At 62.9% G+C, this 55,442-nt stretch carries 56 protein-coding genes and 1 tRNA gene (1 of these 57 running past the window's edge); 14 read left to right on the top strand and 43 right to left on the bottom strand.

The window, feature by feature from the left end; translation table 11 throughout:
* The 13 genes from trbG to N1058_RS19410 form a co-directional block, all read right to left on the bottom strand.
* Positions 1-353, bottom strand: partial view of a P-type conjugative transfer protein TrbG gene (gene trbG, locus N1058_RS19470; RefSeq protein WP_265519265.1) — the 5' end (the start) only. The gene continues 673 nt to the left of window position 1, outside the view; only the first 353 of its 1,026 coding nucleotides appear in the window; its start codon is at positions 351-353; the stop codon falls past the left edge of the window.
* Complete coding sequence (trbF, locus tag N1058_RS19465) at positions 350-1,039, bottom strand: conjugal transfer protein TrbF (RefSeq protein ID WP_265519264.1); 690 nt, start codon at positions 1,037-1,039, stop codon at positions 350-352. The genes trbG and trbF overlap by 4 nt, the downstream gene beginning before the upstream one ends.
* A complete protein-coding gene (gene trbL / locus N1058_RS19460) occupies positions 1,036-2,388 on the bottom strand; it encodes a P-type conjugative transfer protein TrbL (RefSeq protein WP_265519263.1) in 1,353 nt (450 codons plus the stop codon). The genes trbF and trbL overlap by 4 nt, the downstream gene beginning before the upstream one ends.
* Positions 2,389-2,392: 4 nt before the next feature.
* A complete protein-coding gene (trbK-alt, locus tag N1058_RS19455; RefSeq protein ID WP_265519262.1) occupies positions 2,393-2,680 on the bottom strand; it encodes a putative entry exclusion protein TrbK-alt in 288 nt (95 codons plus the stop codon).
* A gap of 18 nt (positions 2,681-2,698) precedes the next feature.
* Positions 2,699-3,478, bottom strand: coding sequence for a P-type conjugative transfer protein TrbJ (trbJ, locus tag N1058_RS19450; protein WP_265519261.1), 780 nt, complete (start codon positions 3,476-3,478; stop codon positions 2,699-2,701).
* Entirely contained in the window at positions 3,475-6,009 is a 2,535-nt protein-coding gene (gene trbE, locus N1058_RS19445) for a conjugal transfer protein TrbE (RefSeq protein ID WP_265519260.1), read from the bottom strand. The genes trbJ and trbE overlap by 4 nt, the downstream gene beginning before the upstream one ends.
* 10 nt (positions 6,010-6,019) lie before the next feature.
* Positions 6,020-6,301 carry a VirB3 family type IV secretion system protein gene (locus N1058_RS19440; protein ID WP_265519259.1) on the bottom strand — a complete coding sequence of 94 codons (282 nt, stop codon included), beginning with the start codon at positions 6,299-6,301 and terminating at the stop codon, positions 6,020-6,022.
* The gene (locus N1058_RS19435; RefSeq protein WP_265519258.1) at positions 6,301-6,633 is read right to left on the bottom strand and encodes a TrbC/VirB2 family type IV secretion system protein; all 333 of its coding nucleotides are present in this window, start codon (positions 6,631-6,633) and stop codon (positions 6,301-6,303) included. The genes N1058_RS19440 and N1058_RS19435 overlap by 1 nt, the downstream gene beginning before the upstream one ends.
* A complete protein-coding gene (gene trbB, locus N1058_RS19430; RefSeq protein WP_265519257.1) occupies positions 6,630-7,616 on the bottom strand; it encodes a P-type conjugative transfer ATPase TrbB in 987 nt (328 codons plus the stop codon). Before trbB ends, N1058_RS19435 begins: the two co-directional genes overlap by 4 nt.
* A gap of 388 nt (positions 7,617-8,004) precedes the next feature.
* Positions 8,005-9,126 carry a type I restriction enzyme HsdR N-terminal domain-containing protein gene (locus N1058_RS19425; RefSeq protein WP_265519256.1) on the bottom strand — a complete coding sequence of 374 codons (1,122 nt, stop codon included), beginning with the start codon at positions 9,124-9,126 and terminating at the stop codon, positions 8,005-8,007.
* Between the two features lie 332 nt (positions 9,127-9,458).
* Positions 9,459-9,896, bottom strand: coding sequence for a ribbon-helix-helix domain-containing protein (locus N1058_RS19420; protein ID WP_265519255.1), 438 nt, complete (start codon positions 9,894-9,896; stop codon positions 9,459-9,461).
* A 10-nt stretch (positions 9,897-9,906) separates the two neighbouring features.
* On the bottom strand, positions 9,907-11,895 hold the full coding sequence (locus tag N1058_RS19415) for a conjugal transfer protein TraG (protein WP_265519254.1): 1,989 nt from the start codon (positions 11,893-11,895) through the stop codon (positions 9,907-9,909).
* A 130-nt stretch (positions 11,896-12,025) separates the two neighbouring features.
* A complete protein-coding gene (locus N1058_RS19410) occupies positions 12,026-12,322 on the bottom strand; it encodes a DNA -binding domain-containing protein (RefSeq protein WP_265519253.1) in 297 nt (98 codons plus the stop codon).
* Positions 12,323-12,494: 172 nt separating this feature from the next.
* On the opposite strand from N1058_RS19410, the gene N1058_RS19405 reads away from it, so the two are divergent.
* A complete protein-coding gene (locus N1058_RS19405; RefSeq protein ID WP_420848020.1) occupies positions 12,495-12,650 on the top strand; it encodes a helix-turn-helix domain-containing protein in 156 nt (51 codons plus the stop codon).
* Positions 12,651-12,693: 43 nt separating this feature from the next.
* On the opposite strand, the gene N1058_RS19400 is transcribed toward N1058_RS19405, so the two are convergent.
* The 14 genes from N1058_RS19400 to N1058_RS19335 form a co-directional block, all read right to left on the bottom strand.
* Positions 12,694-13,926, bottom strand: coding sequence for a DUF3363 domain-containing protein (locus N1058_RS19400; RefSeq protein WP_265519336.1), 1,233 nt, complete (start codon positions 13,924-13,926; stop codon positions 12,694-12,696).
* 1,099 nt (positions 13,927-15,025) lie between these two features.
* Positions 15,026-15,952, bottom strand: coding sequence for a lytic transglycosylase domain-containing protein (locus tag N1058_RS19395; protein ID WP_265519251.1), 927 nt, complete (start codon positions 15,950-15,952; stop codon positions 15,026-15,028).
* 5 nt (positions 15,953-15,957) lie between these two features.
* On the bottom strand, positions 15,958-16,293 hold the full coding sequence (locus N1058_RS19390; protein ID WP_265519250.1) for a DUF736 domain-containing protein: 336 nt from the start codon (positions 16,291-16,293) through the stop codon (positions 15,958-15,960).
* 37 nt (positions 16,294-16,330) lie between these two features.
* Positions 16,331-16,876: a S26 family signal peptidase gene (locus N1058_RS19385; protein WP_265519249.1), complete on the bottom strand. Its 546-nt coding sequence runs from the start codon at positions 16,874-16,876 to the stop codon at positions 16,331-16,333.
* A complete protein-coding gene (locus tag N1058_RS19380) occupies positions 16,873-17,391 on the bottom strand; it encodes a DUF2840 domain-containing protein (RefSeq protein ID WP_265519248.1) in 519 nt (172 codons plus the stop codon). Before N1058_RS19380 ends, N1058_RS19385 begins: the two co-directional genes overlap by 4 nt.
* Entirely contained in the window at positions 17,388-17,642 is a 255-nt protein-coding gene (locus tag N1058_RS19375; RefSeq protein WP_265519247.1) for a hypothetical protein, read from the bottom strand. Before N1058_RS19375 ends, N1058_RS19380 begins: the two co-directional genes overlap by 4 nt.
* A complete protein-coding gene (gene parA / locus N1058_RS19370) occupies positions 17,639-18,292 on the bottom strand; it encodes a ParA family partition ATPase (protein WP_265519246.1) in 654 nt (217 codons plus the stop codon). The genes N1058_RS19375 and parA overlap by 4 nt, the downstream gene beginning before the upstream one ends.
* The gene (locus N1058_RS19365; protein WP_265519245.1) at positions 18,289-19,308 is read right to left on the bottom strand and encodes a replication initiator protein A; all 1,020 of its coding nucleotides are present in this window, start codon (positions 19,306-19,308) and stop codon (positions 18,289-18,291) included. The genes parA and N1058_RS19365 overlap by 4 nt, the downstream gene beginning before the upstream one ends.
* The gene (locus tag N1058_RS19360; RefSeq protein ID WP_265519244.1) at positions 19,309-19,578 is read right to left on the bottom strand and encodes a helix-turn-helix transcriptional regulator; all 270 of its coding nucleotides are present in this window, start codon (positions 19,576-19,578) and stop codon (positions 19,309-19,311) included.
* Between the two features lie 149 nt (positions 19,579-19,727).
* A complete protein-coding gene (locus tag N1058_RS19355) occupies positions 19,728-20,231 on the bottom strand; it encodes a DUF2285 domain-containing protein (protein ID WP_265519243.1) in 504 nt (167 codons plus the stop codon).
* Positions 20,232-20,298: 67 nt separating this feature from the next.
* Positions 20,299-20,514: a transcriptional regulator domain-containing protein gene (locus N1058_RS19350; RefSeq protein WP_265519242.1), complete on the bottom strand. Its 216-nt coding sequence runs from the start codon at positions 20,512-20,514 to the stop codon at positions 20,299-20,301.
* Between the two features lie 307 nt (positions 20,515-20,821).
* Positions 20,822-21,664 carry a DUF932 domain-containing protein gene (locus N1058_RS19345; RefSeq protein ID WP_265519241.1) on the bottom strand — a complete coding sequence of 281 codons (843 nt, stop codon included), beginning with the start codon at positions 21,662-21,664 and terminating at the stop codon, positions 20,822-20,824.
* Positions 21,665-22,073: 409 nt separating this feature from the next.
* On the bottom strand, positions 22,074-22,388 hold the full coding sequence (locus N1058_RS19340; RefSeq protein ID WP_265519335.1) for a DUF736 domain-containing protein: 315 nt from the start codon (positions 22,386-22,388) through the stop codon (positions 22,074-22,076).
* 844 nt (positions 22,389-23,232) lie between these two features.
* Positions 23,233-24,174 carry a hypothetical protein gene (locus N1058_RS19335; protein ID WP_265519240.1) on the bottom strand — a complete coding sequence of 314 codons (942 nt, stop codon included), beginning with the start codon at positions 24,172-24,174 and terminating at the stop codon, positions 23,233-23,235.
* A 161-nt stretch (positions 24,175-24,335) separates the two neighbouring features.
* On the opposite strand from N1058_RS19335, the gene N1058_RS19330 reads away from it, so the two are divergent.
* Both N1058_RS19330 and N1058_RS19325 read left to right on the top strand, forming a co-directional pair.
* Entirely contained in the window at positions 24,336-24,587 is a 252-nt protein-coding gene (locus N1058_RS19330) for a hypothetical protein (RefSeq protein ID WP_265519239.1), read from the top strand.
* An 11-nt stretch (positions 24,588-24,598) separates the two neighbouring features.
* Positions 24,599-25,492: a hypothetical protein gene (locus N1058_RS19325; protein WP_265519238.1), complete on the top strand. Its 894-nt coding sequence runs from the start codon at positions 24,599-24,601 to the stop codon at positions 25,490-25,492.
* A 91-nt stretch (positions 25,493-25,583) separates the two neighbouring features.
* Here N1058_RS19325 and N1058_RS19320 read toward each other — a convergent pair whose 3' ends face one another.
* Positions 25,584-26,006: a hypothetical protein gene (locus tag N1058_RS19320; RefSeq protein ID WP_265519237.1), complete on the bottom strand. Its 423-nt coding sequence runs from the start codon at positions 26,004-26,006 to the stop codon at positions 25,584-25,586.
* 202 nt (positions 26,007-26,208) lie between these two features.
* Entirely contained in the window at positions 26,209-28,272 is a 2,064-nt protein-coding gene (locus N1058_RS19315; RefSeq protein WP_265519236.1) for a ParB/RepB/Spo0J family partition protein, read from the bottom strand.
* A 250-nt stretch (positions 28,273-28,522) separates the two neighbouring features.
* Between N1058_RS19315 and N1058_RS19310 the strand changes: the two genes are divergently transcribed.
* Together N1058_RS19310 and N1058_RS19305 are read left to right on the top strand one after the other, a co-directional pair.
* Complete coding sequence (locus N1058_RS19310) at positions 28,523-28,666, top strand: hypothetical protein (RefSeq protein WP_265519235.1); 144 nt, start codon at positions 28,523-28,525, stop codon at positions 28,664-28,666.
* An 85-nt stretch (positions 28,667-28,751) separates the two neighbouring features.
* Positions 28,752-29,345 carry an SOS response-associated peptidase gene (locus N1058_RS19305; RefSeq protein ID WP_265519234.1) on the top strand — a complete coding sequence of 198 codons (594 nt, stop codon included), beginning with the start codon at positions 28,752-28,754 and terminating at the stop codon, positions 29,343-29,345.
* A gap of 314 nt (positions 29,346-29,659) precedes the next feature.
* Here N1058_RS19305 and N1058_RS19300 read toward each other — a convergent pair whose 3' ends face one another.
* Entirely contained in the window at positions 29,660-30,496 is an 837-nt protein-coding gene (locus N1058_RS19300; RefSeq protein ID WP_265519233.1) for an HAD family hydrolase, read from the bottom strand.
* 123 nt (positions 30,497-30,619) lie between these two features.
* Complete coding sequence (locus N1058_RS19295) at positions 30,620-30,781, bottom strand: DUF2188 domain-containing protein (RefSeq protein WP_265519232.1); 162 nt, start codon at positions 30,779-30,781, stop codon at positions 30,620-30,622.
* A 281-nt stretch (positions 30,782-31,062) separates the two neighbouring features.
* On the opposite strand from N1058_RS19295, the gene N1058_RS19290 reads away from it, so the two are divergent.
* From N1058_RS19290 to N1058_RS19275, 4 genes are all read left to right on the top strand, one after another.
* Entirely contained in the window at positions 31,063-31,971 is a 909-nt protein-coding gene (locus N1058_RS19290; protein ID WP_265519231.1) for a hypothetical protein, read from the top strand.
* A 157-nt stretch (positions 31,972-32,128) separates the two neighbouring features.
* The gene (locus N1058_RS19285; RefSeq protein WP_265519230.1) at positions 32,129-32,275 is read left to right on the top strand and encodes a hypothetical protein; all 147 of its coding nucleotides are present in this window, start codon (positions 32,129-32,131) and stop codon (positions 32,273-32,275) included.
* A 92-nt stretch (positions 32,276-32,367) separates the two neighbouring features.
* A complete protein-coding gene (locus N1058_RS19280; RefSeq protein ID WP_265519229.1) occupies positions 32,368-32,889 on the top strand; it encodes a hypothetical protein in 522 nt (173 codons plus the stop codon).
* Complete coding sequence (locus tag N1058_RS19275) at positions 32,889-33,416, top strand: hypothetical protein (protein ID WP_265519228.1); 528 nt, start codon at positions 32,889-32,891, stop codon at positions 33,414-33,416. Before N1058_RS19280 ends, N1058_RS19275 begins: the two co-directional genes overlap by 1 nt.
* 170 nt (positions 33,417-33,586) lie before the next feature.
* Here N1058_RS19275 and dinB read toward each other — a convergent pair whose 3' ends face one another.
* From dinB to N1058_RS19255, 4 genes are read right to left on the bottom strand one after another with little or no spacing between them, the layout of a single operon-like run.
* Entirely contained in the window at positions 33,587-34,834 is a 1,248-nt protein-coding gene (dinB, locus tag N1058_RS19270; protein ID WP_265519227.1) for a DNA polymerase IV, read from the bottom strand.
* A 5-nt stretch (positions 34,835-34,839) separates the two neighbouring features.
* A complete protein-coding gene (locus tag N1058_RS19265) occupies positions 34,840-38,100 on the bottom strand; it encodes an error-prone DNA polymerase (RefSeq protein WP_265519226.1) in 3,261 nt (1,086 codons plus the stop codon).
* Complete coding sequence (locus tag N1058_RS19260) at positions 38,097-39,620, bottom strand: Y-family DNA polymerase (RefSeq protein WP_265519225.1); 1,524 nt, start codon at positions 39,618-39,620, stop codon at positions 38,097-38,099. Before N1058_RS19260 ends, N1058_RS19265 begins: the two co-directional genes overlap by 4 nt.
* A complete protein-coding gene (locus tag N1058_RS19255; protein WP_265519224.1) occupies positions 39,535-40,293 on the bottom strand; it encodes an ImuA family protein in 759 nt (252 codons plus the stop codon). The genes N1058_RS19260 and N1058_RS19255 overlap by 86 nt, the downstream gene beginning before the upstream one ends.
* A 180-nt stretch (positions 40,294-40,473) precedes the next feature.
* Here N1058_RS19255 and N1058_RS19250 point away from each other — a divergent pair, with 180 nt between their 5' ends.
* Both N1058_RS19250 and N1058_RS19245 read left to right on the top strand, forming a co-directional pair.
* Entirely contained in the window at positions 40,474-41,043 is a 570-nt protein-coding gene (locus tag N1058_RS19250) for a hypothetical protein (protein ID WP_265519223.1), read from the top strand.
* A 95-nt stretch (positions 41,044-41,138) separates the two neighbouring features.
* Positions 41,139-42,488 carry a restriction endonuclease gene (locus N1058_RS19245; RefSeq protein WP_265519222.1) on the top strand — a complete coding sequence of 450 codons (1,350 nt, stop codon included), beginning with the start codon at positions 41,139-41,141 and terminating at the stop codon, positions 42,486-42,488.
* A 6-nt stretch (positions 42,489-42,494) separates the two neighbouring features.
* On the opposite strand, the gene N1058_RS19240 is transcribed toward N1058_RS19245, so the two are convergent.
* The 7 genes from N1058_RS19240 to N1058_RS19210 are packed head-to-tail and all read right to left on the bottom strand — an operon-like array spanning position 42,495 to position 52,228.
* Entirely contained in the window at positions 42,495-44,582 is a 2,088-nt protein-coding gene (locus N1058_RS19240; protein ID WP_265519221.1) for an AIPR family protein, read from the bottom strand.
* Entirely contained in the window at positions 44,575-45,582 is a 1,008-nt protein-coding gene (locus N1058_RS19235) for a PD-(D/E)XK motif protein (protein ID WP_265519220.1), read from the bottom strand. Before N1058_RS19235 ends, N1058_RS19240 begins: the two co-directional genes overlap by 8 nt.
* Positions 45,579-48,485 (bottom strand): Z1 domain-containing protein, encoded by a 2,907-nt coding sequence (locus tag N1058_RS19230; RefSeq protein WP_265519219.1) that lies wholly within the window; start codon positions 48,483-48,485, stop codon positions 45,579-45,581. The genes N1058_RS19235 and N1058_RS19230 overlap by 4 nt, the downstream gene beginning before the upstream one ends.
* On the bottom strand, positions 48,460-49,995 hold the full coding sequence (locus N1058_RS19225; protein ID WP_265519218.1) for an ATP-binding protein: 1,536 nt from the start codon (positions 49,993-49,995) through the stop codon (positions 48,460-48,462). The genes N1058_RS19230 and N1058_RS19225 overlap by 26 nt, the downstream gene beginning before the upstream one ends.
* Before the next feature lie 5 nt (positions 49,996-50,000).
* On the bottom strand, positions 50,001-51,488 hold the full coding sequence (locus tag N1058_RS19220; protein WP_265519217.1) for a DNA cytosine methyltransferase: 1,488 nt from the start codon (positions 51,486-51,488) through the stop codon (positions 50,001-50,003).
* A complete protein-coding gene (locus N1058_RS19215; protein WP_265519216.1) occupies positions 51,475-51,891 on the bottom strand; it encodes a very short patch repair endonuclease in 417 nt (138 codons plus the stop codon). The genes N1058_RS19220 and N1058_RS19215 overlap by 14 nt, the downstream gene beginning before the upstream one ends.
* 43 nt (positions 51,892-51,934) lie before the next feature.
* Positions 51,935-52,228, bottom strand: coding sequence for a helix-turn-helix domain-containing protein (locus tag N1058_RS19210; RefSeq protein ID WP_265519215.1), 294 nt, complete (start codon positions 52,226-52,228; stop codon positions 51,935-51,937).
* Positions 52,229-52,955: 727 nt separating this feature from the next.
* On the opposite strand from N1058_RS19210, the gene N1058_RS19205 reads away from it, so the two are divergent.
* The 3 genes from N1058_RS19205 to N1058_RS19195 are packed head-to-tail and all read left to right on the top strand — an operon-like array spanning position 52,956 to position 55,360.
* A complete protein-coding gene (locus N1058_RS19205; protein WP_265519214.1) occupies positions 52,956-53,279 on the top strand; it encodes a type II toxin-antitoxin system HigB family toxin in 324 nt (107 codons plus the stop codon).
* Positions 53,269-53,649 carry a helix-turn-helix domain-containing protein gene (locus N1058_RS19200; protein ID WP_265519213.1) on the top strand — a complete coding sequence of 127 codons (381 nt, stop codon included), beginning with the start codon at positions 53,269-53,271 and terminating at the stop codon, positions 53,647-53,649. The genes N1058_RS19205 and N1058_RS19200 overlap by 11 nt, the downstream gene beginning before the upstream one ends.
* 13 nt (positions 53,650-53,662) lie before the next feature.
* The gene (locus N1058_RS19195) at positions 53,663-55,360 is read left to right on the top strand and encodes a recombinase family protein (RefSeq protein WP_265519334.1); all 1,698 of its coding nucleotides are present in this window, start codon (positions 53,663-53,665) and stop codon (positions 55,358-55,360) included.
* Here N1058_RS19195 and N1058_RS19190 read toward each other — a convergent pair.
* A tRNA-Met gene (locus tag N1058_RS19190) sits at positions 55,317-55,393 on the bottom strand. The two genes, N1058_RS19195 and N1058_RS19190, sit on opposite strands and share 44 nt — an antisense overlap.
* Positions 55,394-55,442: the final 49 nt, after the last annotated feature.

Genomic DNA, 55,442 nt, shown 5'->3' with positions numbered 1-55,442 from the left:
TGGAAGAGTGCGCCTTCCGACCATGGATAGATCTGGATCGAATTGTAGTAGCCCTCACGCCGAGGCTCGACACGGGCGGCGGCATTGGCGTTTTGCACGCGGCCGGTCGGTGTGCCGGAGGCCTCGCCGCCGCGTGCCACTGTCCAGGCCGGCGGCGTGTGCAACGGCCGCGGGTGGTCATCTCCAGCGGATGCTTGCACAGCGGGCAGCGGCGGCACGGTCTCGTCATAGGAGAATTGCGGCGTCCGGTTGGTGGCGCAGCCCGCCAGCATGGTTGCGGAGAGCAGCAGAGCCGCGAAGGCGGGTTTGCGACAAACCGTAAACCCGGCCTTACGGTAAGTCGTGCGGGTCATTGGCTCATCTCCCGCGACCAGGAGATCGCATTGACATAGATGCCGAGCGGGTTGGCGCGTAGACGCTCCGCGCTACGTGGGATCTGGATCACGATGGTCAGGATGGCGGTCCATCGCTCGGTGGCGGAAAGCTGGCCGTTCTCGTAATGGCGCTCGGTCCAGGCAACCCGGAACGAGCCTGGCGAGGCTCGGATGACGCTCGATACCTCGACGGCGATCTGCTGGCGGCCGACCCTCGTGAACGGGTCGTGGGCACGGGCATAGTCGTTGAGTGCTGCCGCACCGCGATCCGTGGTGAACTCGTAGGCCCTGAGCCAGTTCTGGCGCACGATGATCGGATCGGCCGGGATCGCGCGGACCTGCTCGATGAAGCGGCCGAGATGGAAGGCGATCTGCGGATCGGTCGGCCGGTAATCGGCCGTCGCGGGGGCAACCGTCTGGGCCTCGCCGAGCGCATCGACCTGCACCACCCAGGGCACGACGGTTCCGCGCGCCGATTGCCAGACCAGCGCCGAAGCGAAGCCCGCCGACAGAATCAGGCAGCCGAAGGCCATATAGCGCCAGTTCTTCGCCTGCACACGGGCCGAGCCGATGCGCTCGTCCCAGGCTTGAGCGGCCTTTTGATAGGGTGTGACGGGTTCCGGCGACTTGCCGTAATGGGTCGATGGTCGTTTGAAGAGGTTCATGAGCGGTCGCCTTCGGAGAGATTGACGGAAGAACTGGAGCCGTGGCCGTCGCCGGAACGGACTGCATGGGCGGCCATGGTCGTGCCGTGGTTGAGCGCCTGCCGGCGCTGCATGCGCTGCGCCCATGCGGGCGGGCCGCCAGCCGGTACGGCGGGCGCTGCAGTGGGCGCTGCATCCGCACCGCCGACCGTGCCCATCGTGGAGGTGCCACCGGTCGCGCCGAATCCGGCCTTCGCGCCCTCGGAGAAGCTGGACTTGACGGATTGGGATGTGCGCGTGGCGGCCCGCTTGAGGGGCGAGACGGCAGCGGAACCCGCCGCCCGCGCGACGCCGCCAACGCCGGAGGCGACACCGGTCGCGCCGGTCTGACCGAACGAGCCGGTGCTGTAGGCCGTCGAGGTGGCTCCCACGGCCGCCGCCCCACCCGACAGTGCGGCAGCGCCACCTCTCGCGCCGAGCATGGCCGCGCCGGCTGCCGCTGCACCACCGGCAAGCACCATTCCGCCGGCGGCGACACCCGTGCCTACGGCCGAGCCTGCGCCGAGTTGGGGTCCGCCGCTGACGAGACCGGAGGCGATGCCGGGACCGAAGATGCCGAGACCGAGGAGCGACAGGGCAGCCAGAACGATCGCCATGGCGTCGTCGATGGTCGGAGTTGCGCCGCCGAAGCCGGCGGTGAACTGCGAGAACAAGGTGCTGCCGATGCCGATGATGACGGCGAGCACCAGCACCTTGATGCCAGACGAAACGACATTGCCAAGGACGCGCTCGGCCATGAAGGCGGTCTTGCCGAAGAGGCCGAAGGGGATCAGCACGAAGCCGGCGAGCGTGGTCAGCTTGAATTCGATCAGCGTGACGAAGAGCTGTACCGCCAGGATGAAGAAGGCGAGCAATACCAGTGCCCAGGCGAAGAGCAGGCAGGCGATCTGGATGAAGTTCTCGAAGAAGGACCAGTAGCCCATCAGGTCGGAGATGGATTCGAGCAGCGGCCGGCCGGCGTCCATGCCGGTCTGTGCGACGCGGCCGGGGCGCATCAGATCGGCGGCGGAAAAGCCCGTGCCGGACGCCATCAGGCCGAGCCCGGCAAAACTGTCGAAGACGATCTTCGCCAGATTGTTCCAGTTGCCGATGATATAGGCGAAGACGCCGACGAACAGCGTCTTCTTGACGAGACGCGCGATGATGTCGTCATCGGCGCCCCAGGCCCAGAAGAGCGCGGCGAGCGTCACGTCGATAACGATCAGGGTGGTGGCGATGAACGCCACCTCGCCGCCGAGCAGGCCGAACCCGCTGTCGATATAGCTGGTGAAGACCCCTAGAAACGAATCGATGACGCCGGTGCCGCCCATCGGATCATTGCCCTGCGTTGTCGTGAGGGACTACGGGCGCGGGTGTGCGACCGAGGAAACGGTCACGGGACTCGGCCCAGGTCGCAAGGCAGCCGGGATCGCTGACCGCCGCCTCGCCGAGCTGCTGACACCGGCGCAGGCTCGGTCGCAGCGGATCGGCCGAAGGCTGAAGCGCCGGCACGGTCCCGACGCGCGCCGGTTCCTCCTTCCGGGTCATCTCGATCACCGTGGCGGTAATCGCGATAGCGATGAAGACGATCGCCCCGAGCCGGGCCAGCATCTTGCCGTTCATGGCTGCCCCTCCTGCGCGTCAATTGCCGCCGGTGAACATCCGGGCGTTGCCGGGCTGGTAGCCGGCTCCCGGCGTCAGGAAGCGCTCGCGCTGGATGCGGCCCTGTTCGGCCGCCGCCGCGCGTTCGGCCTCGATCAGCGCTTCGGAGCGGCCATTGGCGGACATCACCGCGACGAGGTCGGAAAGCTGTTGCGACTGGAGGGCGAGAAGCTGATTGCCGGCCTGGGTGGCCTGCAAAGCCCCGGTGGCTCCCTGGCTCTGACCGACAAGCTCCGACATTTCGGCACGGTTCGTGTCGATATTGCCGACAACTCCGGCCTGGACGCGCATCGCATCCTGCAATCCGCCAACCGTGTTCTCCCAGCGCGACCGCGCATCGGCGACGAGTTGGGAATCGGTCGCCGAAAGATCGAGATTGGCGTAGTCCTGCTGGAACATCCGGTCGACCTGCTGGACGTCGAAGGCGATGTTCTGCGCCTGGGCGAGGAGCTGCTGGGTCTGCTGCACGTTCCGCTGAAGCTGCTGGAGCGAGGAATGCGGCAGGCTCGCGAGGTTGCGGGCCTGGTTGATGAGCATCTGCGCCTCGTTCTGGAGGCTCTGGATCTGGTTGTTGATCTGCTCGAGCGTGCGGGCGGCAGTCAAAAGGTTCTCGGCGTGGTTTGTCGGGTCATAGACGATGTCGCCGAAGCCGAAGAGTGCGTGAGCCGGGCTGGCGAGCATCGGCGACAGTGTGACCGGAGCGGCAAGGGCCAGTGCGAGGGCCGTGGCGCCGGCGAATCTGAAACGGTATTTGGTCATGGGGTAATCTCCTCTGTTGGGAAACGATCCGGCGCGACCGGCGCGGGTGGTTCCGGCCGGTCGGCGAGATTGGTGAGGCTGGGAACGAGGTCGGTGGCCCAATCGACGCCGCGATGGCGCAGCCAGGCGTCGAGGAAGCCGTCCCGGCCGTGTTCGGCGACAATGCGCTCGATGGCGGCCTGATCGGACTTGGCGGACGCGGCGCAGAGCGCGAGCCCGACTTCGGACAGGCCCAGTTCGAACAGGCGGTTTCCGCGCCGCGACTGGCAGTAGTAATCCCGCTTGGACGTCGCCCGCGCGAGGATTTCGATTTGCCGGTCATTGAGGCCAAAACGGCGATAGATTGCCGTGATCTGCGGCTCGATCGCACGCTCGTTTGGCAGGAGCAGCCGGGTCGGGCAGCTCTCGATGATCGCCGGCGCGATGGCGGAATTGTCGATGTCGGAGAGCGATTGCGTGGCGAAGATGACGCTGGCGTTCTTCTTCCTGAGCGTCTTCAGCCATTCGCGGAGCTGGCTGGCGAAGCCCTCGTCATCCAGCGCAAGCCAGCCCTCGTCAATGATGAGCAGCGTCGGGCGGCCGTCGAGCCGGTCGCCGATACGATGGAAGAGATAGGCGAGCACGGCCGGACCCGCGCCGGTGCCGACAAGGCCCTCGATCTCGAACGCCTGGCAACGTGCCGAGCCGAGATGTTCGGTCTCGGCATCGAGCAGCCGGCCAAAGGCACCGCCGACGCAGTAGGGCCGGAGCGCCTGTTTCAGGTCGTTGCTTTGCAGCAGGACCGCGAGACCGGTGATGGTGCGTTCCTCGGCCGGCGCGGAGGCGAGCGAGGTCAGCGCCGTCCAGAGATGTTCCTTCACCTCCGGCGTGATCTGGATGCCCTCGCGTATCAAAATTGCGACGATCCAGTCTGCCGCCCATGCGCGTTCATAGGTATCGTGGATGCGGGCGAGCGGCTGAAGCGAAACGGAGGTGTCCGCCCCCTCGGTCAGTCCGCCACCCAGATCGTGCCAGTCTCCGTCCATGGCGAGCGCGGCGGCGCGGATCGAGCCGCCGAAGTCGAAGGCGAAAACCTGCGAACCCTCGTAGCGGCGAAACTGCAAGGCCATCAGCGCGAGCAGCACGGACTTGCCGGCGCCGGTCGGGCCGACGACAAGTGTGTGCCCCACATCGCCGACATGAAGGGAAAACCGGAACGGGGTCGAGCCTTCGGTCTTGCCGTAGAGCAAGGGGGGCGCACCGAAATGCTCGTCCCGTTCCGGCCCCGCCCACACGGCACTCAGGGGGATCATGTGGGCGAGATTGAGCGTCGAAATAGGCGGTTGGCGGACATTGGCATAGACATGTCCCGGCAAGCTGCCCAGCCAGGCATCGACGGCATTGACGGTCTCGGCCATGGCGGTGAAATCGCGGCCCTGGACGATCTTCTCGACGAGCCGTAACTTCTCGTCGGCAATGCGGGGATCGGCGTCCCAGACCGTGACCGTCGCGGTGACGTAGGCCATGCCGGCGACATCGGCCCCAAGCTCCTGCAGGGCCATATCGGCGTCGGCGGCCTTGTTCGCGGCGTCGGTGTCCACGAGCGCGGATTGCTCGTTGGTCATGACCTCTTTCAGGATCGCCGCGATGGACTTGCGCTTGGCGAACCATTGCCGCCTGATTCTGGTCAGCAGCCGCGTGGCGTCGGTCTTGTCGAGCAGGATCGCCCGTGTGCTCCACCGATACGGGAAAGCGAGCCGGTTCATCTCGTCGAGCAGGCCGGGCGTGGTCGTGGTCGGGAAGCCAACGATGGTCAGCACACGGAGGTGTTGATCGCCAAGGCGTGGTTCCAGCCCGCCAGCCAGCGGCTGATCGGCTAGCAGCGCATCGAGATAGATCGGTGTCTCGGGCACGCGGAGGCGATGCCGGTTGGTCGAGACGGTCGAATGCAGATAGGTCAGCGTCTCGGAATCATCGAGCCAGCGGCATTCAGGCATGAAGCCGTCGAGCAGCGCCAGCACGCGGTCGGTACGGTCTGCAAAGCCGCGCAGGATCTCCCATGGGTTCACACCGGATTGCTCACGGCCTTCGTAAAGCCAGGCCTCGGTGCGGGCGGCGTCCTCGGCCGGCGGCAGGTAGAGGAATGTCAGGAAGTAGCTGGACACGAAATACGTGCCGTTCGGTCGGCGATCGTTCCGCGGGGACGATTGCTCATCGACCTCCCCCTCGAAATCCGCCCTGCGTTCCGCATCGACCAGCGCGGAGGCCGGATCGGGAAACCTGCTGTCGGGATATGCGGAGGATGGATATCGCTGGGCCTCGACGAAGATACTCCAGCCGGAACCGAGACGGCGGAAGGCGTTGTTGATGCGACCTGCCACCGCGACCAGTTCGGCCGCGACGGCGGAATCCAGATCGGGACCCCGAAACCGCGCCGTGCGCTGGAACGAACCATCCTTGTTGAGGACCACGCTCTGATCGACGAGCGCGACCCAGGGCAGATAGTCGGCAAGACGGGCGGCGGTGCGGCGGTATTCGGTGAGATTCATCATGTCCGGCCCCTCATACGTTCAGATGGCCGGGCAGGCGCAGATGCTGGCGGCCGACCTCGACGAAAAGCGGATCGCGCCTGGCGGCCCAGACCGCCGCGACATGGCCGATAGCCCAGATCGCGATCCCGGCCAGCCAGAGCTGGAGGCCCAGGCCGACGGCTCCAGCCAATGTGCCATTGAGAATCGCAATGGAGCGCGGTGCGCCGCCGAGCAGGATCGGCTCGGTCAGCGCGCGATGGACAGGGACGGAGAAGCCCGGCACCTCGGCAAGCTGTTCAAGGACGGTCGCCATCAGACCAGCGCCCCGCCGCCGAAGGAGAAGAACGACAGGAAGAAGGAACTGGCCGCGAAGGCGATGGAAATGCCGAAGACAATCTGGATCAACCGGCGGAAGCCGCCACCGGTGTCGCCGAAGGCCAGCGTCAGGCCGGTAACGATGATGATGATCACGGCGATGATCTTGGCCACCGGCCCCTCGATGGATTCAAGGATGCTCTGAAGCGGCGCTTCCCACGGCATGGACGAGCCCGAGGCGTGGGCAGCCGGGACGAGCAGCAGGTTGACATAGGTAACGGCGGCAACGGTCGCGATGTGGCGACGGATGCGCATGGCACGGCGGATCATACAGTTTCTCCTGTGGTGCTGTTGTTGGTAGCTGGCGCGATGCGGTAGTCGCCGTCCGGGCCGAGCCCGTCGACGCGAGCGAGTTCGGTCAGGCGGCGCGTGGAACCGCGGCCGGACAGCACGGCAACGAGGTTGATGGTTTCGGCGATCAAGGCGCGCGGAACGGTGACAACGGCTTCCTGGATGAGCTGTTCGAGACGACGCAGCGCGCCGATGCCGGTTCCTGCGTGAATGGTACCGATGCCGCCGGGATGGCCTGTGCCCCAGGCTTTGAGGAGGTCGAGCGCTTCCGAACCGCGCACCTCGCCGATCGGGATGCGGTCGGGGCGCAAGCGCAGCGAGGAGCGGACGAGCTCGGAAAGCGTAGCGACACCGTCCTTGGTGCGCATGGCGACGAGGTTGGGCGCGGCGCATTGCAGCTCGCGCGTGTCCTCGATGATGACGATGCGATCCGCCGTCTTGGCCACCTCGGCGAGCAGCGCATTGGTCAGCGTGGTCTTGCCCGTCGAGGTGCCACCGGCGACGAGGATGTTCGCGCGGGATTGGACGGCCGCGCGCAGCGTTGCCGCCTGGTCGGCAATCATGATGCCGGCGGCTACATAGTCGTCGAGCGTGAACACCGCGACGGCCGGCTTGCGGATGGCGAATGCGGGCGCGGCGACGACGGGCGGCAACAGGCCCTCGAACCGCTCACCTGTTTCGGGAAGTTCGGCCGAGACGCGCGGGCTGCGCGAATGCACCTCCGCGCCGACATGATGGGCGACCAGTCGCACGATGCGTTCGCCATCTGCGGCGGTCAGCATCTCCCCCGTATCGGCCAGCCCTTCGGACAGACGATCCACCCAGATGCGGCCATCCGGGTTCAGCATCACCTCGATCACCGCCGGGTCTTCCAGAAACCGGGCAATCGACGCTCCAAGCGCCGTGCGCAGCATGCGCGCGCCGCGCCGGATCGCTTCCGATTGCTGGTGAGTGGTTGCCATATCGTCCCGATTGCTTGCGGGGATGTGACAGGCGATCCCCGGACGGGGATGATTAAAAGAACCGGATCTGGGGCTGATTCAACAAGTAACTAAGCGCGTGCGGCCATGGCGAAGAGAAGGCGGCAACCGGCGGGACGTCCTGGCGACGCCGCACCATGCGCCGCGGCCAAAAACCCAAACGGCGGAATTCGAATTTCTCAAAAGGGTGGATAGTTCGCGTTGACGCCCCTCGGTCTGAACGGACAAGAAGTGGACCTATCGGTCATTCGCTGCAGGTGCTCAGTTTCTGCTCCCGGTTGCGGCAACACCTACGTGGAAGCCGGATACGGTTTCAAGCAATCTGAAGCAGGATGCCGATCGTGGAAATTGCAGACCGACTCGAACACTCCTATGTAATCAACCGAAGCACGAATGTGCCGATCAAATCTAGTTCCAGATTCGTCCTGCCGACCATCGGCACATCGAACCGGTAGTCAGCAACGGCAGAGTATTCTCCGAGGATTACATCGCCCTCTTTGTGCATCCGTGTGGTGACAAATATATCGCCGTCGACATCGATATCCATAGGAACCGCATCTCCAAATAACGGAGGCATCATCGTGCCCTTCTCCAATGCGAAATCTGCGGTGGACTCAAAAACCGTAGGATCATCGGGGGAGGTCGAAATGAACTGAGCGTTTGTGGCGAATGCCATCCGGTCGATTCCGAGCAGCTTCATTGCTGCTAGGCTGTTTTTAGTCACTCCCGCAAAACTCACGTTCGCGACGATCCTTCCATCGGGCTCACGTTCTACCACCCCTCCTCCAACCCGGAGTTCGAAGTCCCGCTGCATCATGGCAAGCTGACCGTCCAATTCGGAAAACTGAGGAACTGATCTTTTCAGTATCTCCGTACAATCTTGCCCGCCTATGACAATCCGGTACGCCCAGTCCTTCATGTCGTACTCGCCGGAGTGAATTTTGATGGACGACCCCAACCCATCGCAAAGTTTAAGGCCCTTGTCGTAATTCACCCGGCAAATCCTTTCGAGGTTGGCGGGCGAAAGCACGTTCTCTAGTTCGTGGAACCTCGCATCCAGTTCGTCTATTTCGAGAAGGACAATTGGCGTTGCCCGCCCGCCTGCCAGCGTCTCATAGACCACCACTTGTGCGCCGTCACTCAGTACGAAGTAGTTTGCCCCAACCTGCGAGTGTGCTGCGTACGAATGCGCTTGTTCGACATCTTTCTCGGCAAGGCCCACGGTCGCAGCTTTCGCCTCTATGATAAAGCTACCGCGCCGGCCTTTGAGGCCTGCCCGATAATCTGGAAACCCTAACGGCAGGTCCTTTTTCTTGTTCTTGTGTCCGGTGAAAAAGTAAGGGTATTCGAGCTTCTCTTCCAGCTTGAGATAAACATCTTCACCGCCAGGGTAACCCAGTTTGCGAAGCATAGGATCAATCACATGAAAGCGAACTTCAGCTTCGTTATATGACGAAACGGCCTCTAGGATTTGCGGAGTAATGATTGTCATGCTTCGGTCATCTTTACTTCAGTTCCTTTTTTTGAAGTCAACTGTATAAAGATGACCTGCCCCCGATCTTCCTTCATACATAGCGTGTCCTTGGGATGATAGTGGTCGGTTTCGGGTTGGGCAAGCGTATCGGCTGAGCGCCGCTGCGAAAAGATCGTGGAAGCGCTCAAGTCGATACTGGCGGCTTATCTCGGGTCGGAGGGGGTCATGATGTGCTCGGGCTCGTGGTAGGTGACAGCGCGCAACAGCAGGTGTGCGTCGGGAACCAGTCGTTCCGGACTGCATCCGGCAGCGTCGGCATTGGGTCGTTTCACGACGCGTAGCTGAATGGCCTAATCTGCATCAGTGGTAGCCCCATACCTTGGATCGACGTCGCGGGACAGTTCTTTCAGGAACCTGTCGCCTGTGGCCAACCGCCGGCCAAGCGATTGCATGAAGCCCTCGAAGCGTTCTGCTCCCTTGGCCCGCGCTCCAGCCTGGGCGCTCTCAGGCAGCGGCGGCGTGACGGTGAGCCAGAAGCGGATGAACAGAGAGACGGTCTCGCCCAGGATGGCGACATCCTCGTCGAGGCCATCGATCTGCCGGCCGAGCTTGTCCATGCGGCGCGCGAAGACGGCCTCAAGCCGTTCGGAGGCGTCGGCCGAAAGGAAGGAAGCCACTGCCGCCTCGATGACGGCCGACTTGGAGACCTTGCGCCGCAGCGCCAGCGCCTCGACCTGCTTCAGCAATGCCGGATCGAAATAGACATTCATCCGTGTCTTGGCCCGCATTGGCATTCTCCTACAGCTCGATGCCATCGGCCGGATCCATCGACGCCTGGCGGGCGACGATGCGAAGGCGTTGCCGCATCGCCCGCGCCTTTGCAGCATCGACATCGGGCCCGTCGTCCAGCAGGTCGAACTCACGTTCCGGGGCGCGTTTGGGCGGGAGGATCTCCTCATGCTCAGGCAATTCCGGCTCGCGCCGGATACCGGCGTTGGTGGGATCCGCAACGGGATCATGGCGATCTTGAGAGGCTTCCGGCCCCGACGAGATCACACGGTTCGACCACTCGTCGGCCGTTTGCGCCACCTCCGCAGGATGAGATTCGACCCGCTCGGGCGACGGCAGGACGCGTTCCGCGAAGCGCTCGTCCTCGTAATAGCGCGCCTTCCTCGCTCGGATCGGCGGTGTGCCCGCCACCATGACGATTTCGTCGGTGGGGGATAACTGCATGATTTCGCCGGGAGTCAGCAGCGCGCGGGCCGTCTCCTGACGCGACACCATGAGGTGGCCGAGCCAGGGGGCCAGCCGATGCCCGGCATAGTTGGTGGAATCACGCAACTCGGTCGCCGTGCCGAGCGCGTCGCTGACCCTCTTGGCGGTTCGTTCGTCGTTCGTGGCGAAGGCGACGCGGACATGGCAATTGTCGAGGATGGCGTTGTTCTGCCCATAAGCCCGCTCGATCTGATTGAGGCTCTGCGCGATCAGAAAGCTCTTGAGGCCGTAACCGGCCATGAAAGCCAATGCGCTCTCGAAGAAATCCAGCCGCCCGAGGGCGGGGAACTCGTCCAGCATCAGAAGCAGGCGATGGCGCTTGCCGGACGTCTGCAATTCCTCCGTTAGCCTGCGCCCGATCTGGTTGAGGATCAGCCGAATCAGCGGCTTGGTGCGGTTGATGTCGGAGGGCGGCACGACGAGGTAGAGGCTGACCGGTTGGTGGCTTGCGATCAGATCGGCGATGCGCCAGTCGCAGCGCGCCGTCACGCGCGCCACGACAGGGTCGCGGTAAAGGCCGAGGAAGGACATGGCCGTGGACAGCACGCCCGAGCGTTCATTGTCCGCCTTGTTGAGCAATTCGCGCGCGGCCGAGGCGACGACGGGATGAACTCCAGCCTCACCCAGATGCGGCGTGTCCATCATCGCGCGCAGTGTCACCTCGACCGGCCGCTTCGGGTCGGACAGGAAGTTGGCAACGCCCGCAAGTGTCTTGTCGGGCTCCGCATAAAGGACGTGCAGGATCGCGCCGACCAGCAGAGCGTGGCTGGTCTTTTCCCAGTGGTTCCGGCGTTCGAGGCTGCCTTCGGGATCGACCAGTATATCCGCGATATTCTGCACGTCGCGGACTTCCCATTCGCCCCGCCGCACCTCCAGAAGCGGATTGTAGGCGGAGGATTGGGCGTTGGTCGGATCGAACAGCAGGACGCGGCCGTGCTTCGCGCGGAAGCCCGCCGTGAGCGTCCAGTTCTCGCCCTTGATATCGTGAACGATGCAGCTTCCCGGCCAGGTCAGCAGCGTCGGCACCACGAGCCCCACGCCCTTGCCCGAGCGTGTCGGCGCAAAGCACAGGACGTGCTCCGGTCCGTCATGGCGCAGATAATCGTGGTCATATTGACCAAGTACGACGCCATCGGGACCGAGCAGGCCCGCGGCGCGGATTTCCTCGTCTTCCGCCCACCGTGCCGAACCGTAGGTCGCGACGTTCTTTGCTTCCCGCGCCCGGATGATCGACATGAGAATCGCGGCGGCGATCGCGATGAAGCCGCCCGACGCGGCGATGATGGCGCCCTCGACGAAGATCACGGGCGCGTAGGCGTCGAAGGAGAACCACCACCAGAAGAAGGCCGGCGGATAGTAGACCGGCCAGCCGGCCAGCTCGAACCAGGGATTGCCGAGTTGCGGCTGGAAGCCGAGCCGCCATGCGGTCCATTGCGTCGCCGCCCAGGTCATCGCCAGAACGATGGTGAAGACGATGGCAATCTGACCCCAGAGTATTCGGCCGCCGCGCATATGGGCTCCAATCGGCAAAAGAGACGGAGTCGATCAGAGAATAGGCGCGACGGTGAGAGGCAATAGATAACGAAAATCCGGCGTACTGCTGGATACCATGGCGAAGAAATCGGAGGGCCTTCCCTCAGTGCTAGTGGACTTTCCGCGACTCCTCTATGGCCTGTTCGAGTATCCGGCGATAGCCATGTTTCGTCATCCAGTGGGCGCGGGTGAGATGGCTTTCCCAACATCGGCGGGTTCGCGCTTCTTCGTCAACGGGGTCGCGATGCAGAACGATCCGCGATACTTCGGCCCAGTCCGCCCCCTCGGCATCAGCGTCGAGCAGGCGCAGATAGGTCAGGAAGTGTGCTTCATCGTATGGGGTGATGTCCGGGCCGCTCGGGGCCTCGTCATCGACATCGGGATCAAGCTCAGGCCTCACGCACATCGGACGTCTTCCCTACCAATGTAATCCGCCAAGAGGCAGCGTCTGCGCCGCGTATTATAATACGTAGCAGCAAAATACGCGATCCGTCCATAAGCTGTGGATGGACATACGGGAGCTTTTCGGGTCGAACCTACGGCGTTACAGGCTCGCCGCCGACCTCAGCCAGGAGGCCGTGGCTGAGCGTATTGGTGCCGACCGCGCCCATGTAAGCGCCATGGAGCGCGGCGTGCAGAATGTGACGCTTCTCACGCTCTGGCACACTGCTCAGGCCGTGGGTGTCAAGCCTGCCGACCTGCTAGCAGAAATCGATTCAACAGAAGAATCCTAGCGGGATCACAGCTTCGTCTCGAGAAAGGCGTCCTGCGCCAGACCTAAAGCGCAATCCCCCTCGCGCGGCCCAACTGCCACGATACCGACCCGCCTTGTACAATGCCCATGACCTCGCGACCGAGCTGGCGGTCGATAACCGGGCGCCATGGAACTAGCGTAAACTCGTGCGCTTTTTCCACGATGGCGAACTTGTCGCTCGATAGCTGGAGCGTGCCTGTGAACTTCCCGCTGACAGTGTCACCGTTCGCGACCGCCCGGAACGGCAACGACTTCGCAGCCGCCAGTTCCGCGCCGACGCGAGCGACTTCGCGCTCGCGCAGGGTGGCGAGAAGATTACGACGATAGAAGACCCGGCCGTTGTGCTGGCGCGTGGCGTCACCCTGTTCGATCAGGCGCTCGCGGCGCCGGTCCATGGATTGGCCGACATGCTGACCGAAGCCGACGGGAGCGAGATCGGATGCCTCACCCGCAATCAGACGCCGGTCGAGCCAGGTCGCTCCATCCGCTGCGATCTGGCTTTCCAGATCGAACGCCGACAGGACGCGGACGTTGGCCTGCCGGTTGTGACCGGCGTCATAGGCAGCGGCCCGGCTCTCAAAATCCTCCGGGACGCGCCACTGGTGGGCATCAATACGTTCGACAATGCCGGCTCGGCGCAGCGCCTCCAGCCGGCGAACATGCGCTTCGACGAAACCGTCATAGTCGCTGCTGGGAACGCGGCCATCGAAACGCGCCTGTTCCAGATGCCGGGTCGGCCGATAGATGCCGTCCTCCGCCATGCCCGCAATGGCGCGATCGGAGGGACGGCTTGCCGTGTCGGCCGAGCCAATCTCCACAATGCTGCCGATACGAGCGTCCTCGACACGAACCGGGTCAAAGCCCGAGACGTGATGCGCGCGGCCGTCGATCCCGTCGACAACCAGGGTGAGGTTCTCCCCCAGTTCGTCGGACAGACGCCTGTCGATGACACGGCCGATGATTGGTACGCCGGGCGGGCAGGCATGAATCTGAAAGCTCGCCGGGTCACGCTCCTGTCCCCCGGCCCGAAGCACCTTCTGCATTGTGCGGATGATATCGCCGCGCTGGCCGAACTCGCGCAGGACCGGTTCGAGCCGGTCGCTCAATTCCCAAACGCCAGGCGCATGCTCGGTTACCAGCCCCATCTTCTCCAGCTTGCCGAGGCGCGCCAGCCGCAGCCCGCGGCGAGCGATGGCGCGCGGATCGCCGGCCTCGTGGCGAAGATCGACCAGGCCGTCACGAGCCTCCTCGATCATCGCGCGATCGATTCGGGTGAAGCGGTCCTGATCGATCTCGGTGGTGATCTTGCGCTGTTGTTCGATCTCCGTCACGGGGCCAAGTTCGAGCGTCGCGAGCTCAGTCGCCCGCTCGCGAATGCCATGAGCAATATAGTCGCCGTTGATGACCAGATCCTCGCCCAGCTCATCGCGACCGTTGACGATGACGTGGACGTGGGGATGGCCGGTGTTGAAGTGGTTGACCGCCACCCAGTCGAGTCTCGTACCGAGGTCGGCTTCAATCTGATTCATCAGGTCGCGGGTGAATCCGGTCAGTTCGGCAAGGTCGGCCGCATCCTCTGGCGAGACGATTAAGCGGAACTGGTGCCGGTCGTCCCTGCCGCGCTCGAGGAAGGCGTTGCCATCGGCGCGATCCTCGGTGGTCGAATAGAGCTGGCCACGCTCGCCGTCGCGCGAGGTGCCGTCGCGCTGGATATAGCGCAGATGGGCAGCGGCCCGGCCGTTCTTGCCGGCGGCGCGGACGGAGCGCGATTTGACGATCACGCGCCGGCTTCCGCGTTGGCGATGGCCCCACCCTCCCGACAGGTTGCGCGAGCAGACGAAGGCCGCACCGCGCCCGCGCTTCACGCCCCGGCGGCTCGCCAACGCCGATCGCGATCCGCCCCTGTCGCCGGCGGCACACGCGCCGCTACGCGACCGCGATCCGCCATGCTGGCGGGCGATCTTTCTGACCTTGGTGAAGAAGCTCTTGGTCTTGGCGCCACCGCGCGCATCGGAGCGGATGCGGCCAGGTCGCGGGCGGAAGCGATCCTCGTCGTCGCTCATCGGCGGCGACCCCGCCGATCCGCCGGATCTCGGGCAGGAGTGCCGCCGGAAAGCCTACAAATGCTGACTTTCCGAAAATCGCCGGCACCATACTGGCATTTCGAGGGTGCCGCCCTCAACAGTGTGCAGACAAAGGCTTGCCCTGCGGATTGGGGCCATAGGGTGCCGTCCGCTTTAATCTTGCCCTCCGCCCTTCCCGCCCTTTCTGCCTCTCCCGCCGGGTCGTGGACCAGGCATGACGCCTTTTGCCTGCACACCGAAATGAGGGTCCCCAAACGCGAGCGCGCCGTCTTCATTGCTGCTCTCCAGCGCTGGCGCGGGCAACGAACAGGTCGCCGGTTTGCGGCTCGATTGGGGATACATCACGCACCGGAAGCGGTGCGGTTACGTCACTGGGGCGGTCGCCGGGCCGCACGGCATCGGTAACGCGAGCACTGATTGAGCGCACAACGAACAACGCCGCTTCGCGCCAATCCGGCGGTGCGGATGCAGCGGTGATGATCGTGCCGGGGGGCATGTCGCCGCCGAGAAGGGGCGCAAGCGCGGCAACATAGGCGCGCGTTTCGGCCGGCAATGCACGACTGGCTGCTGAGAGATATTCGTCATACCGCTCAGGACCGGCGTTGTAGGCGGCCAGTATGGCAGCGATATTGCCGTAGCGGTCGAACATCTCGCGCAGATAGGCGGCGCCCGCGAGGATGTTGTCGCGCGGATCGAAAGGGTCGCGGCCAAGGCCATAGCGGACACGCAGTTCCGCCCAGGTATCGGGCATGATCTGCATCAGCCCCATCGCCCCGGCGGACGAATTCGCACCTACATCGCCAGCGCTCTCGGCGCGCAGGACGGCGCGAATCCATGCCGCCGGCATGCCGAACTGCTGCGACGCTTCATGGATATAGGCCGCATAAGGATCGGCTACCGCCACATGTTCAGCTTGTCGCTCCTGCGCCACGACGGCGGCGGGCGCCGCGCCGAGCGCAAGCATACCGGCCAGCAGTAAGACGGCACAGCGGGAGACCGCCCTGTCTCCGCCTCGACCCGAGCCTGCCAGCGTGCTCGCTGCGATCAAGGGAACGCGCAAAGCGCCGGCCCATGGCCGCCCTTGACCTTCGCTGCGCGCGCCGGCCGGGCTACGCCCGAGCGGGACGAAGGGATGAGACGGCATTTCCGCGAACAAAGGGATGAAGCCCTGGAAGGCGATCACGATGCAAGAGCGCATGACCTTCAGTCCCGCTCGCCGCGTTTCGATGGCCGGTTCCAGTGCAGCGACCAAGTGGCCTTGTCGTCGTCGGACTGGAACAGGTTGGCGCGGATCGGCTGCGCGAAGGTGGGATCGTCGAGCTGGAAGGAAACGTAGTCGCCAGCCTTCTCGCCGGTGCGTTTCCAGCCGGCACCGACCTCCGGGCCATCGGCGTCGCCAAGATGGATGCGATAATCCGGAGCGTTCTCCGCGTCGGTGTTGTCGGTGGGAAAAAGGACGAGCTCTGCATCGAGCGTGAGCGTATGAATACGGCCGGAATAGCCGGACTTGGTTCGCCGGAATGCGCCGATCTGTGGCATCGTGAGGTCTCCGTATGGTCGGGTGTGAATGCTGGGTTCAGTGCGTCGGCGCGCGCCATTGGTAGCGGCCGTCGTCCTCCTCGTCGGTCCAGAGCGGTGTCGCCCGACCGATGACGGAGCTTGCCGGGATGGGTCCGAAGTAGCGGCCATCAAGGCTGTCTCGGACTTCCCAGTTCATGAGAAAGATTTCGCCGTCAGCGATCACGCGGCAGCCCTGCCAGACGGGCAGTTCGCGGCCGAAGCGATCGCGCTCCAGCGCCTCGCTCATTTCAACTGCGTCGACGGTGATGGTGCGACCGGAGCGACAAACGCGCTGTCCCGGCAGGCCGACAACGCGCTTCAGAAGCGGTGCGCCGCGTCCGACATAGCCGCGCTCCGCCATGAAGCGCGCCAGCGGTTTGGGCGGAACGACGGCGACGAGATCGGGCACCTCAAGCCAACCGACGGGCTCAATGGTGTAGAAGCCGATCGGCGCGCTCGCGCTGGCGTTCCAAATCACCTTCACAGGCGTCGGAATGAAGGCGGCGACGGCGACGCCCATCGTCGCGAAGTACGTCATCATGACGTAGCCGAAGCGGGTCATGGCGCGATCTTCCGGCGCTGGAGCCAGGCAGCGTGCTGCTCGGGCGTGTAGGCGCGCGGCTCATGGCCGGCGATCAGACGATTGTGCACATGCCGCCAGTGCTCCGGCGCGACATCTGCCGGATCGAGGCCGAGGGGCTCCACCGCATCGATCGCCTGGAGGGCGCGCTCGACTTTCGACCAGCCGTCGAGCCGCAGCATGATTTCCCCGCCTGGCCGCACGAAGGGTAGCGTCTGGAACGGCTCGCCGCGGCCAACGGCGCGCACGATATCGATGCGCGAGACGATCGTGCCGAAGTCGTTGGCCGCCCAGCGCACGAAGGCGAACATGCTGTCCGGCGCGAAGCCGACGATACTGCGGCGGCGGTCGAGGATCTTCTCGTAGCTCTTGTGGCCGAACCTGATCCAGTGCTCGATCTTCTTCTGATGCCACGTTAGCTCGACCAATGTGGTGAAGGGCGCGGGACCGTCCGGCCACGGACGGCCGCGCATGCGGCGGGCCGCATTGCCGGTCATGATATCTCTCCTTGGTCAAGTGGGAATTCGCGCGCGAGCAGGTCGCGCATCATGTCGGCGACGGTCTGGCCGCGCCGGAAGGCCGCGACCTTGATGCGGCCGCGCAGCTCGGGCGTCACATCGATCGTCAGCCGGGCGGTGAAGCTCGCGCGAGCGTTCTTGCTGTCGGCGCGCACATTAGCCGCCTTGATCCAGCCCTCGGCATCGCCCGGACGGGACGCGAAACCGCGCTTACCAGTGCGTCCGGTCATGGCGCGACCCTTCCGATGCGAAGACTGTCGATTTCGGCGGTGAGCGCCGCGATCTCACGCGCGGCCGGGCTGTCATCATCGATCTCGAAAGCGAGCCGGCCAGTCCGCGCAGCGTCGGCGAAGACGACACGCTGGCCGATGGTGGTGGTGAGCACAGGGGGATCGTGATCGGCCAGCGTCTCGGCCGTCTCGCGAGCGATGATCGTGCGCGCGCCGCAGCGGTTCAGCACGAAACGTGCGGCGAGTTGTGGCCGATAGATGCGCGCTTCGCGCAGAAGCGCCAGCATCTCGGCCGACGCCCAGCCGTCGAGAGGCGAAGGCTGGACAGGGATCAGCGCCAGGTCGGCGGCAAGCAGCGCCGAGCGCATGAGGGCAGCGACACGTGGTGGGCCGTCAATGACGACATGATCGACATTGCGGGCCAGCTCCGGCGCCTCGCGATGCAGCGTGTCCCGTGCCAGACCGATGACGCCGAACAGCCGCGGCAGGCCCTCGCGGCTGCGCTGCTGCGACCAGTCCAACGCGGAGCCTTGGGGATCGGCGTCGATCACCGTTACGCGCTGTCCTCTCCCGGCCCATTCGCCGGCGAGATGCAGCGCTAGCGTGGTCTTGCCGACGCCGCCTTTCTGGTTGAGGAGCGCGACGATCATGGTGCGCGCCTCCGGCCGGCAGTGGCACCATGGATCGCGCGCGTGCGCGTCAAAGAAGAAGAGTTAGATTCTCTGTTAGACTCTTCTATAAAGAGAGTTGCGTCTGATGTGCCGATAGTTCGTGCGCCTGATGTGCCGATAGGATTCACATGCCTTTCCACAGGCACTGTGAATTGTTCGTCGGGCTGGATGCGCAGCAACTCGCGGCGATTTTCCCGCTCGATCTGGAGCTGGTAGCCGGGCAGCGGCTGGCGGGCAACGATCCGGCGGAGATCGAGCGCAAAGTCGGAAAAGCGCGCAAGGCTGCCAGACTTGGCGTGCAAATGTGCGAACTCAAACAGCCAGCCGTGGCGCTGGCGACCGGCATGTTTGCGGGCAACGCGATAAAGCCAGCGCTCGATGCCGCCCGTCAGCCGGAAATAGGCCGCGTCGATGGTGAGCACCAACGAGCGGTCGACGACGCCGTTGTAGAACCATTCGGGCAGGACGAACTCCATGCCCTCTACGCGGCCGGCTCGCGTCGTCATCTCCTCCCATTCGTTGATCCAGGAGAATTGCCGGCGCCTCCAGTGTGCGCCGTTGCGGATCGTGGTTGCGATGACGGTCGATTGCAGGCGTGCGAGCGCGGCCTTGAGCAGCAGATATTGTCGGTTGCCGGTGGGACGGCCGATAGCGCGGAGGAGCTGGTACGGCGTGAAGCGGAAGAAGCGTGAGGTGGCGAGGCCGTGGTTCTCGGCCTCGACGATCTGCGAGGCTGCCCAGATGAGCACGTCGGCATCCCAGATGGTCGCCATGCCGTGCTGGGGCATGCCGTACACTCGGACCTCGACATCGGCCGCCTTGTAGAGAATCGGCTTGGTGCGCGGGGTCTTCGCCAGCGAGAAGAAGGGCCGCTCCATGAGGTCGCGCTGGTCGCGTGGGGAAGCGTCGCCAGTCGCCACCACGAAGGGATCGAGGCGGGTCCGCTCGCTGGCCTCGGGCCGATGCGTGCGGCGATGCTGGTCATCGCGCGACATTTAGCGCTCGCCCCGCTCGGCCGGCGTCAGGGGACGCGCCGGAAAGACGCGGCCCGCGTCCTTGTCGGTGGTGGATTTGCGGGCCCCGCTCGCTGTCCAGGCTTGCAGGTCTTCGACGGCATACACGACGCGGCCACCGATCTTGCGATAGGTCGGACCAGTCCCGTAGGTGCGGTGCTTCTCAAGCGTGCGGATGGAGATTCCAAGAAAGCGCGCCGCCTCGGGCGTGCGCAGGAGTCGCGGCGGCAAACCGGCCAGCGGATCGGGCATGGGGACACCTCCGGTTCGTTCGGGGCGCTGCCGGCGGTGACAGCGCGTCATGGCGAACCGTGGCGGATCATCGGCGACGTGTAGCGTGCCGCATTTGCGCCTCTGCGCTGGCGGCACCCCTTTGGAGGTGTGATGATCGGATATGCTGCCTAGCGCTTCGGCAGTCTGACCGGGTAGTGGAGCAGCGTCCGATAGCCGCCGCGCATCATGCGCAGGCCATTGCCAACGAGACGGCGAGCCCGGTTCTTCCGGGGATCGCTCTCCCAGTCCTCTTTCGTGCCACGAAAGCCCAAAAGCACTTCGGCGATCTTCCGGTAGCTGATCTCCCGCAGCCGGGCATCGAGTGCCCGCAGCGAGAGAATGTGGAACTGTCGGAGCTGTGCCGGCATGGCGCGGAAGTCCGGTCCCGGCACACGGCCATTGAGCGATCGCCAAAGCCGCCGCGCGGCGTGCGCGCGCAATTCCAGAAAGGAATCCATCGGCAAGATGACAGCGTAGGACGTCGGCACGTCGGGTAGCGCTGCGGGCAGCCACATTTGATGCGTGACACCATTGGCTCGCCAGAGTCCGTGCCAGCCGTCCTCTGCGTGCCGGAGATCGAGACCATCGAGATGCGCCAGCTTGATCGAGGCGGTGCTAATGTCGGCGCCCACTTGCCGCACTGGCGACAATTGAACCGCGTGCGGCTGAAGGCTTGGAATCCAGAATGGCGACTGCTGATCAGGGGGCGTTTCGGGATCGCACGGGAAATCGCAACCCCCAGCGCTTCGAAAATTCCTCCAGCGTGCGGGCAGCAGGTTTCCTGATGCGCGTTATCCGCTGGTAGTCGCGGTGATACTCGCCATCGCGCCGGAGATACTCCCAGGCGAAGCCAGCGGCGGGAATGTGTTCCGCATGCTGATACGCCGCAGGCGAACGCCAATCGATGCTCAACATCTCGTCGGCCTCTCGATTCCAGGGTTTGCGAGGCAATCTCCGGTGAGAGCTTTCGTGAGACGAGATCGTGTTTGAAGCCGCTCTATGCTGATATGTTGATCGCGTAGCCCGATCGATATTCGCGGCTTCTTCTCAGCGTTTGCGACGTGATTTCGCGAGCCGGGCGCAGCCCGGCGAGCGGCGGACGTGCAACGAATGCGCGACCGCGCCGCCTGTCCGCAAAGCCGGATCGGCGGAAAAATATCGAACGCGGAAACCCTGAAAGACGGAGCCGTAGAGCCGGAAATCCGGCTCTACGGCTTGGTGGTCATCCTGTTTTCAGCCGCTGCATCCCTTCGGCCAGCGTCCAAAGGGCACGATTGAGGCTTACACCCTGATCGATGCCGTTGATGGGACGGGTGCGGCTGCGGCGGATGCGGCCCTCCGCATTGCGCTTGCGTCCGTCCAGTCCGCCACGAATGACATTCTCCTGAATGACGTTGAAAGTCATCCAGAGGCTCCGGCCCACATCCTCGCGGCGGCGCGGCTCGATGATCTGTTCGGGACGGATGGGGCTTTCATCCTCGCCATAGCGGGCGACAAGGCTCGCCTCGGCAAGCACGCGGCGTTCATCCGCCGACAGCGTGATTTCCTTCATGGTCTCGCTGGCGTCGATCAGGCGCGGGAAGTCCTCGGCGACCGTGTAAACGCCTTCGATAATATCATGCTGGATATTGCCCTTGTGAGGAACGCGGACTTCCTCGAAGCGCTCGCCCGCGATCATGCTGTTGGTGCAGACGAAACGGAGCATCCCGGCGAACATCTGGTAGGCGCTCGTCCCGTCATGGCTGTTGACGATGATGACTTCGGCGGCCTCCGGCTTGCCGATGCCTTCATCCCGGCGCAGGCGCAGCATGTGCTTGGCGTGGCCGTGGCGGCTGCCGTCACGGGGAACCGCCTGCACGGCGAAGAACGGGAACCATCCTTCCCGGCGCAGCCCCTCCACTATGTCGATGGTGGGGACATAGACGTAACGTTCCGACCGGCTGTCATGCGCCTCGCGGGCGAAGATGGACGGGACATGCCGGTAAAGGGCTTCATTGTCGAGGGCTTCGCGCCCGCTGATCTGATGGGCGTTGCGGCCGAACCGGGTGGCAAGCTGGTGATACATGATCTTTCTCCTTGGGCTTGGGTTGGAGCGCAGCGCTGCGCTGCAACCCTGCCCGTCGGCGAGACCGGGGTAGCAAGGTGCAAGGGCGGCCGGGCCGGAGGGGGATCGCCCGGCCTGCACAAGCGGATGGAGTCATCACGACAGTGCGACGCACGCATCCGCGCGGAAGGCCGGGGATACCGGCACGGCCGAGCGTCAGCGGCCCTTGCGCCGCGCGGGGGCAGCGCCCCTAGCAAAACCGCCCGGTTGGAGCGCCAGCGGACGCCGGGAACAAGATCCGATCGGGGAGTGCGAAACCGGAGAACCGGAAAATCGTGCCTCCCGATCTCCGTATTTCCTGAAAGATGGTGGCGGCCATGAGCATGGCGAAGCCCCGCTCGGGTGAGCGGGGCTCCTTGGGGCTTCGGCCTCAGTCGCCGTTGCGACGGGACCAGATGAGGTTGTGGCTCTCGCCGTCCTCGGCTTCGACCAGGCTGGCGTAGATCGGGGCGGGGAAGCTCGGATCGTCCAGCTTGACGGAGAGGTACTCGCGCTGCGTCTCGCGGGCGGTCTTCTTCCACGCTGCACCCAGTTCGACAGCGCTGGCGAAGATGCGGAAGTCGGGGCCGCGCTCGCTATCGCCCTCGGCCGGGACGAGCGTAACGGTCTTGACGTTGAGGGTGAGGGTCTTGACCGAGCCGGCGTAGCCATTGCCGGACTTGGTGAACGTGCCGATGGTTGCCATTGTCGTGTTCCTTTTCTCCAATCGGGCCGCGCCCATCGCGACCTCGATGGGGGTCGTGGGACCGGAGGCGATCGGCCCCGCACCCGTCAGGGCTGGAACGTCAGTGGAAGGCGGCCGGCAACGGCTTTTTTGTTTCGCGATGCAAAGCCGAAGGCGGCGGAAAAAAGCTGGTGACAGCCGTTGCGAGAAGACGAGCGAGATGGCGCGCAGCGGCGGCGGTCTTCGGTCAGACCCCCGCCAATCGAGGACGCAGATGGGCGGCCAGCATGGAAATCGACAGAAACACGACAGGCAACAATCGGTCTCCGTGCCAGAGCGACGAGGCTCGACCGATGCGGGTCAAATAGAGGTCGGCGCCCTCAAACGACAGGACTCGCAGAAGAATCCCGACTGACAACAGCGTGTGCGCCGCCCCATTTCTTCGTTTCTTCCCTCGCGGCCGCTGCGCCGCCGATGAAGCCGTCACGCGGGAACGACGCCGCAATCCATCATGTCACGGCAACGATCATGCTGCCCCGCTTTACGCTGCCAGAACGTGTCGCGGCCGAGGACGGCGACACCGCCTCATGATGCCGACGCAGCGATTGAGGCCGGAATCCTATGGAGCCCAGCACGGTGGCGCGTCACGTGAGGGGGCCGCCTCCACCTGCTTCTTGCGTTAGCGATTGAAGCCGAATGGCGGAAACACGCCGCAGACGTGGTTCCGGCGAAGCCGAAAGCGCGGCCCAAAGGGCAACGCTCCATCACCACGCTTCACGACCTCACTTCCGGGTTTTGTGGATCTCGACGTCCATCTCACCTATCGGAACAAGCAGACAACGAGGGTGCCGACATTCATTTGAAACTACTCGTCACTCGGCTTGCGGATGGAACGAAGTGGGGTCGTCATGATCGAGTGTTCGTCTCCACGATCCTCCCCTTCTCGCGTAACTAGTCCCTCGAACCCCTCGATCATCATGATCGGCATTGGGCGTCCCGCCCAGCCACAAGCAGCGCAGCGTGGCCGCTGCCAGAGCACACCGGGAATCGCAGTGTTTTCGCCGTCCTCAGGCTCAAGATGAGGCGACCCACAGTCAGGACATTCAGTCGGCACGCCCCGAAGCTCACGAATTAGAAGCGACGTCGCCATGCCAATTGCATACTCCACGGTGGCGACCGCCATGTCAGCATCCTGCCACGTTGCTGATTTGGAATGGGTCAGCCAGTTCGTGAAAGTCCATGCAGAATCCAGTGTTGACTTGAGGAGACCACGACGCTCCTTGTTGCCTCCACCGGGCAGCAGCTCGTTGACGATGATCTCGATCCAACCGCGTAAGTCAGCCCGTTTCGGCGGGTTATCTGTCCATTCGGCTGAGTCTTGGGCGGCGCCGATGAACTCCAAAAGCACCTCACGCGAGTGAACGCCCACCGCCTGGTAGTCGGCCAAATTCAGAGCAGCAGAGAGCGCGTCGGAGGCTTCGGAAAGCTTCACGAAGGTCTTGTCGAACGGCACGACCCTCCGGTCGTCGACGAGTTGCTTCTCGGTTCGTGGTATCCGCAGACATAGGCCGATGTGAAACGTCACGGCCAGATCCATGTTCGGAAACTGCTCTTGCGAGTATAGGTTCGTGGGATCGGTGATAACCCACCACCGATCTTTGTTCGTATGTATGTCCCAAACGTCGTGGCGAGTGCTTAGCACGGCCTCGGAATAGACCTTTTGCATAAAGGTAATCTCGAGATCTGGCGCTTGCCATTCAAAATATTCACGGACTTTCTCGGTTTCTTCTTTTGTCGCGCGGAGCATTTTGGGGCTTCCTGTTCTTGCGAGTGGATCACCTCACGAGTTTGTTTCCCAGGTTGCGGCGAGGATCACGCGCTCTTCATTGCAGTGTAGCTCTTCGTGTCGCTCTGATGCTATGCCAGTCCGTCAGTCGCAAGAGCTATTTGGAACCGAAAGGGGAAGCGATGATATGGGTTTCGGTGGTATTAGCTTCGGTGGTTCCGGGCGTGTTGATCGTTGGCTATCTCAACCGCCGGGGTAACCCACAGGACAAGGCCAAGGGGATCGGATGGCAATTCATCCGTTACACGGTGCTCACCATTGCAGTCCCTATTGTTGGGATCCTCGCGCTAAATGACGCTCTCACAGGTGAGGCTGCAACACTGATCGCAGGCGCAATGGGGTATGCCTTCGGTAAGACACCCAAAGACGAATAACAGGGTGACCAATGACATATTTCAGCGAGAAGGAAGAAGGTGAACGTCCTCGGGAGATCGAGGAAATTGGCGATGGCGCATGGGGCGGCATCAAAGCCCTCATCATCGCACGAACAGAGGATGGCTCGTTCGGGGCGGCCTACCCCAATCCTTGCCCGGATGGCAACGGCCCCATAGGCACCGACGCGGATGCCTTTTGGAAAGGAATGCAGGGAGACGTCCCCAATTTTCAGGAACTGAAGCTACCCGTGTGGTACGACGCGATTGAAATGCCGAGGACGCTGGATATCCTCGATATGATCGAATTCGGCTGGCGGTGCGTCGGAAAGCCAAGCCATGTCGGCTATCATAGCTATTTCAAACATCATCACCTCCGGTTTGATGTTGAAGCCGGTCGAGACCAGTTTCGGGATGACATCAATCGGATTCTCCGGCGGAACGGCCTCGCCTTCGAACTGAAGGAAGACGGCGGCATAGAACGGCTTGTGCCCCCTGTGTTGAGGGAGGAGCTTGCATCAGCTCATTTCCACACGCGAGATTCAGAGATGAATCGCATGATGGAAGCGGCGCGCCGCAAATTTCTCGACCCCGACGAGGCGGTGCGCAGGGAGGCATTGGAGACGCTATGGGATGCTTGGGAACGCCTTAAGACCTTAGGCCCGGGGCCAGACAAGAAGGCGCAGGCCACCGCCCTCCTTAACGCCACTGCCGGACCATCTTCCCCGCTGCTTGGTCAAGCCTTGGAGAGAGAGGCCAAGGAACTCACGTGGATCGGCAACAACATGCAAATACGCCACTCGGAGAAGAGTAAAGAGCGGGTCGCAAGGGGTGAACATATTGACTACCTCTTCCATCGGCTTTTCGGCCTGATCCAGACGATTCTCCGGATGAACAAGGGGGTTTAATCAGCACGATACACTTGCGGGAACTATGCTACCAAGCCAACTGAAGTGCGCGCCTAGGAACGCCGTAGAGGGGGTAGAATGGCGACTGCCGCTAAGACCCAGCGGATGACGCATCCGGTGGTGCCGCCAGTCGCATCAAGGCCGAGACACCGACAAATGCCCCGCCGACAATGCAAAAGATTTGCCGCCAGATTTCAGAAGGAACCGTCTCGCGCATGACGCCGTGGACGAGCGCGTAGCCGGCGACGGCTGCCGGCATGGCGACGATGAGCGCCACGATCAGGCGCAAGATCGGCTGACACAGTGTGTCGAACAGCAGTGCCAATAAGCCGAAGGCAACGCCTGCGGCGACCAGGCCGACCAATCCCGCGCCGATCAGACCGGAGCCGGTCTCGTAGGCAAAGCGAGCGGCGGTCAATCCGAGCATGAAGGGCAGTGCATAGACTGCGAGCCTATAGGCGGCGACACATAGGACCGCGATCAGCGCCACGCTCATCAACATCACTGCGACCATGATCGTCCTCCTATTCTGCCTTCCTCCGTCCTCCCCCGCGCTCCGTGTTTGGCACGGTCATCGTGGTAATGGTTGTTCATTCGGTCGACCGGAATCTCGTGTTTCCAGTCGGATAGTTGAGGTTATCCGGCCGCGCGGTGCAGCCGCGCGGCCGCGATTTTTCCGGTGGAGGCCGGGGCGCTTGCGCCGCCCCGGCTCACCATCATTCCGCCGCGACGGTGAAGCTGTCGGCGTCCTCCGTTTCCTGGGCGTCCTCGGCCTCGGCAGTGTGGGCCTCCGGCCTCTCCTCGCTCAGCCATGCGGGTTCGGGCGTGCGCATGAGTGAAGGCAGCCAGCCGGTGCCGGCGAGAAGCTGCTCGGTGGCTTCCGCCATCTCCTGCTTCTTCTTGCCCGCGATCCGCTCGGCGGCTTCGTCACTGACGGCTTCCCGCACGGCGGCGAGGATGTGCGCCTTGGTGACGCGGCCGAGATAGGTCCGCACAGTGGGCGTCCAGTGCGCCGTCATGTCGAGGGCAACCGCCGTCGCCAGCCTGTCCGTCGTCTCGTACGCGCGGGGCTTCCTCTCCCAAGGCTGTCTCACGGCGTTGACGGTCAGGGAAGCGCAATGCGCGAACAGCGCCATGACGCTCGCCTGATCCAGCCCGGCGATAAAGCCCCAGAGGCACGTCACGTCTCGCGGCATGTCGGCCGCCCATCCGGCATGACGATCCGCCAGCGCCTTCGCCGCCGCCGTGTCCTCGATGCCGTCCGCATGTCCGCCAAGGTGCGAACTGGTGGGGCGGATTTCGAGGCAGTGGGCTTCCGCCCCGTGATAGAAGGTCTGCGCGGCGAGCGCGTGAGTGACGGCGATCAGCGCCATGTCCGGCTGCTTGCCAAGAGCGAGACGAAGGCCGAGCGTCCGGTGAGCGGTCAGGTCGCGGATGAGAAGGTCGGACAACGGCTTGCCGTCTTCCGCCGCTTCCTCGACCTCCGCGTCGAGCGCGGCAACATGGTTCTCGTCCTTGATGATCTCTCCATCGCTGTCGACACGCACGCCGTCGATGACGGTTTCACCGCCATCGGCTTCCACAGCGTCCGGCTTCTCGTCCTCGAGACGGATGAGACCGCGCTCGATACGAGCGTCCCCATCATGGGACAGGACGACAAACGCGCCGCCGCGCGCGATCTCGTCGGCATCGTAGGCGTGGCGCTTGGCGTCGATACGCTCGATCTCGGCTTCAAGCTCCGCGAACCGAGCATCTACGTCGGGCGGCAGGTCCACGTCCGCGTCCTCCCACTCTGCCGACAGGCGCTCAAGTTTCTCTTGCGCGGCGTCGTAGGCGGCGGCGTCTTCCTCCGAAAGCTCTACCGGCTGCGGATAGGTGCGGCGCATACCGTGGGCGTGGGGATAGTCGATGTGGACCGAAACCCACTTCCAACCTTCGGCCTCCTGAACCTGCGCCGCGATCCGTTCCAGCTTGTCGATGACAAGCCGGTCCAGCAGCGCGGCGTCCTCGTAGAAGCCACCACGATCCTCGGTGAACAGGTCGCGGATGATGTTACCGCCTGCCTCGGCATAGGCTTCCGCGCCCACAAGGATTGCGCGCCGATCCGTCGCCGCCACATTGGTTTTGGTCAGATCGCGGCGGATAGTCCAAGGCTCGCGATTATAGGACAGGTATTCATAAACCTGTTCCTGCCGCTCATGATCCTCGGTGATGGCAAAGGCCATTAACTGGTCGAGGGTCAGATCGCCGTCGCGGTAAACCTGCATCAGCTTGGGGCTGACCGCGCCGAGGCGCATCCGCTGCTTCACCACATGCGCGGTCACGCCGAACCGGGCCGCGATTTCTTCCGCGCCCCAACCGCGATTTTCCGCGAGCTCGCGGAACCTCTCGAACTCGTCGGCGGGGTGAAGGTTCTCGCGGTTGACGTTCTCATCAAGGCTGATCTCGGCGGGGTCGTTTGCCGTGTCGACGACGCAGCGGATCGGCTCCGTCTTCTTGATCTCCTTACGCTTGACGCGGAGAAGCTGCGCCAGCCTACGGCCCTCGCCAACGCTGACGAGATAGAAGCCGGTCGGCTGGCCATCGCCATCAAGCTCCGGCTCCACCACCAGATTTTGCAGGATACCCTTAGCGGCGATGCTCGCCGCCTTCGCCTCAATGGACGCCTCGCTGTGCGGGGTCTTCCGCACATTGTGCGGCGACTTCTTCAGCTTGTTGAGCGGGACGAAAATCTCCGTGCCGTTCTCGATGACAGTTTCGGTCTTCGCTTTGGTCGTCATGGTCTTTCTCCTATGGGTCAGGGTTGCAGCGCAGCGCTGCGCTGCAGCCCTGCCCGTCGGCGAGACCGGGGTAGCAAGGCGCAAGGCGGCCGGGACGGAGGGGGATCACCCGGCCTGCACAAGCGGATTTCAGGATTTACGAAAGTGCGGATTCACGCACCCGCGCGGAAGGTTGGGGAGACCGGCCCGGCCGCCTTGCGCCGCGCGAGGGCAGAGCCCTTAGCAAGACTTCCGGCAGGAGAGATTGCGGATGCCGCTGGCCGAGAAAGTACACTGGCTTGAACCGGTTGCTACCAAGAGGCGACTGTGGCCGTATCTGTTCTCGGACAGCCCGACGGAAAATGAATTCACACTCACCAGTGAGTTGCTGAGTGGTCGAGACGCGTTCATCTGATCGGATCCGCTTCGGCATTGCCACTACGACGAAGAGGCGCTCCTCCGCCTCTCGAAAGAACGCCAGATCTGTCGTAGGTTGAGGCATGTGCAATGCCTACGAACAGCATGTGAAGTGGGTGGAATACTGCAAGATGATGCAGGCACTCGAGCTCGGCATCCCGACCCATCAGTCCGAACGCGACCTTCCTGAAAGCGACGACGTCCGCATCAACGATATGGCGCCGGTCATGCGCGCCGCCAGCAAGGACATCGAACTGGCATCGATGAATTTCAGCTTCCCGCCGTCGGGCGCCAAGGGCGGACCGGTGTTTAATTTCCGCTCGGAGGGACGAAGCTTCGCGAACAGCAACCGCTGCCTCGTTCCCGCATCGGCGTTTTACGAGTTCACCGGCAGGAAATACCCGAAAGCGAAACACAGGTTCACGCTGGCCAACGCACCTTTCATGGCGATCGCCGGTCTGTGGCGCGACGGTCAGGGCAATCAACCGCCGTCCTTCACGATGCTCACGACCGAGCCGGGACCTGATGTCGAGCCTTATCACAACCGGCAGGTGGTGGTGCTTTGGCCACAGGACTGGGCTGCCTGGATCCATCTGGCCAAGCCGGAAGCGGAATTGCTTAGGCCGCTCCCGGCTGGCTCGCTTGAGGTCGAAACCGTGCGCCAAGGGAGCGACTGACCATACAGTATGGCGCGATCAGCGATATTATACAGATCAGTAGTCGCGTTCAGTGTTTTCGTGGTTCATGCACCGTTGGGAATCGAGCCATCGCTGCCCTTGACGAAAGGCATGGCGATCGGCTCGATTGAGCCCTTAGCGGTCTCTTACCAATAGCATTTATGCTGCGGCGCAATATTTCGAAAGCGGACGCTAGAAGCGGCACTCGCTCGGAGGCAGATTGTGTCTGCCACGTGAGACGATAATCTGAAGGCAAGCTGTCAATAGTTGAACTCTCGTGATTTGAGGTTGATCCACCTGGTCCGCGTCAAAGGTCATGCACTTGGCCTATATCTGTGCTTCCTTGCGATGCGCCCGAGAATGCCCTTCACGATGATATCGAGTTGTGACTTCTCCTCGTAGTCGGCAGGGGCGACGAATTCGACACGGCCATCAGAAATCAGCTTGTGGATCCTGTTGAGGTCGCGGTCGCTTCGGTTCTCATCGTAGACGGCGACTGAGTGGCCACCCTTGTGCGTGAGCATCTTCATCGTCGGAATGTCGGTGTCGCCATCGCCGAGAAAGATCATCCTGTCGAACGGGATAGGACGCTCGTCTTCGGGCATGTAACTGTTGATGGAATCGTTGTCCCAGTGGTTGTCGATGCCTTTGTTAATCCGAAACAGATATTGGGTCTTGGTCGTGTAATTAATCCCGACGCCTGGCCATGCTGCGATGTCATCGACGTAGATAAACTTCGAGGCGAAGACCTGCCGGAAGGCATCACGGATCGAGCAACCCTCGATCATCTCGTGGATCCCGGACGAGACTATGTAGTGTTCGAGCGCGAGACCGCGATCAGCCGCATGCTTGTTAATGCGCTGAAACCATGAGCGATCGGCAAGGCCAGGAAAGAGTGGCGCTTCCTCTCCATGGCGCCGCAGATCCTCGACGGTGATCTGCACACCTTGATCGCGCGCCTTGTCGAGCATCAGGTGCATGTAGACGAGGATTTCATCGGCATCGTGGTCCCGGGTGCGGGTCTTCACCTCGTCCCAGAATTCTTCCTTTGTCATTCCGACCTTGGGAATGAAGCTCATCTCCTGCAGGTTGCCGCGAGCGAGCGTGCCGTCGAAATCATAAATCAGCGCCGTGCGCTTCGGCTCATCCATGGTCAATGCCCTCCGTCGGCAATCGTGGTTCCTTCAAATATCCGGCGGTTGCAGATTAGCCCTTCGGCGGATACGGATCCTTACCGTAAGTGTTGGGCTCACGGATCTTTCCGTCGCGGCCCTTCAAGAAGGCTTCGCCTTCCGTTTCTGCCGCCTTCTGCCGAGATGCGACCAGGCATCGGCCTGCGTGGTGGTGACCTTGCTGGCGCGAGCGGCACCTTCGCGCTTGGACTCCCACTTCCCGTCGGGTCGCTGTTGGGTCCAATAATTCTTCGTATCTGGCATGTTCGACCTCCTGCGTTATTAGGAGGGAAAGTCTAACATAGATGTATCAAGTTGTTCGTCCCCGGTAGGATGCTCGCGCAATAAACCGCTCACCCTAAGCTGTTTGGTTTGAGAAATCGGCTTGCGGCCCAATGTGATCGTTGGGCACTTCGAAAGCATGTTTCCGTTTGCAGATGGAAATTGGCATTAATCAGGCTTTCTCCCAGTATATTGGCATTAATCAGGCTTTCTCCCAGTATAAGGGATCGAACGGGCGGCGGTAGCCTGCGGGAGGGAAGACGATGAGCGATCAGGATCAAACCTCAAAGGTCTTCACCGGCGGCGGATCGCTGGAAGGAACGTCGGTTGACCACTTTGCAGCCGCAATCAAAACGATCCGGGCTGCCCTTTCAGGCGCACGTCCTAACCTGGCGGCAGATGAATTGGTGCATCGGGTTCAGACTGTCCTTGAAGATGTTGCTCTACTGGCGCGCTGTGCGAAAACAAAGTGCCTGATTACTTACACGCAAGCGATAGAGCTGAGGGGACACGGAAATCCCCAGAACGGTCGATGGCTGGACGAAGTGTACGCATACGCTATAGACCCGTTGGGGTTTCCCGACCTCACTATGCTCGTGGTGAACAGAGCGACTAGACAGCCCAGTCCAGGCGCCTTCGAGGCAAGGCGTGCGAAGTTGAGCAAGATACACATCGACGACATCCCTGCGGAGCAGCGCCGTTGCGTGTGGTTTGTGGGATACGAAGACGTTCTAGGAGCGCTCGATCCCGTCCCTTCCAAATACCAACTCGCCAAGATCCTGACTCCACAACCGGCGAGGGAAAGAGAAATTGCCCGAGCCGTCAGCAACGCTCTCAGCCGGATTGCACAGGCTGGTCTCGAAAAGACATTAAAAGGCAAAGAATACGAAGGGTCTCTTTCGAGACCGGAGCTCACAGCTCTGGTCAATGCACTATGGGACGAGCAAAAGGGGCGCTGCGCCCTGACTGGTCAGGCCTTCGACGAGCGCAGCGACGAAGACGGGGGCGCGCAGGATGATCGCGTGTCACTCGATCGGATCGACAATCGGCTGGGATACTGCGAAGGCAACATTCAGCTTGTCACACAGTTTGCCAATCGTGCGCGCGGTACGCAGTCTGTCGACGAGGCTCGAAGCCGGCTGGTCCAGTTCAACCAGAGCTGCGAAGATTGACGGTATAACTTTGCCGAGGGAACAGTTGCGCTGTACTCGCAAGCACAGGTGACGCCGCGCACCAGAACCGGCGCATTGATAACCAGCAATAGAGTCGAACTCCAAACCGCTGAAGACAAGCAAGAGACTGCCCCGCCCCAAATGCAGGTAGCTGCGTATGAACGACGAGCGCCGCGAAGCCAAGCCGGACCTGACCGGCTTGTCAATTTCACAAGTGAAACGGAGCGCTCAGAAGAAAACCGGAGTGAACCGGGACGCCACGGTTGGGTGGATTCATGCCCTTACCTATTCAGCCGGTCGATGAAGTAGGAAACGCTTTCATCAAGCGAGAGCGAGGACCCACTTGCTTGTGTTATCAGGCGGCCGTGTCTAAAACTTGTGTGAGGGGGACGCGGAATGAAGCACACTGCCTATCTGGTTCTGGCATTTGCCGTGAGCACGCTCACTTTCATCGAACCTGCATCCTCTAAGACGTGCAAATGCGACAATCACAATGCCGAGGCATCGGGAGCGAGCACTTGCTCACTTTCGGAAAGCCCGGATTACTGCACCATCAGCTTCCCAACGCCCGCGCCAGCCCAATCTTCCCCTGCCGACATGTTTGAGCGAAACCTCTACGAGCTCGAAGGAGCAGACGTCGAGTTCGAGGATTTTGCATTCGCTGCGGCCAACATCAATGATTACCCACTCAAGCCCGTCTATGGCGACGCCCTTGCCTCATTGGCGCTCTCGGCGATACCCACGGAGAGAGTGAATCAGGTTTCGGCAGACTTCGCTGCGATGTTTGCGGCCGATAGTGCTTCTCTGAAAACGTTCGTGGATGATTTCAACCAGGACGGATGCGTTGAAGCTGAGCAGGGAATGCTCCGAATCTTGATCATCGCATTTCAGTCCGAAAAGAACGGCCGGTGTGAGTGATGGATTTTTCCGCAGAACTGGTGCGGACAATACTATTGTTCGGTGGAATGCCAGCGCTTGGGCTGCTTGTGTTTTACGGCCTACTCAGGGGAGGCTGGGGGTCTTTCAAATTCGAGCCAATCTCCTCCGCCTGGGCTGCTGTGATCGCTTTGGCGTTCTTGGGATTGGTCGGTCTTGCATTAGTCCTGACCTACCTGTTTTTTAGCGCACCTACGCAGGTAGCGGGATACTCTCACAGCGGGGAATTGCAGAACCTGATATCTCAATTGGAAAGGGATCCCAACGCTCCTGTTGTCGTGAAACTCAACGGCACGACCGAGGAAAAGGGGGCGCTGGGGCAGCTTTACTTCGACGAGACGAACGCTCTTACCTACACTTCAATGATCGAAAAGATGTGCTCTTCGAAGAGTGAGTGCATTAAGTGCGATGTGGAACAGCAAACGCAAACGATCGTCTCAATCAGCAAGACAGGTAACATTGGTCCCAACTGCGAGGTGGGTGGGGCCACGGTGTATTGCTGCGCATAAGCCAACGGCAGCTATTGGCGCATCCTGCTCGACCAAGTAGGCGAGGTGGACGGCAAAATCCCACCCTCCTGCGACATTCCCTCAGCGCAGCGACTGCACTTATCTTCTGCGCGCTGCATTTCTCGTGAATTTGACATCGCGCCCGCCGCCACGCTAACGCCCTGGTCCTTCTACAAATCCTTTTCGGCGAGCTTGCGGAATTCATCGGGAACGGATCGGCTAATCTCTAGCGCCGCCGATCCATAGCCGACCGCCTGCCATCCAAACCGGTCGCGGATCTTGTCGACGGCCATGTCCGCCGTCCAGCGGGCCATGCCTCGATTTGCGCTCGGGCGGCGATGCTCGTCGGCGAGGCCGAGGGGGAGGTCGAGCTGAATCTCCACCCGTTTGCTGAGATGCGAAACGGAAATCGCCAGAAGCGAGATGGTCTTTTCCTGTGGGTGATCGGCAAGGGCAACACGCACGAGCTCTTCAGCGATCTCGGCCAGCATCGCGGTCGCCGAGATCGGCGCGTCGAGCGTGACCGATCGGGTGACGGTATGAAGATCGGCGAAGCGAACGCGTGCCGTCACGGTCCGCCCGATCAGGGATTTCTTGCGGAGCCGGCTTGCGACCCTGTCAGCAAGATGCAGCAGGGTCGGCCGGAAGACCTGCTCCAGGGCCGGCTTCCGGCCGAGCGCCGACTGTGCTCCGGCCGAACGCGCGCGTTGGCGGGTGTTGATTACCCGCGGATCACGATTCCGCGCCAAGGCTGCAAGTTTCTCTCCCGCAGCAGAACCAAGCAGCCGCTCGAGCGACCGTCCGGGTGTGTTTGCCAACTGGCCTATGGTGAGAATGCCCTGCTCGGTCAGTTTCGCCTTGGTGACGGGACCAACGCCCCACATCAGTTCGACGGGCAAGTCATGGAGGAATTCGAGCTCGTGCTCGGGATCAACCACCACGAGGCCGTCCGGCTTGGCGACCTGGGAGGCGATTTTCGCCAGATGCTTGGTGCGGGCGACGCCGACGGAGATCGGAAGTCCAAGGTCCTCTCGCACCCGCCGGCGGATCGCCGTAGCGATTTCGGCCGGCGAGCCAAACAAATGCGTGCAGCCGGCAACGTCGGCGAAAGCCTCATCGATGGAGATGCGTTCGACGAGTGGTGTAAAATCGCCAAGCACGCTGATCGCCGCATCGCCGAGCCGTTGATAGTCCTTGAAATTGCCACTGACGAACATCAGTTGCGGGCAGAGTTCACGCGCCTTTCGTCCTGGCATGCCGCCGCGAACGCCAAACGCCTTTGCCTCATAGGAGGCCGCCAGCACGACACCGCCGCCGACGGCGATCGGCTTGCCCCGCAGGTCGGGATTGAGCAATTGCTCGACCGACGCGTAGAAGGCGTCGAGATCGGCATGGAGGATGGTGGCGGTCGTGTCCATTCTTGCTACCGAAAATCCCGCGTCTTCACCTTGATGCGGTCGATGTGCTCGTAGGGATCGACGATATCGCGCGCCTTCGGCATCCCGCGGCGATCGATCCCCGATCCGCCGTGATGGGCCTCGTCACCGCGGCCGTGCGGCAACGGAAACGGCGTCTCGCGGTGCCCCACGCTGGCGAGCTCGGCCGACAGATCGGTCAGCTCGTGGGCGACGAGATGCACCACTTCCCCTTCCCGCTGGATGCGGCCGCGCACGCCGAGCATGGCAGAGGACAAAAGCACGCGGCGGAATTTCTCGAACACCTTGACCCAGACCACGACGTTGGCAGCCCCCGTCTCATCCTCCATGGTGAGGAACATGACGCCCTTGGCCGAACCCGGCCTCTGTCGAACCAGCACCAGGCCGGCCGCCTCGAGCCATCGTTTGTCCTGCGCCTGCATGGCCTCCTGACATGTCACGATGCGGCGCCGGCGAAGATCGGCGCGCAGAAACGACACCGGATGGCTGCGCAAGGTCAGCCCGACATGGCCATAATCCTCGACGACCTCGCGGCCGGCCGTCATGGGCCTGAGCGCAATGGCGGGCTCATGGATCTCGGGCACTGTCTTCTGCTCCCGGGACGCAGCGGCCGCAAACAGGGGCAAAGGCTCATCGCGCAGGGCCTTGATTGCCCAGAGCGCATCACGGCGGGCAAGGTTCAGAGCCGGCAGGAACGCGTCGGCCTCGGCGAGCCGGACCAGTGACGCCGCCGGCACGCCGGCGCGTCGCCACAGATCATCAACCGAGAGGAAGGGCTCATCGGCCCTTGCAGCGACGATCGCCGCCGCATCGTCATTGGCGAGACCCTTCACCATGCGCAGGCCGAGCCGGACGGCGAAGCGATCTTCGTCATCGGTCGGCTCGAGCGTGCAATCCCAGCGGCTGGCGTTGACGCAGACCGGACGCACCTCGACGCCATGATCGCGTGCGTCACGCACGATCTGGGCCGGCAGATAAAAGCCCATAGGCTGCGAATTCAAAAGCGCCGCGCAGAACACATCGGGATGCCAGCACTTCATCCAGGATGAGGCGTAAGCGATGAGCGCGAAAGACGCGGCGTGGCTTTCGGGAAAGCCGTAGCTGCCGAACCCCTCCAGTTGCGAAAAGGTCTTTTCGGCAAACTCAGGGGTATAGCCGTTGGCGATCATGCCGTTGATCAGCCTGTCGCGGAATTTCGAGACGCCGCCGGTGTGCTTGAAGGTTGCCATGGCGCGGCGCAGCTGGTCGGCCTCGCCGGCGGAAAACCCGGCGCAGACCATGGAGACCTGCATCGCCTGCTCCTGAAATAGCGGCACGCCGAGCGTCTTGCCAAGCACGCGCTCGAGTTCCGGTGTCGGAAACGTCACCTCCTCCTTGCCGTCGCGCCGACGAAGATAGGGATGGACCATGTCGCCCTGGATCGGGCCCGGCCGGACGATCGCAACCTCGATGACCAAATCGTAGAAGGTGCGTGGCCTGATGCGCGGCAGCATCGACATTTGCGCGCGGCTTTCGATCTGGAAGACGCCGAGCGTGTCAGCCTTCCTGATCATCGCATAGGTGCGCGGATCCTCGGCCGGGATCGTCGTCAGGTCGACGTCAATTCCCTTGTGTTCGGACAGGAGATCGAATGACCGCTTCATGCAGGTGAGCATGCCGAGCGCCAGGACATCCACCTTCATGAACCTGAGCGCGTCGATGTCGTCCTTGTCCCATTCCACAACCTGACGGTCCTTCATCGCCGCCGGTTCGATCGGTACGAGATCGTCGAGCCGGTCATGCGTCAGGACAAAGCCGCCAGGATGCTGTGACAGATGGCGCGGTGTTCCGGTCAGTTGCGCGGCGAGTTCAAGGGTGAGACGCAGCCGGCGATCGCCGAGATTGAGGTTGAGTTCCCGGGCGCGTTGATCATCGACGGCCTCGCCATGACCCCAGACCTGCGAGGATAGAAGTTTGGTCATGTCCTCGGGCAGGCCGAGCGCCTTGCCGACGTCACGGACGGCACCCTTTGTGCGATACCGGATCACGGTGGAACACAGTGCGGCGTGGTCGCGGCCGTAGGTCTCATAGACCCACTGCATGACGATCTCGCGCCTCTCATGCTCGAAATCCACATCGATGTCGGGAGGCTCGCGCCGCTCCTGGCTGACGAACCGCTCGAACAGAAGGTTGTTGCGTTCGGGATCGATCGAGGTGATGCCGAGCACGTAGCAGACGGCCGAGTTGGCGGCCGAGCCGCGCCCCTGGCAGAGGATATCCTGGCTGCGGGCGAAACGCACGATCGCGTTCACCGTCAGGAAGTACGGTGCGTATTCGAGTGACTCGATCAGCCGCAGCTCGTGCTTCAGTATCTCGATCACCTTGTCGGGGACGCCTTCGGGATAGCGGCGGACAGCCCCTTCCCAGGTCAGCTTTTCCAGCGCCTGCTGGGCGGTGAGGCCCGGCATGGTCTTTTCTTCCGGGTATTGGTAGGCGAGTTCGTCAAGGGAGAACCGGCAGCGCGCGGCGATGTCGATCGTGCGCGCCAGGGCCTCGGGACAACGGCTGAAGAGCCGTGCCATCTCTTCCCCCGGCTTGAGGTAGCGATCTGCATGACGTTCGCGCCGGAAGCCGGCATCGTCGATCGTGACGTTGTGGCGGATGCAGGTGACGACATCCTGCATCATGCGGCGGGCCGGCTCGTGGAACAGCACGTCATTGGTAACGACGGTCGGCACGTGCATTGCGGTCGCCAGGTTCGCCAGTTCGTAAAGCCGCAGTTGGTCGTTCGGGCGTCTGCGCAAGGTCAGCGCCATATAGGCACGATCACCAAAGACTTCGCGCAGCCGTCGCAGGCGAATGGCACAGAGGTCATCGGCATCGTCGGGAACCAGGACCGCGATCAGCCCCTCGCCATGGGCGACGAGATCATCCCATTCGAGATGGCACTTCGCCTTGCCGGCCCTTCCCTTGCCGAGCGACAGCAGCCGGCAGAGGCGCGAATAAGCCGGCCGGTCCGTCGGATAGACCAGGACCGACATGCCGTCGGCGAGATCGAGACGGCAGCCGACGATCAACCGGACACCCGTCGTCTTCGCCGCCTCGTGCGCACGCACGATGCCGGCAAGCGAATTGCGGTCGACGACTGCGAGCGCCTCGATGCCAAGCAGTGCCGCCTGCGCGAACAGTTCTTCGCACGACGATGCGCCGCGCAGAAAAGAGAAATGCGAGGTCACCTGCAGCTCGGCATAGCGTCTCGTGCCGGTCATCCGAAAATCCCATGCATGAACCATTTGTGCGATCCGGTCGCCGTATCTTCGCCGTCACCGGCGCGATAGACCCAGTAGCGCTCGCCGTTCTCATCCTCTACCTGGAAATAATCCCGCACCGCCGCGAGCTCGACATCACGCTTCCACCATTCCCCGAAGACGCGTTCCGGGCCGTCGGCTCGCTTCACGCGCCGGCGAACGCCGCGCCAGGTGAAGGTCACGGGCGGATGGTCGGGGAGAAGTGCCACCGTCTCGATCGGCTCGGGGCGGGGCAGCAGCCGCGCTGGACGCGGCCAATGACCGGGCCAGCCCCCGCCGGTGTCGGGCGCCATCGGCGCAACACGTCGAACGGAGCGTTCGGGAACATCGCTCTGCACCGGAGCGAAGCGATAGAGCCGGTCCACGCCGACACGGTTGGCGAGGATGTCAATCACATCCGAGACGTCGGGTTCCGCCGCCTCGGCCAGTGAAGAGATCATCTGCTTCGCCCGCAGCGGCTCGGCTGCGGTGGCGGCAAGGCGCATCAGCTCGATGCCGAACCCGGGATCGATGGTCTCGATCTTGTCGGTGAGCAGGCGGGTCAGGCGCTTCACATCGCGCACCGGCAATGCTGTGCCGACACGGATCGCCTCGACGCGGTTGTCAACACGAAAGAACAGAAGATCGAGCCGTCGCGCGCCCTGTCCGCGTGTCTCAAGTTCAGCGCACAGTTCGACCACCAGCCTGCCTGTATAGCGGGCGATCGTCTCGGCCGCACCGATCGGCTCCGCGAAATTGCGGCGCACCTCGACGATCCCCTCCGGCCGGATCGGCTCGATCGGTTCGCTTACCCGGGCGAACGCCTGGTCGAGGCGGCGGCCGGGTTCCGGCCCGAAACGCATGGTAAGCTGCGCGCGCGGCGTGACGGCGAGGTCGGCAATTGTCTCGAAGCCGAGTTGCCTCAGGCCATCCACCGTTGCCGCGGGCAGGCGAAGGGCCGCGATCGGCAATACCAGGACCGCCGGCGCGGTCTCGCCGGAAGGGATCACGGTTGTGGTTCGCTTACCGAAGCGCGCCAGAGCGTGGGCTGCACCCCAGCTGTCGGCAACCGCGGCGCGCGCGACAAGGCCGGCGGCACCGAGCCGCTCCACCATGTCCGTGAGCATTGCCGCCTCGCCGCCATGCAAATGATCGGCGCCGGTCGTGTCGATCACGACGCCGTCCGGCGGATCGGCCGCAGCGATCGGCGCATAGCGGCGCAGCGCCCACAGCGCCAGCCGCTCGAGCGCGTTTCCGTCGGCTTCGGGATCAGCCTCATGAACGACCAGGCCTGGGACGAGGGCCTGTGCCTTGCTTGCCGGCATGCCGATGCGCAGACCGGCCGCGTGTGCTGCCGCGTCAGCGGCAAGCACGACGCGGCGACGCCCGTCGCGGCCGATCAGGACGAGCGGCGTCTCAGGCGGAGGCGCGGCGGCGCCCGATTTCCTTCTGAAGCGGTCTGTCGGCCACATCGGAAGGAAGAGCGATACGACCCTTGGCATCGCATGCCTCCACAGTAAAATCCGCACTTTCTCCGGCCCGGCATCGGATCAGCTCGAGATGCCAGCGGGCCCGCCCGACGCCCGGAACGGGCAATGGTGTTGACGGCAGGACCGACACCCGCCAGCGGGTATCGGCGGCGGTTGGCTGGCCAAAATCCGTGGCCTCCGTCTGACGCCGCCAGCGGCGAACGGCGATGCCAATTGCGCCGGAGCTTTCGGCGGCAAGCTGCAGCCGCCGCGAGGCGGTCATCGAAAGCCGTGTAACCTCGGCAACGACAGCACCAAAGCCACCACGGAGACCTTCCTCGAAGCAGGCGAGAACGGATTTCTCGTCGCCGGCTTCCAGATAGATCACCCTTCCCGGCGGAAGACCGGCCTGCTCGATCGCCGGCGCGAAGAGGTCGGGCCGGGTCACGCACCACAGCACCTTGCCCGCCGTTCGCGCGGCAATCCCGGCGGCGAAGAGCGCTGCGGCCGCGCCGTCGACGGCACCATTTCCACCGCCCGCGACTTCGTGCAGACCGCCACAAGCCAAACCGCCTCCCGGCAGAACCCTGTCGATCGCGTGGACCCCGAACGGCAAGACCGTGCGGGCGCGCGCATTTGAGCCTTCGAGGCGCGCGATGCGTTCTCGAAGCTCGGAAATGGCAGCGGGGGGCGTCGATACACTCATCTGACCCTTGATACGCAGATAGCCTGTGATATGTTCCTTATTTGTTCTCATCCCGACCAAGAGTCAATCGAGATGATGGAGCGCCGTCGGGGAATGGAGCCCGATTGCGCCTACGGGACGGAAAGGAGGTAAGCGACGATGCTTACGATCCGCATTGAAGGAGCGCAGCCGGAAGAAATTATGAGCAGTCTGCTCGCCGCCCAGGACGTGTTCGACAAGGCAGGGTTGACGCCCGACCAGGCGGCGACGGCGCGTTTTGTCGTCGAGGGCTGGGACGTTTCCGGCTTCGTCGGCAGGGTTCCGGAAGCAGAACTCGCCATCTGCACGATCTGGGATGAAGCGGACCAGGCGGCGGTCAAGGCGTGCTACGCCGGCTGGGACGCCGGCAAGGTTCCGAGCTCGGCCGATCTCGAGCTTGTTCAGGAGCCGCAGCGTTTCAGGCTGACGTCGGAGGAAGAGAGCAGCGAGCAGCTGTTCGAAACCGCCGAGGACACCATTCTCGAGGAGATGTGCGAGAGGGGCTATTTCAACGACGGCCGCCCCGAGGATGAAGTCGCTTTCCTGCTCGAGGAGTGGGATTTCGAGCGCCTGACCGAAGCGCAGCGACGGCTGTATGATGAACGGATCTATCCGCTGATGCGGATCTGGTTCTTTGAGCGGGAGCGTTTCGAGGACGAGTACGCCCGCCTGCGCAATGCGTGGTCGTCCGAAATACCGGACGATCGGCAGCTTGACTTGTTTGCGGCTTGAGAGGCGGACCGGTGAGCGTACCCTCACCGACAGCGATCGCAAGGTCGTCAATGGCAGGGTGCCACACCCGTCATCGTGAATACCGTGCGACAGGATTGAAATCCGGCACCAGCGTCATTGTGAACAAACCAAGAAACGTGGTTCAGTGGACCATCCGCCTCAGCCGATTCGCAACCGATGCGATGCTGCCGCTCCCAGGGAAGGTCGTATCGTCTTGTTCAGGATGGCGGCAGGGATTGCGTGAGCGCTTTATTGTGGGGACCGCTTTGGAGATCATTAGCGTCAATCAGCTCTCCACGACCGATCTCCATGTGGATGCGGTCTATCAAGGCGGCCGGAGCGGCAATGCCGGCGACGATCCCTTTCCGCGGCTGCTCAGTATGAGCAATCAGGGCGGTTTCCGGTACCGTGGCGACATCGCCGGGCGTCTGGAGATGATGCTGCTAACCTCCAGTTTCAGCGATCCCGACTGGCCCGATGCACTCGATCGCGAGACGGGCGTCCTCACCTACTACGGAGACAACAAGAGCCCGGGCCGCGGTCTTCACGACACCGGCCGTCGCGGAAACCGTTTGCTGCAGCGCATCTTCCAGGACGCGCATGGCGGTCCTGAAGGCCGGCTGCGGGTTCCCCCGATCTTCCTCTTCGCACGTTCGGGCGGCTGGCGCGACGTGATCTTCCTCGGATTGGCTGTCCCTGGCGCGTCGGATCTCTCCCTTTCTGAGGATCTGGTCGCGATATGGCGAACCGCTGGAGACCGTCGATTTCAGAACTACCGAGCCCGCTTCACCGTGCTCGACGCGGCTGTGATTTCGCGCGCCTGGATTGACAGCATCATCGCCGGCGCACGCGACGACGCGCATGCTCCGGCCGCTTGGCTAACATGGCAGAACAGCGGACGGCGCAAGCCGCTGACCGCCACGCGATCGATCGAATATCGCAACCGCCGGGAGCAGATGCCCGCCGATGCCGACGGCGAGGCGATGATCCATACGGTCCGTCATCATTTCCAGGGCAGGCCACATGCCTTCGAACATTGCGCTGCCGCGATTGCCCGCCTCATGATCCCCGACATTGCCTCGCTCGACGTCACCCGCCCATCCCGCGACGGCGGCCGAGATGCCGTAGGCCAGTTGCGTATCGGTAGCGGTCCTGGATCCATACTTGTCGACTTCGCACTTGAGGCGAAGTGCTACTCACCGCCGGGTTCGGTCGGAGTCCGCGACATGTCCCGGTTGATTTCGCGGCTGCGGCATCGACAGTTCGGAATCCTGGTTACGACAACGTGGCTGGACCTGCAGGCCTATCGCGAAATCAAGGAAGATCAGCATCCGGTGATCGTGATCGCCGCGGCTGATATCATTGCGCTGCTCCGGGCCGGCGGCCGCGGCAGCGTCGAGGCGGTCTCATCCTGGCTGAGAGAGGAGTTTCCCCCGGACCTCTAATCCTGTTCAGCCGTCGTCCGTCTGCATTCGTGCGACATCGGTGGGCGAAATGGGATCGAATCCTTTCTCCCTGGCGATCTCGAGAATCCTGACGCCGTGCGTTGCCTGCTTCTGAGTCGGGGATTTGGTCCACCCTCCGCTTGCATAGCTGCTGAGCGTGTGCGCGATGCCCGCCTGCCATTCGGCAAGCGTTCCGGTGCGTCGACCCCACAGGTGCAGCGCGAACCATGTCTCCGCCGGCAGCCGCATGCAGGTCGCGGCAGCAGCATGGGTGTCTGCTGAGACCGGTCCTGGCTCGGTCCCGCCGGATATCGCTGAAGCGCTTCCCCATTCGGGCGGAAGCGGGTCGCTCACCGGCAGATCGAGGTTGCGAAGCCCCATCCAGCACCCCTCCTTCTTGCACCATTCGGTTACGTTCCGTCCTGCCGAGCTCTCCTGAATCTGGCGATCAACGTTGCGCGACCAGCCCCGCAGCAGGGCCTCCAGCCCCGTGCTTATCCCCTGCGATCGCCAGATTTCATCGAGACGCAACCGGCCGCCGGTGCGGTGCGACAGATAGGCGACAAGATAGCAAGTGATATTGGCGCGGTAAGCCGGAAAACCTTCCTGGCGGACAATGCGCTGTGCCGCAGCATAAAGGATGATCTGGGCGACCGCATCACGGAAATAGGCATCGTCCGGCTCCCACGACGCTCCTCGCTGCTCACGGAGGCTGCGCATGAACGCGATGAAATTCTTCTGCGCACCCCCGCTTACAATATGCGGCAGTCTGCTCCAGCTGTTGAGTGCGCGGGCCAGATCGGTCTTCGAGAATCGCCGGCTTGGCGGCGTGCGGTCCCGGAACGCGCGCATGCGGGCCGGCGTCGTGCCCTCGATATTCATCGCCGTCCGGTACTGGCCGCGCGAACGCTCGTAGAACCAGCGCGAGCGCTCACCCGGCGCCCAGATCGTCTTCGATAGCCGCTCGACTGCAATGTGGTAGGGTTCATTGGCCGAGAAGTCGGCCTCCTGGATGACGTTTTGTGTATTGGCGAAGCGTGAGATCTTGGGGACCATTACCTCCACGCTGTCAGGCGGCAGGCGAGTGATCTTCGCCGCAACATGAATACGCGAGATGTCGAGACGTTCGCGTTTGCGTGCCCGATGAATAGATGCGGTGGTCTGGCCGCCATTGACGATCTGCAGCCCGCGAAATCCGGTAATCTTCAATCCGTCCGCTGCGGCTTCGGTGCTGATCTCGTCCACCGTCACCGAGATGCCGTTGTTGTAGGCCATGAAGTGGTGCGGCTCGTCGCGGAGCGTGTCGCGGATACCGCGGTTGACCTTGCCCGTCGCCTGAAGGAATGCCCGGACGTTGTATTCCAGGATGCGGGGGCCGAACTCCTCGTACATCCGGTAGAGTGCCTCGCCTGGGAAGATGGCGAGATAGGATTCATATTCACCGTCTGAGGCGGGCATCGCCACGCAGGGGATCGGCTGTAATCCCATCAGGCCCAGATCGATCTCGATGATCTCTCGCGTCTGGCCTGTCGCCATCGTCCGCATGAGACGCCGCAGGTCATAGATCTCAAACGTGACCGAGACGTTCCCGACGGCCTGTGGCTCGATACCGCGGGCAGCTGAAAGACCATCGGTGAGAACGAACACCCGTGCCTCGCGGACACCGCCTTCAAGGAGCTCAGAAATCCGGTGCATCATCGCATAGGCGTCGCTCGCGCGTTCCATTTGCTCATGGTCGCCCCGCAACGCCGCCTGCAGCGCGCGGGCCGCCTGCCCGCCGATCCGCACGATATCTGCTGTCGGAACGGTGCGCTGATCCGTGCCGCCTTCAAACAGGGCGACGATCAAGTCCAACCGTTCACCGTCGTCCGGGACGGCATAGCCGTTCAATCGGACCCCGCCGGCTCCAAAGCGACCCTGGTGAAAGCACACTATCGGATTGTCGAGCATGCCGATCTCGGCGAGGTGTTCGGAAATGATCTCGGCGAACGCGTTCTCCGTAAATTCAGCTCCGGCGGAGTCCCCCAGCGCCCTGTCGCGCACGTCCTCGGCTAGAGCCGCAGCGAAAGCGGCCAGATCCCTTTCCTCAGCCAACTGCGCTGTCCTCCGCAATGGAGTCGAGCACGGCAGACCCGACGACGAAGGGCGCGCAGGCCGACAGCTCGATCGTGTAGCTGCACGTCCGTATTCCGGCCCTAAGCTCGGATCGCGTCAATCTTGGAAACGTGCCTGTGACATCGAACAGATCGAGCCGATCACGGCGATAGGCTCGGGTATAGAGATCGTCATGGGTGACCAGATAGCCTGCCGCGAGCAGCCGGCCATCGAAATCGGCGATCCGGTGCGGTGCCTCATCGGCGAGGCGGCGCCGGATATCCGCTGCTAGCTGCGGAAGCGTGGCACCGTCACCATCCAAACGCAGCCGGACATGGCCGAGAAGAATCCGGCCACGCCCCTCGTCGAGCTGCTCGGCATTGGAGATATCGACCAGTTCGGGCGCCTGTCGCGTTGTCGCCTTGATCTCAACGAACCCGCCAGGTAGCGCAAAGTCGTTGGGTTCGCCGTGCGGTCCCGCCCACATCCCGATTGCGGCGCCAAGCCCGACCCTGGTTGCCAACTCCTCCCTCAGGAATATCAGCTCGCCGACAAGGCCGGTTACGGCGGCGTCGGAAAGCCCGCCGCTGCCGTGCTTGGCCATGAACGCCTGCCAGATGTGCAGGCGCCCCGTCCAGTTCCTCAGGGCTGCTCGCGGCGTGGATGCCTCGGCTGCAGCTTCAGCGACGTCCTCGCACAGCACGGTGAAGACTGCCCCGTAGCTGCGGTCGGTAAGCGCAAGCGAGAAGCGGACGACACCGGCATGACCGCCGCCGAGCAGCGCCGGCTCGACAACGAACCCGTTCGATCGCGGCAGCGCGAGATCGGGCGGAACCTGGTCAGCCGGCACCTCAAGTAGCAGCCCGGGGATGCCGTCGGGTTGACGCAGACCGGCGAGAACCTCGCAGGGCGCAGCCGGATGAACCCGGCGGACATGCCAACCCGGTTCCCGTCGCCCCTCCTCTTCCAGTGCCGTCAGGGCTTCGGCGACCGCCGTCATGTCTCGCCCTCATCGTCATCGTCGGCAGCGTAGATATTGTTGACAACATAGCTCACCGACTGCGCCCGGTTGCTCGCCGGGAAGCTGATCCCCATGCCGATCGGCGGGACCGCAACGTCGAGAAACGGGTGCTCAACCCGCGCGTCCTCCGGCCCCAGCAGAGCACGCCGGGACAGCGGATAGAGCAGTAACAGCCCGGTCTCCGGCGACCGCTGACGGCGCAGATAGACCCCGGACGGTTGAGCCGGAGCGCGCTCATCATTGGCCCGGCGACGCTTGGGCGGATTGGCGATCGTTTCCGCCATCGCCGTGGCATAGGCAACCGCCTCTATGTCGACCGCCTCGTCGCGTGGGTTCAGGAGGCGGCGGATCACGAAGCGATCACCGGCCGCAATGGTCAGCCAGGGCAGAGTCTCGCCATAGCCGCCTTTGGGTTGCCGCAGCACCGAGTTCATTCGGATCGAGCCGATCGACACTTCGTCACGGCCTTCGCCGCCGACCAGCAGTACGTTCCAGCGGGTGAGCTCGCCGAGCTGGACCTGGCGCCGGATGTAGCGTGCCAGGACATTGGCGCTGGCGCGCGACGCATCCTCGTGTGTGCTGAACCGGTCCAGAAAGCCGAGTACCGCGTCCGCCGATGCCCCGGACCATAGATGGGACCCATCCCATCTATGCGACCGTCCACCCTCGCGTGCCTGTTCCGGATTGGCCCAATAGACGGTACCAGAGCTCTGGAGCCGCTCGATCAGATCCGTCGCCGCAGTGAGGTTTGTCTGCAGAGTCCGTTCGTCGGTTGCGAAGACTGTGGTTTCCGAAACATCCCCTGCAAAGGAGACTCTGAGTTCAGTGCCATGCCGCATCTTGGCGCGCGATGTGACAGTCAGCGTCGGATGACTGCGGACGCGCAGGCCGAAGTCGATCGGCCGCGCCCGGATCGCTTCCATGCGATCGAACTCCCGGCGAAGTTCTTCGCTCGCGATCGCGATGTGCTCGTACCACTCAGCCAAGTCGCCGGTCGTGAACAAACGGCAGAGGTCGAGATAGCCCGGACGGTAGCCGAACCATCGACCCATCTGCATGAGCGTGTCGTACATCGTGGTGCCGCGCAGGAAATAGCTGACTGACAGGCCTTCGAGTGTAAGGCCACGCGCCAGCTTGTCGCCGCCGATTGCAATGACGTTCAGGCCGTTTTCGCGGTTCTGCTCGTAGTCGAGCACATCGGCCGAGCTTCCGTTGATTTCACGGATTCGGATCGATTCCACAGTAGCGCGCAGTGCCGCTTCGACATCCTCCCATGCTACCGGCGGGCAATCAGGCAATGCCAGCTCAGCAGTCACGGGCGCAAAATCCGCCTCCCAGCGCTTCCTGAGAGGGCGCATTCCCTCGGAGCCGCCGTAGCGGACGGCATTCGTGAGTGCGTCCAGCGCCTCTCGGATCTGCTGCACCACCCTGCGCTGAACCGCCTTCCAGCGCGTGACATGAATCAGCATGCTGTTGTGCTGGCGGCCTTGGCCCCGGACCCGACGCGCTGCGACCACCAGCGCGAAGCTTTCAATCGCCCGTTCGAGAGACGGTGGAACGCAATCACGGCCATCATAGAGAGGGATGTGATCTGTCTTGTGAACTGGTGGCATCCAGCCCCTGGTCTCGCGCCGGGCTGTGCTCGCGGCATAGTCGTCAATTTCTTCGATCAGCGCGGGCAGGCCAGGTTCAGCTTCGCCCGTCTCCTCGTCAACCGAAGAGCCGAAGAGCCGGCTCGGCCCGACATATGTTTCCGGTGCCGGAATGTTGATGATGAAGTCTCGCGGAAAGAGATCCTGGAACTCATTTCCGGTTTCCGCGTCCGGATGAATAAAAATATTGGCGAAGGGCGTTGCCGTATAGCCCACATAGGAAACCTGATCGAACCGGCCGAGAATCTGGCGGATTCTCGCGTTGATCCGCGAAGGCTGATGATCGGGATCGGCGACCCCGCCATTGAAGCGTTGCTGCTTGGTGTCGATCGAAGCTTGATCCGCCTCGTCATCGATCACGAGCAGCGGCATGTGGGCAAATCGCGGCCCCTGCTGATCGCTCGAATTTCCGGTCGACCGAATCCATTCGAGTACGCCGTTGAGCACGCTGCCGTTCTTTTTGACGACCAGCAGCAACGGGCGTCCACCGGGATGGATACCAAACTGGGACATCGCCCGATGATTGAAGTCGCCCTTTTCCGTGCGGTTGGTGCCCCAGTCGACAATGACCGACGGGTCGATCTCGCCGACACCCACAAAGCGGCTCGTCGCTTCATCCATCGGCACGCTGATCTTGCCGATGAAGCCTTCATCGAGGCGAATCTGGGTCTGGCTGCGCAAGTTATTGTTCATGCCCGTGAGAACAATGATCACTTTGTAGCCAGCATCCACCGCCTTGCAGACCAACCCGGTATAGTTGCCGGTCTTGCCCGACTGGACGTCTCCGACGACCATGCCGCGACGATTGAACGCCCCTGAACCAGACGGATCGCCGAGTAGTTCCAACGCGCGATCGGTGACGCGTCCCAGCGCGTTGATGGCGGTCTGCGGCATGCGCTTGCGGATCAGATGGGTGCGATAGCGCTCCCATAAGCGCCATCCGATCTGATCGCGCCGCCCGTCGAGCCACAGCGTATGATTGTCATGGGCGCGGAGAACCGATTCCTCACCAACGAACGTGCTGAAGAGCGAGCCCAGCGTCGCGAGCACAGCCTCGAGCGAGATGCGCTCCCGCCACTCGGGAAAGGCAGCAAGCAACTGATCGACCGTATGAGCGATTTCCTCGCGGGACAGCGGCTCGGCAGCATTGCGCTGCGCCAGTCTGAGCTGAGCGAGTTCAAGGAGTTGTGTCTGGGCGTCTGGATCAATCATGGCGTTGTGTTGTCTCATCGGCAATCCGGGCAACCGCCGCGGGATAGCCTGCGAAAGGTTCGATCGATAGAAGGCGGCGGCGGGCATCGGCGGCAGACAGGCCCAGTCCTTCCCTCATATGCCTGTAGAGTGACTGCATCGCCGCTGCCTCCTCGGCTGGCATGCTGGCCGGCGACGGCGGCAGATCGCCCTGCTCGGCAACGTCGAGCCAGATCCGCTGCACGGGCAACCCGGCTTCGATGACGGTCAGCATCTCTTCCGAAAGCCGTCGACTCGCGCCGGTTGCATCGAGCGCGCGCTGGACGGCCGGATGCGCGCGATCAATGCGGTACACGGTCCCGCGCGCGGTCTCGACAGTGTTCCAGACCCTCGCAATCGGCGCTCTCGGCTGCCTGGTGCTGCGTCCTCCCCGCCACGCAAATACTTCGCGGGCATCTCGCCGCACCTGTTCGGCAAGACCCTGCAGTCGCGGACGAAGCGTCGATGGCGGCGTCGCCGTCGACTTGCGGATGTCGACCTTCCAGTCGCCGTCGCCGCTGTTCGGGAGATCCAGGCGCAAGCGGGCCAGCCTGTGGACATCATCCCTGGTCCAGCGCCGTCCCGCGCCTAAGCCAAGCCAACCCCCGGCCACGAGCAGCCGGCGATTGCGATAGACGAAGAAGCCTTCATGCCCGAGCCAGCCGTCCGGACCCGCCGCTTCCTCGACCTGATCGGCGGTCATCTTGTCCCGGTGCGGCAGAACGAACCCCTGGACCTCGATCTCGCCGCTCCGATGTGCCAGCCGCTCCACCGGCGTCAGAGTGGTTGCCGGATGCCACTGAAGAAAGGGATCCCAAGGCGCAATTCGTGCGCCCTTGTCACCGCCTCCGATCACGATTTCGAGACGTGGCTGTGGACCTTCCAGAAATCTATGGAACGTCATGGCCAAGTGGCGCTCCACTCGCCGGGCGATTGAACGAAAGCGTGTGCGGGCTGCCTCACTCTGCATGTCCTCGCCGAGCAGCCGGTCCAGTCGACCGATCACGACCGCAGTGCCGGAGGCTGTGCCCGGTATTGCCGCATGTTCCTGTACATCGGCCGGGATGTTCCGCAGCAGCCGCCACTCATCGGCCTGTGCGACATAGTCCAGGTCCCAGCTGCGCCGCGATTCCGAGCCGCCGGCGGTGCGCGAGACGACCGCCAGCACACGCCCCTGAGACAATGATGCGGTCTTGAGACCCAGGCCGAACCTTCCAAGATCCTCGGGATCTCTTACAAGGAGGGGATGGCGTCCACCGGGGCGCATCGCTTCGAACAGCGTGCGGTCATCCATCCCGCGTCCGTCATCGATGATACGGACGATCGAAGCCGGCCCTTGCCAGAAGAAATCGATCCTGATCTTGCGGCCGCCCGCGGCAATGCTGTTATCGATCAAATCCGCAATAGCGGCTTCGGTCGAATAGCCGAGCCCGCGTAGCGCTTCGAGCAGAGCGCTGGCCGCCGGTGGCGCATGATCGAAGAGATCCTGCTTGCCCTCCGCCCCCTTCATGCACATCACGCAACCTGCCGGCCGTCTGTCTCCTCGGCCGGCGCCAGCGCCTCGTCGATCTGCCGCTTCAGCGATTTCGCAACCGCCAACCCGAGCAGGGGCGGAACCGCGTTGCCGATCTGCCGGAAAGCGGCGTTCATCGCGCCGGCAAAGCGAAAGCCGTCAGGAAATGATTGCAGCCGGGCCGCTTCGCGCACCGAAACGGTGCGGGCTTGATAGCTGTCATAGTGGATGTGGGAATAGGTGTCCTTGCCCATATGCGCGGTCAGCGTCCGCGATGGCTTCAGTGGGTCCATTTTCCACCATTTATTCGGGAATTTGTCCGGGTCATAGGGTGGCACCATAGCCTGCCGCAGCTCCAGCCAAGCCGGAGATTCGCTGTCGGTCAGCTTTTTCCGTTTCACGGCATCGGTGAACAGCTCCTCGGCAAGCCGCCGTGCCTGCGGATAGTCTGCACCGTGCGCGAGGCGCCGAAAAATCGGAAAATCCCGGGGAGTCAGTCTGACAAGATGGCCACCGGTTCCGTGCACGGTCTCGAAGCCCGGCCAGTTGCGCATCAGCTTTGCATAGCCTGAGAGCCCACCCTTCGGCGTTCGGTAGTCAAGGACATCATCCAGCCGGCGCCTGCGTATCGCACGCGAATCGGTCAAATGCTCCTTGATCTTAGGAAGGTCGCCTAGCGCCGCCCGGACACCGACGGCCTTCGGGAGCTGTCGGCGCGGCTTGTGGATCTCGTGAAACCGGCCGCTCTCCATATCGACATGCTTGAGCGCGACCCGCCGCGAGCCCTCGTAGCCACGGGGCAGCTCAAGAAAATGAGTCGGCTCGGGAAACGATGGCGTACAGCCGAGCACGTCGGCGATCGCCACCACAAACAGGCGCTCGCGCACCTGTGGCACGCCATAATAGGCGGCATTGAGGATCGTGTATGCCGTGCGGTAGCCAGCCTCTTCGAGCGTATCGCATATTTCTTCAGGGACATTGTGCCCGCCGAAATTCAGAATGTCGGGAACATTCTCGATGATGATGACGAGTGGCTGAGTATCGGCAACGTACTCCAGAAAACGTCGATATAGCGCGGCACGCGGATCCTTCTGGAAAGCGTCGTCCTCCCCGGCGACGGCGCGCAGCTTGGATCGCCCGATCCGGGCAAAGGCCTGACAGGGCAGCCCCGCTGCAAGAATGTCGAACGATCCGCATGCAGTCGTGCTGAGGCCGAGATCACGGACGAGGTCCTCTGCCGAGCAGCGCTCCATGTTCCGGGCGATCGACCAGGGATCATCAAGCTCTTTGTCCGGTCCGAAATTCAACGCGTAGCTTTCGGCTGCTTCGGGATCGACCTCGACATGCGCCGTCAGCTCGAACCCCGCCGCGAGTAATCCGAGTGACAGGCCGCCGGCGCCCGAACAGACTTCGAGCACGCGCGGTTGGGCGCCGGTGCGCAGCCGTTCCACCTTCCCCCTGCGTATCTGCTGCTGCTCAGCTGTGGTCATGATCGACGTGCCCCCGCAGCTTCGCGACCACGAGGTCGTTGTCGACCGTTTCACATTCCCATATGATCAGAACATCCCACCCCATGCATTCCAGCTCCCCCTGTACACGGATGTCGCGTTCCACGTTTTTTCGAAGTTTACTTTCCCAGAACTCGACATTTGACTTCGGCTTATACGCGAATCTGCAACCTTCATGACTATGCCAGAAACACCCATGAACGAATACTACCTTCTTGGGACCAGGGAACACCAGGTCCGGCGAGCCAGGCAGATCGCGGCGATGCAGCCGGAAGCGATAGCCCAGGCGATGCGCGATCTTGCGCACGACCATCTCCGGTTTCGTGTTCCGCCCCTGGATGCGAGCCATCATCGCCGAACGGCGGTCGGACGAAACGACATCCATCGTCAGATGCTCCGCACGGAGTTTATAAACAGGATAGCCATGGTCAGGACCCTGCCGCCGCGCGGGCAACCGTGTCCGGCGCGTGGACAATCACGCGCAGCAGAATTCGAGCCGTGCGTTCCGGGCGCTTCCGCCCTTGCTCCCAGTCGCGCAGTGCCCCGAGTGTGAAGCCATAGGTACTGGCAAAGGCTTCCTGCGTCATGCCGCTTGCCTTGCGGATGGCCTTGACGTCGACTGGAGGATACTCCCGACGGCGCTCCGCATCTCCATTGGTGGTCGCGATCATGTCGGCGAACCCGGCTGCGATCCTGCCATAGTGTCTGTTCCGCTTCGCCACAGCATCATCTCTCCGTAAGCGACCAATCCGCCCGCTCTGTCTACGGCTTGGCCGTAGCCCGATCAAGCAATAAGTTCGCTTTTCGTTCCGGTTTTCGACAACGTTCTGAAGCGGCGCCTTACCTTGAGCTCAGAATAGAGGCGCGGAACAGCACTTGCCTATGGTTATTGCCGGATCCGAGCAGACCTGGTTATTAGGCCCCCTGCTCGAAGCGAGACGGTCTAACTGCCGGACCGAGAGGGCCTGCGAATGTTGGATGGTGAGGCAGCCTGCTCGTTCCAGCGAGCAATATCCTGACCATCCCATTTCTACGCCACAGCCGTCGATTACCACACGGGTCCGCTCCCCGCCTTTTCATAAGCTTTTGACCGCGTTTTATCTATCCCGCCGATGTCCGGCACGGGTTTCGGAAACGATGGCGGCGACGCAGGACAAGATCAGGATGGAGGTATTCGGCCCCGCCGAGACAGCGGAAACGGCTGGCGACTCTTGCTGTGTTTCCGATGACGCTGTGCTTCGCCTCGCCCGTTTGATCGGACGCCAGATCGCCCGCGAGCAGTTCGAGCGCGCCCGAGCCAGAGAGCAAAAGGGACCGCGACAGAAGACGAACAGCGGGTTCTCGTAAGCAACAACGCGCGACGGCATCGTCCCCCGGTGAGGATTTGCTCACTGGGGGATCGGCATATTCCGCTTGAGACCATTTTGGTCTCATGCTATAGGAGATCAAATGAGGATCATTGCCCGCCGGACCTTGCGGCAGTTTATCGACAGCCTCGCGGGACAGAAGGATCAGTCGGCGGTGAAGGCCGCGCTCGATGCCTGGTTCGATGAAGTCAGCAAGGCGGAATGGGCGGGTTCCGCCGATCTGAAGAGACATTACGCCACGGCCAGCATCGTTAGCGCCGAGCGGATCGTCTTCAACATCAAGGGCAATGATTACCGCCTCGTGGTGGCGGTCGACTTCGAGAAGGGTATCATCTGGATCAAGTGGATCGGCACACACAAGGCTTATGACAGGATCGATGTGACGGAGGTCAAATATGGCGACTGACCTGAAGCCAATCCGCTCCGAAGCGGATTACGAGGACGCCCTCACAGAGGTCGAACGGCTCTGGGGCGCGAAGAGCGGCACGCCGGAGGGCGACCGTCTCGACGTGTTCGCGACCCTGATCGACGCCTATGAGGCAAAGCATCATCCGATGGATCCGCCCGATCCGATCGAGGCGATCAGGTTTCGCATGGAGCAACAGGGCCTCACCCGGAAGGACCTTGAACCGATGATCGGCCCCCGGAACCGGGTGGCCGATGTACTCAACCGCAAGCGTGGCCTGTCAATCGAGATGATCCGGCAGTTGCATCAACAGCTCGGCATTTCGGCCGAGGTTTTGATCCGGCCGAGCCGGTTCGACAAAGCTGCGTGACAGGAGTTTCAGGATGACCCGTGTCGCGCTTTACGCCCGCTACTCCTCTGACAATCAGCGACAAGCCTCGATCGAGGATCAGTTCCGCATCTGCCAGGAACGGGCGAAACGCGACGGCTGGAAGGTTATCGGCACCTACAAGGATGCGGGCATTTCCGGCGCAAGCATGATTCTGCGGCCGGGTATCCAAGCCCTGCTGCAGGATGCCCAGGCCGGCCAGTTCGATATCGTTCTGGCAGAAGCGCTCGACCGCATCAGCCGCGACCAGGCCGACATCGCCACGCTTTACAAGCACCTGAAGTTCGCTGGCGTGCCGATCGTGACGCTGGGGGAAGGCGAGATCACGGAGCTGCATGTCGGGCTCAAGGGCACGATGAACGCCCTGTTCCTCAAGGACCTTGCCGCCAAGACGCACCGCGGTCTCCGCGGTCGCGTCGAGGACGGCAAGTCGGGCGGCGGCCTGTGCTACGGCTACAAGGTGGTGAAGCAGGTCGACGAGCGCGGCGAGCCCATTCGCGGAGACCGGGAAATCGACCACTACGAGGCCGATGTGGTGCGCCGGATCTTTCGCGACTTCGCTGCGGGCGTCGGGCCGCGCACCATCGCGAAGAACCTGAACGAAGAGGGCATCGCCGGTCCGGGTGGCAAGCTTTGGAACGACACGACAATCCGGGGTCACGTGAAGCGCGGCACCGGCATCGTCAACAACGAGCTCTACATCGGCCGCCTGATCTGGAACCGCCTGCGCTACGTGAAGGACCCGTCCACCGGTAAGCGCGTGTCGCGTCTCAACCCGGAAGCGGAATGGCTCGTAACGGACGTTCCGCACTTGCGAATCGTCGATGACGAACTGTGGCAGGCTGTGCGAGCACGTCAGGGCGAGATCGCCGAGAAGTATGCCAATGTCGCCGAAGCCATCCGAGAACACCACAAGAAGAATCGGCTGAACGGTGTGCGCCGGCCAAGATCGCTCCTGTCCGGCCTGATCTTCTGCGGCGTGTGCGGTGGCCCTTACTCGCTGCGTGGCGCCGACCGCTTCGCCTGCTCGTACCACATCAGTAGCGGCTCGTGCTCGAACAGCCGCACGATTGCGCGCGAGGAACTGGAGCGTCGTGTGCTCGCTGGCCTCAAGGACCGGATGATGGTGCCGGAAATCGCGGCCGAGGCGATGCGTGCCTATGCAGAGGAGACGAACCGGCTCAACCGTGAGCGGCGATCGAATGGCGACGCCTGGCGTACGGATCTCGAGAAGACCGATCGGGAACTGGAGAAGGCCGTCGACGCTATTCTCGCAGGCGTCCCGCCGCTCAAGTTGAAGGATCGGATCGAGAAGCTGGAGTCACGCAAGGCCGAACTGACCGCCCTGCTCGCCGACGTGCCGAATGATGTGCCCGACCTGCTGCCGAGCGCGGCGGCGGTCTATGCGAAGAAGGTCAAACGTCTGACAGAGGCGTTGAACCGGCCAGGGGAACGATCCGAAGCGGCGGAGGCTCTCCGCGCCTTGATCGAAAAGATCGTGCTGCGCCCCGGCACGAACCGCGGCGAAATCGACGCGACTTTGCACGGCGAACTGGGCACGATCCTGAACTGGGTCGAGCGTCAAGCTGTTGGAAAGACTGCAAAAAATAACACTCCCGGAAGCGGGCCCACGGGAGTGTCGGTATCGGTGGTTGCGGGGGTAGGATTTGAACCTACGACCTTCAGGTTATGAGCCTGACGAGCTACCGGGCTGCTCCACCCCGCGTCACCGATCCGGTTTTTTTTCCGGGTGGCCTGCTTGTTTGCGGGCCGTT

It is taken from the genome of Nitratireductor luteus (genome assembly GCF_026162365.1).
GTDB lineage: Bacteria > Pseudomonadota > Alphaproteobacteria > Rhizobiales > Rhizobiaceae > Chelativorans > Chelativorans luteus.
Note: the sequence above shows the minus strand (reverse complement) of the source record. Positions and strands in the feature narration are given on the sequence as shown.

Coding starts and splice junctions, on each gene's coding strand:
- trbF (WP_265519264.1), bottom strand. CDS start 1,039: ATGAACCTCTTCAAACGACCATCGACCCATTACGGCAAGTCGCCGGAA.
- trbL (WP_265519263.1), bottom strand. CDS start 2,388: ATGGGCGGCACCGGCGTCATCGATTCGTTTCTAGGGGTCTTCACCAGC.
- trbK-alt (WP_265519262.1), bottom strand. CDS start 2,680: ATGAACGGCAAGATGCTGGCCCGGCTCGGGGCGATCGTCTTCATCGCT.
- trbJ (WP_265519261.1), bottom strand. CDS start 3,478: ATGACCAAATACCGTTTCAGATTCGCCGGCGCCACGGCCCTCGCACTG.
- trbE (WP_265519260.1), bottom strand. CDS start 6,009: ATGATGAATCTCACCGAATACCGCCGCACCGCCGCCCGTCTTGCCGAC.
- N1058_RS19440 (WP_265519259.1), bottom strand. CDS start 6,301: ATGGCGACCGTCCTTGAACAGCTTGCCGAGGTGCCGGGCTTCTCCGTC.
- N1058_RS19435 (WP_265519258.1), bottom strand. CDS start 6,633: ATGATCCGCCGTGCCATGCGCATCCGTCGCCACATCGCGACCGTTGCC.
- trbB (WP_265519257.1), bottom strand. CDS start 7,616: ATGGCAACCACTCACCAGCAATCGGAAGCGATCCGGCGCGGCGCGCGC.
- N1058_RS19425 (WP_265519256.1), bottom strand. CDS start 9,126: ATGACAATCATTACTCCGCAAATCCTAGAGGCCGTTTCGTCATATAAC.
- N1058_RS19420 (WP_265519255.1), bottom strand. CDS start 9,896: ATGCGGGCCAAGACACGGATGAATGTCTATTTCGATCCGGCATTGCTG.
- N1058_RS19415 (WP_265519254.1), bottom strand. CDS start 11,895: ATGCGCGGCGGCCGAATACTCTGGGGTCAGATTGCCATCGTCTTCACC.
- N1058_RS19410 (WP_265519253.1), bottom strand. CDS start 12,322: ATGTGCGTGAGGCCTGAGCTTGATCCCGATGTCGATGACGAGGCCCCG.
- N1058_RS19400 (WP_265519336.1), bottom strand. CDS start 13,926: ATGATCGAGGAGGCTCGTGACGGCCTGGTCGATCTTCGCCACGAGGCC.
- N1058_RS19395 (WP_265519251.1), bottom strand. CDS start 15,952: ATGCGCTCTTGCATCGTGATCGCCTTCCAGGGCTTCATCCCTTTGTTC.
- N1058_RS19390 (WP_265519250.1), bottom strand. CDS start 16,293: ATGCCACAGATCGGCGCATTCCGGCGAACCAAGTCCGGCTATTCCGGC.
- N1058_RS19385 (WP_265519249.1), bottom strand. CDS start 16,876: ATGACCCGCTTCGGCTACGTCATGATGACGTACTTCGCGACGATGGGC.
- N1058_RS19380 (WP_265519248.1), bottom strand. CDS start 17,391: ATGACCGGCAATGCGGCCCGCCGCATGCGCGGCCGTCCGTGGCCGGAC.
- N1058_RS19375 (WP_265519247.1), bottom strand. CDS start 17,642: ATGACCGGACGCACTGGTAAGCGCGGTTTCGCGTCCCGTCCGGGCGAT.
- parA (WP_265519246.1), bottom strand. CDS start 18,292: ATGATCGTCGCGCTCCTCAACCAGAAAGGCGGCGTCGGCAAGACCACG.
- N1058_RS19365 (WP_265519245.1), bottom strand. CDS start 19,308: ATGTCGCGCGATGACCAGCATCGCCGCACGCATCGGCCCGAGGCCAGC.
- N1058_RS19360 (WP_265519244.1), bottom strand. CDS start 19,578: ATGCCCGATCCGCTGGCCGGTTTGCCGCCGCGACTCCTGCGCACGCCC.
- N1058_RS19350 (WP_265519242.1), bottom strand. CDS start 20,514: ATGTTGAGCATCGATTGGCGTTCGCCTGCGGCGTATCAGCATGCGGAA.
- N1058_RS19345 (WP_265519241.1), bottom strand. CDS start 21,664: ATGTATCACCAGCTTGCCACCCGGTTCGGCCGCAACGCCCATCAGATC.
- N1058_RS19340 (WP_265519335.1), bottom strand. CDS start 22,388: ATGGCAACCATCGGCACGTTCACCAAGTCCGGCAATGGCTACGCCGGC.
- N1058_RS19335 (WP_265519240.1), bottom strand. CDS start 24,174: ATGCTCCGCGCGACAAAAGAAGAAACCGAGAAAGTCCGTGAATATTTT.
- N1058_RS19330 (WP_265519239.1), top strand. CDS start 24,336: ATGATATGGGTTTCGGTGGTATTAGCTTCGGTGGTTCCGGGCGTGTTG.
- N1058_RS19325 (WP_265519238.1), top strand. CDS start 24,599: ATGACATATTTCAGCGAGAAGGAAGAAGGTGAACGTCCTCGGGAGATC.
- N1058_RS19320 (WP_265519237.1), bottom strand. CDS start 26,006: ATGGTCGCAGTGATGTTGATGAGCGTGGCGCTGATCGCGGTCCTATGT.
- N1058_RS19315 (WP_265519236.1), bottom strand. CDS start 28,272: ATGACGACCAAAGCGAAGACCGAAACTGTCATCGAGAACGGCACGGAG.
- N1058_RS19310 (WP_265519235.1), top strand. CDS start 28,523: ATGCCGCTGGCCGAGAAAGTACACTGGCTTGAACCGGTTGCTACCAAG.
- N1058_RS19305 (WP_265519234.1), top strand. CDS start 28,752: ATGTGCAATGCCTACGAACAGCATGTGAAGTGGGTGGAATACTGCAAG.
- N1058_RS19300 (WP_265519233.1), bottom strand. CDS start 30,496: ATGGATGAGCCGAAGCGCACGGCGCTGATTTATGATTTCGACGGCACG.
- N1058_RS19295 (WP_265519232.1), bottom strand. CDS start 30,781: ATGCCAGATACGAAGAATTATTGGACCCAACAGCGACCCGACGGGAAG.
- N1058_RS19290 (WP_265519231.1), top strand. CDS start 31,063: ATGAGCGATCAGGATCAAACCTCAAAGGTCTTCACCGGCGGCGGATCG.
- N1058_RS19285 (WP_265519230.1), top strand. CDS start 32,129: ATGAACGACGAGCGCCGCGAAGCCAAGCCGGACCTGACCGGCTTGTCA.
- N1058_RS19280 (WP_265519229.1), top strand. CDS start 32,368: ATGAAGCACACTGCCTATCTGGTTCTGGCATTTGCCGTGAGCACGCTC.
- N1058_RS19275 (WP_265519228.1), top strand. CDS start 32,889: ATGGATTTTTCCGCAGAACTGGTGCGGACAATACTATTGTTCGGTGGA.
- dinB (WP_265519227.1), bottom strand. CDS start 34,834: ATGGACACGACCGCCACCATCCTCCATGCCGATCTCGACGCCTTCTAC.
- N1058_RS19265 (WP_265519226.1), bottom strand. CDS start 38,100: ATGACCGGCACGAGACGCTATGCCGAGCTGCAGGTGACCTCGCATTTC.
- N1058_RS19260 (WP_265519225.1), bottom strand. CDS start 39,620: ATGCCAAGGGTCGTATCGCTCTTCCTTCCGATGTGGCCGACAGACCGC.
- N1058_RS19255 (WP_265519224.1), bottom strand. CDS start 40,293: ATGAGTGTATCGACGCCCCCCGCTGCCATTTCCGAGCTTCGAGAACGC.
- N1058_RS19250 (WP_265519223.1), top strand. CDS start 40,474: ATGAGCAGTCTGCTCGCCGCCCAGGACGTGTTCGACAAGGCAGGGTTG.
- N1058_RS19235 (WP_265519220.1), bottom strand. CDS start 45,582: ATGACGGCGGTCGCCGAAGCCCTGACGGCACTGGAAGAGGAGGGGCGA.
- N1058_RS19230 (WP_265519219.1), bottom strand. CDS start 48,485: ATGAGACAACACAACGCCATGATTGATCCAGACGCCCAGACACAACTC.
- N1058_RS19225 (WP_265519218.1), bottom strand. CDS start 49,995: ATGAAGGGGGCGGAGGGCAAGCAGGATCTCTTCGATCATGCGCCACCG.
- N1058_RS19220 (WP_265519217.1), bottom strand. CDS start 51,488: ATGACCACAGCTGAGCAGCAGCAGATACGCAGGGGGAAGGTGGAACGG.
- N1058_RS19215 (WP_265519216.1), bottom strand. CDS start 51,891: ATGGATGTCGTTTCGTCCGACCGCCGTTCGGCGATGATGGCTCGCATC.
- N1058_RS19205 (WP_265519214.1), top strand. CDS start 52,956: ATGAGGATCATTGCCCGCCGGACCTTGCGGCAGTTTATCGACAGCCTC.
- N1058_RS19200 (WP_265519213.1), top strand. CDS start 53,269: ATGGCGACTGACCTGAAGCCAATCCGCTCCGAAGCGGATTACGAGGAC.
- N1058_RS19195 (WP_265519334.1), top strand. CDS start 53,663: ATGACCCGTGTCGCGCTTTACGCCCGCTACTCCTCTGACAATCAGCGA.